This is a genomic window from Leucobacter sp. NPDC058333 (assembly GCF_042726155.1).
In the GTDB taxonomy this organism is placed as follows: Bacteria; Actinomycetota; Actinomycetes; order Actinomycetales; family Microbacteriaceae; genus Leucobacter.
Genome location: NZ_JBHXHV010000003.1, coordinates 57,672 through 113,211, shown reverse-complemented (window position 1 = coordinate 113,211; position 55,540 = coordinate 57,672). Strand labels below are relative to the sequence as shown.

Genomic DNA, 55,540 nt, shown 5'->3' with positions numbered 1-55,540 from the left:
GTGCACCCCGCGCAACAGCAAGGGATGGTGCGTGAGCAGCGCATCGGCACCCCATTCGAGTGCTTCGGCGACCGTCGCCTCGACCGCGTCGACGGCCAGCAGCACCCGCCGAAGCGGGGCCGCGTCGGCTCCCGATACTAGGCCAACGCGATCCCAGCTCTCGGCGGTGGCGACGGGCCAGAATTCCTCTGCAACAGCGCGCAGATCTGCGAGCGTGTGCGTCACGTTTTCAGCGGGCATCTCGCTACCTCCGCAGCAGCTTTCGGGCGATCACGTTGCCGAGCAGCTGGATGAACTGCACGATCACGATGATTACGAGCACTGCCGACCAGGTCACCCACGGGTTGAACTGGCGGTAGCCGTACTGCATCGCCAAGTTACCGAGACCGCCGCTGCCGATGATGCCGGCCATGGCAGTCATGTCGACCACGGCGATGAACGCGAACGTGTATCCGAGCACAACCGGGCCGAGTCCCTCGGGGATCAATACCGTCAAGATCGTGCGAACGGGGCCTGCTCCCATTGCGCGGGCCGCCTCGATGACCCCCGGCGGAACCGTCAGCAGGTTCTGTTCGACCAGTCGTGCGATACCGAACGTTGCCGCGAACGAGAGCACGAACATCAGCGCAGGGTCACCGATTCCCGTGCCGACGACGACGCGCGCGAGCGGTTGCAGTGCGAAGATCAGCAGCACGAACGGAATCGGGCGGAAAAAGTTCACGAGAAAGTTCAGCACCCAAAACACGGCGCGGTTGTGCATGATGCCACCCTGCCGGGTGACGGTCAGCGCCACGCCGAGCACGAGACCCAGCACGCCGCCGACGGCCATCGCGACAACGACATATGTCAGCGTCTGAATCGTCGCTTCGAGAAACTTCCCGTTTGAGAGCAGTTCGATGAAGTTATCCATCAGGCGAGCACCTCCAAGGCCGTCTCTTGCGCAAGGGCCGCGATCGCGTGCTCCACCTTCAAGTCATCACCGATCAGTTCGAGCGTGAGCTTGCCGAAGCTGCGGCCACCGACGTCGGTGATGCCGCCGTGCACAATGTTGACTCCCACGCCGCGCTCGGCGAGGGTGCGGAACACGACGGGCTGATCCACGTCGCCATCACGGAAGGTCAGCGACACGAGCCGCCCGCGGTGCCGCTTATGCAGTTCCTCAAGATGCTCGGCCTCGGGTTGCGTCGGAAGTGCCGTCGCCACGAAACGCTTCGTTGTGATCGACTTCGGGTCAGAAAAGACGTCAAACACGTCGCCCTGTTCGACCGCGCGACCGCTGTCCATCACCGTGACGCGGTCGGCGATCTCGCGCACGACCTCCATCTCGTGGGTAATCAGAATGATCGTGATGCCAAACTCGGCGTTCACCCGCTTCAGCAGCGCGAGCACTTCTCGCGAGGTTTGGGGGTCGAGCGCGCTCGTCGCTTCGTCGGCGAGTAGCACTCCGGGGTTCGTCGCGAGCGCGCGTGCGATGCCGACGCGCTGCTTCTGGCCGCCCGAAAGCTGGTCAGTGAAGGCATTGCTCTTATCCGAGAGCCCCACGAATTCGAGCAGCTCGGCAACACGCTGCTTACGCTCAGCTGACGGCATGCCCGCGATGACCAGCGGATACTCGATGTTCTTCGCGACCCGCTTTGAATGGAAGAGGTTGAACTGCTGAAAAATCATGCCGATGCGTCCGCGCACCTCGCGCAGCTTCGACTCAGGGAGCGCGGTAATTTCGTCTGCGCCGACGAGAATGCGCCCCTCAGTCGCCTGTTCGAGCCCGTTCACCAGGCGCAGCAGCGTGCTCTTGCCCGCTCCGGAATACCCAATGATCGCGTGGATCTCGCCGGAAGCAACGTCGATCGAGACGTTCTCCACCGCGACCACAGGCTCAGCGCCCGATCCGCGACCCGGGTAGCGTTTCGACACGCCAATCATCTGGACGCGAGTCATCGCGTCTCCCTTCGGTAAGCATGGAAACGGGGCGCCCGGAAAACCGAACGCCCCGATCCTATGCGAAATCAGCGCGAGCGCTCAGCCCTTGCTCTTGGTGATCTGCGCTTCTGCGTCTTTCTGGATCTTCTGCAGATCGGCAACCGGAGTGTCGAGCATGATCGCCGAGTCGCCCGAGTTCTCGAGCACGCCCGCCTGCACCTCTTTGTTGGTCTGGTAGATCTCAACGAGCTTCTTGTAGGTCTCGTTGTCCTTGTCTTCAGCGCGCGCCGCGAAGATGTTGATGAAGTACTTCGCACCGTCATCGCTCGGGTCGTCCTGGTACAGCGCCTCCGAGAACTTCAGGCCGGCATCGGTCACGAAGTCGTTGTTCACGACTGCCGCATCCACATCAGAGAGTGACGTCGCGGTGAACGACGCGTCCATCTCGGTGACCTTCACCTTGGACTTCGAAGCGTCGACATCGTCGGGAGTCGAGAACAGGGTGCCGCCGTCCGAGAGCTCGATGAGCTTTGCCGACTGCAGCACGTTCAGCGCGCGAGCGCGGTTGCTGGGGTCAGAGGGAACTGCAACCGTGCCACCCTCGGGGATGTCTTCGAGGTTCTTGTGCTTCGTGGAGAACACGCCAAGCGGGTAGATCGCGGTTGCACCGATTGACACGAGGTCGTCGTCATTCGACACGTTGTAATCGGCGAGGTACTGGATGTGCTGGAACTGGTTCAGATCCAGTTCGCCGGCGCTCAGCGCGGGGTTCGGCTGGTTGTAGTCCGTGAAATCGACCAACTCGACCTTGATGTTCTCATCAGCGGCAGCATCGGTGAACGTCTGCCAGTACGGATCGCTTGCGCCGACGACGCCGATCTTGACGGTCTTGCCCGAGCTGTCAGCGCTGTCAGAGTCATCTGAGGCGCCCGTCGAGCAGCCGGCGAGCACCGTGGCAGCCGCGAGAGCGAGTGCGGTGAGCGAAGCGGCGAGGGTGCCGCGCTTCGTGAAAGTCATGATGTTCCTCAACATTGGGATTGGGGATGCGGGCGGCTCGCCCGCTGGGTCACGTTCCAGAATGCGGGAACTGCCAGGACACCTGAAATCCGTGCGTCACACAGCGTCATGCGCGCGGCGGGAGCGTGTCTTCGGCGCGCATGGGATACTGGAAAGAGACGTTAAACGTCTCCGGCGGGCAGGCCGATCCCTCGTGTACACCTCAGGAAGGAACCCTCCGTTCTTATGAACCAGCGTGCTGATGCTCACCTTGAAGCGTGGAAGGCGAAGCAGGAACTCGCAGAGCGCATGATTCCGCTCATTGGCCAGCTGTACCGCGACCACGACGTCGTCATGTCGGTACACGGGCGCAGTCTGGTCGGCCGCTCCCCCATTGACATCATTCGCGCCCACAGCTTTGCTCGCAAGATTGACGAAGTCGAGCTTCCGCTCGACGAGACGTCAGCGATCGTTACTGCACTGGCGCACATTCAACCGGGCCCCGCCTCGGTTGATCTCGCGCTCCTCGCGAACGACTTCCGCAACTCCGGCAGCGCCGATCTCGAGGCATACCTACGCGAGGCGTTCGCTCCCGCCATTGCTGCAGCCCCCGGTTCTGGAACCGACGTGGTGCTCTACGGCTTCGGGCGAATTGGGCGACTGCTGGCCCGCATCATCATCGAGCACTCGGGCAGCGGAAACGGGCTCAACCTGCGGGCGATCGTCGTGCGTCGCGGCGCCGAGAACGACCTTGAGAAGCGCGCAAATCTGCTGAAGCGCGACTCCGTGCACGGACCGTTCAACGGCACCATCAAGGTGCTCGAAGACGAGAACGTGATCCTCGCAAACGGCGTGCGCATCCAGGTCATCTACTCCGACGATCCCGCTAACGTCGACTACGGCTCGTACGGCATTGAGAATGCCATCCTCGTAGACAACACTGGCCGCTGGCGTGATGCTGAGGGACTCTCACAGCACCTCAAGAACCCCGATATCGCACGTGTGTTGCTCACGGCTCCGGGCAAGGGCGACCTGCTGAATGTCGTCTACGGCGTCAACCACGGCGCCATTACCGACGACCAGCGGATCTTGAGTGCCGCCTCGTGCACGACGAACGCGATCACGCCGGTCCTCAAGGTGCTGAACGAGAAGTTCGGCGTGAGCCGCGGTCATGTCGAGACGGTGCACTCGTACACGAACGACCAGAACCTCACCGACAACTTCCACAAGGGGGCACGCCGCGGCCGCGCGGCGGCGCTGAACATGGTGATCGCCGAGACCGGCGCCGCGAAGGCCGTTGCGAAAGCGCTTCCCGAGTTCGCTGGCAAGCTCACCGGCAACGCCATTCGCGTGCCCACGCCGGATGTGTCGATGGCGGTGCTCAACCTGCAGCTTGAACGCGCGACGACTCGCGAAGACGTGAACGCTGCGCTTGAAGAGGTTTCACTGACCGGTGCGCTTCGCACGCAGATCGACTACGTCGAGTCGGATGAAATCGTTTCAACCGATTTTGTCGGCTCGAACCGTGCAGGCATCGTCGACGGGCTTGCGACCATCGTCACCGAAGACAGCGCGGTCGTCTACGTCTGGTACGACAACGAGTACGGCTACAGCTGCCAGGTCGTCCGCATCATTGAGCACCTGGCGGGCGGCCATCCGGCCCACCTGCCAGCACTCAAGAGCTGAGGCTGCCGCGGCCCTGCTCGCCCGAACATCGACACACAGAAAGGCACAGATCATGTCTGAGAAGTACCTCATTGGAGTAGATGGATCCGAGCAGAGCAGGGTCGCCCTTGCCTGGGGGCTCGCTCGCGCGACCGAGCGCGGCGCCTCCGTCGAGCTCATTCACGTCGCTGACGATTCGTTCCTGTCTGAGAGCGTCGCGTTCCTCTCGGAAGCGCAGCAAGCCTCCGAACAGATGCTGCAGGCTGAAACCGTGTACGCGCGCGAGCTTGGCTTCGCCGGGCCGATCATTGGCACCGCCGTCGTCGGCCACCCGATCGCGGAAATTGAATCGGCGTCGAAGCGCGTTGATCTCGTGATCCTGGGCGCGCACCACGGTGGCCGCTTTTCGGGCTCGTTTTTCGGAACGAGGGCCGTCAAGGTTGCCGCAACCTCTCACTGCCCGGTCGCCGTGATTCCGAAGATCGACCCACGCCCCAATGCGCCGGTCGTCGTCGGTGTCGATGGCTCAGAGTCATCGCAGCGTGCTATCGCGTTTGCAGCGGAACAGGCGTCCCTGCGCGAAGTACCGCTCGTCGCCGTATACGCGTGGATGCCACCGCTGACCCCAGGCCTCGAGTACCTGTGGAGCGAGGAGCTCGTGGAATCGCAGCGCGCAGCCGCTGAGGAAGCGATGGCGATTGGCGTTGCCGGTATTGCGCAGCGCTACCCCGACCTTGAAGTACGCCGCGAGATCGTGCAATCAGCTCCGGTCGCCGCCCTCGTGCAGGCTGCCGAACACGCTGAACTGCTCGTCGTCGGGAGCCGCGGCCGAGGCGGAATCACCCGCCTGCTGCTCGGCTCGGTCAGCCACGGCGTGCTGCAGGCACTGCCGTGCCCCGTCGTCGTGACGCGCGGCTAGCACCGAGAGCAGGAGCGCACTATGAGCGAAGCTCGCATTGAACGCGTCGTCACCCACGGCACACTTCTCGTCGATCGCGGCGGCCCCGAGCCCGAGGCGCTGCCGATCGAGAACAATGTCTGGATTGTCGGTGACGACGAACAGGTCGTCGTCATCGACGCGAGCCACGACGCCGATGCGATTGCTTCTGCCGTGGGCGACCGTGAGACCCTCGGCATATTGCTGACACACGGGCACAACGACCACGTGAACGCCGCGGTCGCCCTGGCGAGCCAGCTCGACGCGCTCCTGCATCTGCACCCGGCTGACCTGTTCCTTTGGGAGGCAACGCACGGCGAGCAGCTCCCCGACATCGAGCTTGCCCACGGTGCGTCGTTTCTCGTCGCGGGTGTCGATCTTGCGACGCTGCACACGCCGGGTCACACGCCCGGATCGGTGAGTTTCGCCGCACCGGCGCTCGGCGCTGTATTTACCGGCGACACGCTCTTCTCAGGCGGACCGGGCGCGACGCGATGGGACTATTCGAGCTTCCCGCAGATTCTCGAGTCGATACAGACCCGGCTTCTCACTCTGCCCGGTGAGACCGGAGCGATGCCGGGTCACGGCGATAGCACGACGATCGCCGCCGAGGGCCCGAACATGGCCGCGTGGGCCGCGCGAGGATGGTAACGCACACCCGCTAGTCTTGCTGGGTCGCCGTGATGCGGCAGCACACGGCGCACCGCACGCCGCCACGTTCCGATCCCTGGAAGGCGTCATGCCATGACCCAACTCACCCCGCTTAAGCGCGGCTTCGCGCTGTTTGCTCTCGCGCTCGGCGGTTTCGGCATTGGCGTCACTGAATTTGCAACGATGGGCGTGCTTCCCGAGATTGCGCATGACTTGCTGCCCGGGTTCGCAACGTCGCCCGACACAGTCATTGCTCAGGCCGGCTGGCTGATCACCGCGTATGCGCTGGGCGTAGTCGTCGGGGCGCCGACGTTTGCGGTGCTCGCAGCGCGCATGTCGCAGACCAAGCTCGCGTTCCTGCTGCTCATCCTGTTCATAGTCGGCACTGTCGCGTCGGTGTTCATGCCGACGTTTGGCACTCTCGCGCTCTCACGGTTCGTTGCGGCGCTGCCACACGGCGCGTACTTTGGCGTGGCGTCGCTGCTTGCGGCGCGCATCATGGGCCCGGGCATGCAGGGGCGCGGCATCGCGCTGGCGCTCTCGGGGCTCACCGTCGCGAACGTCGTCGGCGTCCCCATTGCAACCTGGATCGGTCAAAACGCCGGGTGGCGCTGGGCCTACGTGCTCGTCACCGTGATCTTCGCAGTGACGTTGGTGCTTTGCTTCGCGTTCCTGCCGCGCTTCCCGGGCAACCCAGAGCGCAGTCCCATGCGCGAGCTCTCGGCACTCCGCAACTTCCGGCTCTGGATCATGATCGGCGTCGGTGCGATCGGCTTCGGCGGATTCTTCGCCGTCTACTCGTACATTGCGGAGGTCACCACTCGTCTAACGGGCCTCTCCGAGAGCACCGTGCCGTGGATACTCGCCGGGCTCGGGGTCGGCATGACCATTGGTAATCTGCTCGGCGGCTGGGCGAGTGACAAAGACCTCACCCGCACGATCCTGTTCGGGTTCAGCGCGTTCATTGCCGTGTTAGTCGCATACGCACTGCTCGCGTGGCACCCCGTCGGTCTGATCGTCTGCACGTTCTTGCTGGGGGTCTCATCATCGGCGCTGATGCCGTCGATTCAGTCGCGCCTGATCCGCGTTTCAGACGAGGCCGCGCTGTTCGGCGCGGCCGTCAATCACGCCGCGTTCAATATCGGCAATAGCCTCGGTGCCTGGCTCGGCGGCCTGGTGATTGCTGGCGGACTCGGATACCTCGCCCCCGGCTGGGTCGGAGTCGTGCTCGCCGCGATCGGCATGGCGCTCGCTCTCGTCGGCATCGGCGTGGAGCGCCGCGACAAGTCACGCAATCTGAACACAGTCGGCATATCGGTTCCCCGCTAGCGCACCTGCGCGGGCGGAGTTCCGTTACCGAACGGGTCACCACCCAGACGCTCTCGACCGTGCGGGGCTTGCCAGTTCGCAAGATCGGGGCCGAGAGGCACGATCCTCGTCGGATTGATGTCGGAGTGCGTGGCGTAGTAGTGCTGCTTGATCTGCGTGAAATCGATTGTGTCGCCGAAACCGGGGGTCTGAAACAGGTCGCGCGCGTAGCCCCACAGGTGCTCCATCTCACTGAGCTTGTTGCGATTCGCCTTGAAGTGACCGTGGTAGACCGGATCGAATCGGGCAAGCGTGGTGAACAGCCGAACGTCGGCCTCAGTGATCGTCTCCCCCATCAGATAACGACGCGTCGACAGACGCTCCTCCAGCCAGTCCATGGCGACCCAGAGCCGCTCGTAGGCGGCCTCGTATGCCTCTTGACTGCCAGCGAAACCGCAGCGATACACGCCGTTGTTCACCTCGGTGAAGATGCGCTCCATGACGGGCCACATCTCGTCTACCAGGTCAGCGGGCAGGAGGTCGGGGGCGCCGGCGCGGTGAAACTCGCGCCACTGCGTCGAGAAGTCGAGGGTGATTTGCGGGTAGTCGTTCGTGACGACACCGCCGCTCGGCACGTCGACAATCGCTGGCACGGTGATGCCCCTTGGATACCCCGGGAAGCGCTTGAAATAGTGCTCCTGCAGTCGCTCGCTCCCGAGCACCGGATCGCGCCCATCGGGGTCGAGATCGAATGTCCAGGATCGTGCATCGTGAACCGGACCGGGCATTCCCAGCGAGATCACCTCTTCGAGACCGAGCAGGCGGCGCACGATGAGGGTGCGATTCGCCCACGGGCACGCGGCGGCCGCGACGAGCCGATAGCGTCCCGGCTCGACGGGCCACGCTTGCGCCCCCGGCGTCAGACCGAAGCCGAGCGAGCCCACCTTCGAGGCTGGCGGCGCGGGCAGCGCGGAGACTGCGGCTGGGTCGGAGACGATGCGATCCTCAATGTACTGAGTGTCGCGCTCGAAGGCCTCGCCACCCGTGACGTAGCTCCCCATGGTCGGTTCGTTCGATGCGGTCATCGCTTCGCTCCTTCGCTCGTGCTCGTTCTCGTGCTGGTGCTGGTGCTCGCCGGTGTGTGTGCGCCAGGCTGTTACTGTGCGCCCGGTGAGAGGGTGTGGAACCTTCGATCCACGTAGACCATCGGGTCCGCGGTCTCGCCGAACACAGCTCCGAGCACTTCTGCTACGACGACGACCGACGACCCGACGCCGAGGGTGTGGAGCGGTCGGCAGCGCAGCGCGACGCGGGCGGCGCGCAGATAGGGCTCGCCGGTCTCGAGGAAGGCCCACCCCTGGTCTGCGGTGAATCGCTCTGAGCCTGACACGGCAAACGCTTGGGCGACCGCGGCGTGGCGAGAATCGAGCAGGTGCACGAGATGCGTGTCTGCGTTCAGGACGCCACCGGCGCTGCCAGTCGCACGCGTCACTGAGAATGCAATCGCGGGCGGATCGATGCCCACCGAGGCAACACTCGAAGCCGTCAGCCCGACCGGCCCGTCCTCGGTCATCGCTGTGATCAGCGCGACGCCCGCGGGGTGCGAACGAAAGGCCTGTTTGAGCGCATCCGCGCCCGTCACCCCACTCGCGTCAAACCGATTCTCAGCATGCTCCGGAGCCGAATTCATGTGCACCGTTCCCTTTCCCACCTGACCCGGATCGCGTGCGCGACCCACTGGCCCAAACGTATCGTGTTCACGGTTCATTCCGCGCAAGTCGGGCGTAGGCTGTGGCCATGCAGCTTCGCGACATCTCATTCACCACCATCGATGGCGAGCCGGCGTCGCTCGCGGACTACGCGGATCAGGCGGTGCTCGTTGTGAACGTCGCCTCGAAGTGTGGTCTCACCCCGCAGTACGAAAAGCTCGAGGAACTGCAGCGACAGTACGGCGATCGCGGATTCACGGTACTCGGCTTCCCGTGCAACCAGTTCTTGAACCAGGAGCCAGGCGACGGCGAAGACATCAAGACGTTCTGCTCCATGACCTACGGCGTGACGTTCCCGCTCATGGAGAAGGTCAAGGTCAATGGCCGCCGCAAGCACCCGCTCTATGAGCAGTTGCGCGAGGTACCCGATGCAGACGGCAAAGCCGGCCGAGTGAAGTGGAACTTCGAGAAGTTCTTGGTGGCCCCCGACGGTTCGGTGTCGCGTTTTCGCCCCGCGGTTGAGCCAGATGATCCCACGATCGTGTCTGCGATTGAGGCAGCGCTCCCGCGGTAATCGCTCTGCCCGAAGAGGGCGTACGATCCTCAGGTGACTGTTCCATTTGATCCGATCGATCGCCCCTCCCCCTCCCGCGCCCAGATTCTGCTGTTGGCCGCCGGGCTCCTGCTCATAGGCCTGAATCTGCGCATCGGAATTGCGTCGGTCGGACCGGTGCTCACGGAGATTCGCGCCGACCTGGGGTTATCCGCGACGGCGGTCAGCCTGCTCACCACAATTCCCGTGGTCGCGTTTGGGGCGTTCGCGTTCTTGGCGCCCAGACTCATTCGTGGCTTCGGACTGCATCGATTGCTCGGGGCCGCAATGATCGCGATCGCGGCGGGCATCGCCGTCAGATTGATTCCGGATCTCACGGCCCTCTACGCGGGCACCGTGCTCCTAGGTGCCGCTATTGCCATCGCGAACGTTGTCATGCCCGCGGTGATCAAACACGATTTCTCGCGGCACGTCGGTATCATGATGGGGCTCTACTCGACGACGCTGTTCATCGGCGCCGCAATCGCGTCGGGGCTGACGGTGCCGTTACTCTCAGCGGTGAACGGCAATTGGCGCGGGGCGCTCGCACTCTGGGCGGTGCCCGCGTTGGTCGCATTCGTCGTCTGGCTACCGCAGCTGCGCCGCTCAGAAGGACGCGTTGCACGCTCATCTGCCGCAGCTGATGCCCGCGCTCGTGTGCCGTTCTCGCGCGTACTGAAAGACCCGATTGCGATCGGCGTTACGGCCTGGATGGGCATTCAGTCAATCGGCTACTACGCCACGCTCACCTGGGTGCCGACGGTGTTTCAAGACGCTGGAATTGACGCGCGAACCGCGGGCTGGTTGCTCTCCTTCTCGGCGCTCCCGGGGGTCGTCGGATCGCTCGTCGCGCCAATCATTGCCCGCCGCGTGCGCCCGCCGTGGGTGCTCGTGATTATCGCAGTCGTGCTGATCGGGGCGGGTTTCCTCGGTCTGGCGATCTCCCCCGTTGAGGGCGCGTACGTCTGGATGACACTGCTCGGGCTCGGTCAGGGCGCGGGCATTAGTCTCGCGCTCAGCTACATCGTGTGGCGTTCCCCTGACGCGCAGCATACTGGCCAATTGTCGACGATGGCGCAGGGATTCGGGTACCTGATTGCCGGGCTCGGTCCCATCGGCATCGGCGCAATCCACGCCGCAACGGGCGAGTGGCGCGTGCCACTCGGAGTGCTCATCGGTCTGCTGGTGCTGCAGGCCATCGCTGGCGTCGTCGCGAGCCAGGAACGCCACATCCTCCAGCGCGACTAGGGCTGCCGAGCTACACGGCTCGTGCTGCCTCGTCTGCTGGAGGATGTGGCGTCGTAGTTTCTCATCGGCGTGCACCGCTGATCAGTGCTGGCAGGCATCCTCGGGGTAGTGCTTGAAGCCGCGGGGACCGAAGCGTTGAGGGCCGAAGCCTTTCGGACCGAAGCCACTCAGGCCACCCCGCGGCCCGAATCCGCCGCGTCGGCCGAAGCCCGGGCGCCTACGGTTCCGTGGAAGCGGCGTTTCGGGATCCCAGCCCAGTGCCTCAGCGATTGCGTCAAGCGACGCGAGAGTGGTGCTGAGATCACTGTCCGAGACGGCACCGGTCACGCGGTCTCCCAGTTCGGAGACGCGCGCCGAGACCTCCTCGTGGACCGTGCGACCCGCCTCAGTGAGGGCAAAACCGTCGTCAGCACGGCTGATCCATCCGAGCTCTGCGAGCCTCGCTACGGCGAACCTGCGGCGCGGATGAGCCATCGGATGGTGAGGATGCCCCGGGTGGTGCCGGTGGCCGGGATGGTGCGGGTGGCGGCGGGGCGGGCGCCCGGCGGTGTCTGAGGCGGCCGGGGTTTCAGCGCCGTCCGTGCGCCGTGCGATGCGGTCAAGCACGCGCCACTCGTCTCGCGTGAGACCGGACTGAGCGAGCGCACCATCGCGTGCGTCTGACCACAGCGTGCCGACACCCCGCAGTCGGCGTCGCAGGGCACGCGCGTCGAGCGACGGTTGCTGGTCGTGGGTGGATGATGAGTCTGGATTCGATGATGTTGTCGTGTTCATGAGTGTCCTTAAATGTCATGTTGCATGTATATGTAGTGTGACAATTAACGACATGCATGTCAAGCTACATGTACACTGTTCGCTGTGAGCACATCAGACGACATCGACGCAATCGCCGACGCGCTCTCCCGCATGCGTGGTCGAGGACGCGGGCGCTTCGGCCAGAGCGCGGGGCAGTTTGAGCCGGGAGGGCCGTTCGCGCATGGTGGGCCATTCGAGCAAGGTGGCTCACTCGAACACGGTGGCCCGTTCGAACACGGTGGCCCGTTCGGTCGGGGTAGGCGCGGCGAGTCGGCTGGGGGCACTGAGCGTGGCGGCCCATTCGACCCGCGCACAGCAGGAGAAGCAGGCGATCCTGCACACCGACGCGGCCGCCACCCTGGAGCTCGCTTCGGCGGCCCAGCGCTGATGCGCATGCTCGAAACACTCGCGAACGCCGACGAGGCCCTGAGCGTCGGAGCCATTGGCGAGGCCATCGGCGTCGACCAGCCTCGCGCCTCGCGCCTCGTACAGCAGGCAGCGGCACGAGAACTCGTTCTGCGCGAGGTCGACCCCAGCGACGCGCGCCGCACCAGAATCGCGCTCACGGAACGCGGACGCGCTATTGCACGCGGAGCTCGCGGTGCCCGCCGCGAGTCGCTCAGCACCGCGCTCGAGCACTTCACGGAAACGGAACGCGCTGACCTCGCGCGCCTGCTCGCGAAACTCGCCGACCACTGGCCGGGCTAACCGCCGCGCCCCGCGCCTCCCGCACCGACGCGCGCCGCGCCGCCCGCCCGCCGCGCCGACCACGAGGGTTCGCGCCGACCACGAGGGCAAAACAGGCCGCGATGGCCTCGTTCTCAGCCGAAACCCTCACGCTCGCGAGCGCGGAGCGCAACGCTACACAGCGCCGCGAACAGCTCAGAATTCAATAAGTGGTGGATCTAAGGGGACTCGAACCCCTGACCCCCTGCATGCCATGCAGGTGCGCTACCAGCTGCGCCATAGACCCATGAAGTCGAACGAATGCTCGCCCGACAACTCCTCTACTTTACATCACGTGAACGCCCGGGAACCAAATCATGCATTCTCGGGCGCGTCTCGGCTACTCCGCGGCAGCGACCGCTGGAGCCGCCGGAATCATAGCCGACGTGTCGATGACCGGGCAGTCCTGCCACAGTTTCTCGAGCTGGTAAAAGTCGCGCTCTTCGCGATGGAAGACGTGCACAATCAGGTCCCCGAAGTCGAGCAGCACCCAGCGGCCCGTCTCGCGACCCTCACGGCGCACCGTGCGGACGCCAGCATCGTTGAGCGCATCCTCAATGCCGTCTGAGATCGCCTGAACGTTTCGCTCGACCGAGCCGCTGACGATCAGGAAGACGTCGGCGAGGCCAAAGTGATCCGTCACCTCGAGTGCGACCGGTGCGGTTGCGCCCTTGTCGTCGGCCGCGATGACCGCGTTCCGCAGGTCGGTTCGCACGTCGTGTGTGTGAGTTACAGCGTCCAGTTCGTGTCCTTCGTTCAAAAGTTATGCGCTTCGGCTGATCAGCCGAAGAATCCGTTGCTCGCGCCCCAGGCGCCGAGTCCGACGACGACGACGAGCAAACCGCCACCGGTGAGCGACAGTACCAGAGGAAGCTTGCTCTTCTCTCGGGTTGGCTTCGCAACAACCGGAACACCAGAGTCGACGCGGGCGCTCACAGCGTGACGCGCCGACACGGGCGCAGGCCCGTCGCTTGAGACCCCGGGTTCGGAGAGCTGGTCGCCAGTGATGGGATCCATCTCGATCGAGTCGTGGAGCGCCGAGTGGCCGCCGGTCTCACCGAGCGACTTCGGAAGCTTCAGCGAGCCAGTCACGTACATGTCGCCGGTCGCACCGAGCGGGCCAGTGAGCCCACCCGTGTCCTCGGGCATCGTCGGTAGGATCAGGGCCGAAGTTCCCGTGCCACCGGTTGAGCCCTCCTGCGCGACGGCGCGGGAAATCAGGTCGTCAAAATCGCCGTTCCCCTGCGCATCACCCGGAGTTGGGAACTGACGCCCGGACGGGTCATCAAATACCGACCGCCATTCCTCTGGCGGAGCGATATCGGGGAACGAGTAGCTCGTGCGCTGGTCGGGGTGCACAGCTTCTGCCTGCTCTGGAGCGGGCACCGGGTCCGCGGCGGGCTCTGCCTCGACGACCGGAAGGTGCTCAGCGGGCTCAGCGGGCGCGGGAAGCACCTCGACTAGTGCCGCATCCACCGGAGCGGCTTCGACCGGAGTTGCTTCAGCTGGCGTTTCTTGTGCGGGCGCTGGATCATCGACAACCGTTTCGATCTCTACCGCTTCTGAGGCGGGCGCAGCGGTCTCCAGCACCGTCGTGGCGGGTTCAGCGGACGCCGACTCAGCGTCGACCTCGGGGACCGCGGGCTCTGAATCGGCGACCGGGGCATCAGCTACCTGATCGTTTGACTTCGAGCGCTGCCAGGGGAACCGACGCTTCGACTTCGCGGGGGCGTCGCCAACAGCTGCGGCGACCGCATCATCAGAGACCGGCTGCGACGCCGCCGACTCTGCGAATTCAGCGGACCCTGCCGATTCGGCCGCCTGAGCCTCGCCGGAAATCTGGTCGCCATCGGCGGACCTTGCATCTACGGGATCTACTGATGCGTCGCCAGCAGCCTCGGCCTCGCGGAGCTCGTCCACGGTGAACGGCTCAGTCGGGGGCGACATCAGGGAGTCAAAATCAGGGATTGCCGGCTCGGGTTCCGAGTCGAGACCGGGAGCGCTCGGAAGCGGCTCGGCGACGATCACGTCGTCGACCGCATCCTGCTCGTTGGTTTTCGTCTCCGGCGCGGGCTGAGCCTCAGCTGCAGTCTCTGCCACAGAGTCATTCTCGACTTCGTCGATCGGCTCGACCACGATGGGCTCGAGCGTCTCCGGAGCAGCCTCAGCCGCTTCGCTCGCGGGCGCCTCGGCAACGGTCTCAGCAACGATCGGCTCAGCAGCTGCCCCACCACCGAGCGCCGCGAGCGCCTCCTCGCGGAGCTGTCGCATTTCGCGCCGGCTGCGAGGGGTACCGTCTTCATGGAACGGAGAAATCTCTACATCGCCAGCGGCGACCGCTGGCTCGGATGCTGCTGCTGCTGCTGGGGCGTCGGATGCCGCGGCGTCATTGCCGATGGCCTCCGAGAGGTCCATAGCGCCGGTCTCCCCTAGGTCGCGTATGCGTCGCTCGCGGCGCGTCAGCGGTCGTTGTTCGTCCTGCTCGCTCATCACTTAGTCGCTTCCTCGGTGTATAGCCCGTGCTTCGCAATGTACTGCACTACACCGTCGGGAACGAGGTACCACACCGGATAACCTCGGGCGACTCGTGCCCGACAGTCCGTCGACGATATCGCCAGCGCGGGAACTTCCAACAAGCTTACGTGTTCTTCTGACAAACCTGAAAGTGAGAGGTCATGGCCGGGACGTGAGACGGCTATGAAGTGCGCATAATCCCAAAGGTGCTCGACGTCTTTCCAACTGAGAATCTGCTCGACAGCGTCGGCACCAGAGATGAAGTAGAGCTCAGCGTCGGGCATCTGCTCGTGGAGCTCTCGAAGGGTGTCGACCGTGTAGGTCGGCCCTGCGCGATCCACGTCGACGCGACTCACGGTGAAGCGAGGGTTTGAGGCCGTCGCGATCACCGTCATCAGATATCGATGCTCGCTCGGAGATACATTCTCTTTCTGCCACGGACGACCCGTGGGCACAAAAAGCACCTCGTCGAGGTCGAAACTCTGAGCCACCTCACTGGCTGCCACGAGGTGACCGTGGTGGATGGGATCGAAGGTGCCGCCCATCACCCCGATCCGACGCGTTTTTGACACCGTCGGGCGCGCTCTCTCAGTGGTGAGTGGCTGCGCCGTGCTCGCGAGCGTAGGCCTCAGCCTTCGCGGCGTGACGGTTGGCGACATCGCGGAATGAGAAGGTCACTGCGGCAAGCACGGTGAACGCCGCGAAGACGATGATGCCAAAGACGACGGCCGGGAACGGCAGCTCATTGACGACGTGGTGCCCCTCTTCGGCGGCAGCTGCGATCGTGGCAAGAAGTGACATTGGGGTCCCCTGCATTCGTTACGGTTGGTGGTACCGAACCAGTGTATCTGGTTCGGTTAGCGGATTTGGCCAGCGCCGCGCACGAGCCACTTGGTGCTCGTGAGCTCCGCGAGGCCCATGGGACCGCGCGCGTGGAGTTTCTGTGTCGAGATGCCAACTTCGGCTCCAAAGCCAAACTCGCCACCGTCGGTGAAGCGCGTCGAAGCGTTCACCATGACGACCGCCGAGTCGACCTCAGCGAGGAACCGCTCAGCATTCGCGTAGTCCTGCGTCACGATCGACTCGGTGTGGTGAGTTGAGTAGCGCTCGATGTGCGCAATTGCCTCGTCAACCGAATCCACGACCTTGACGCCCATTTCAAGGGCGAGATGCTCGGTCGCCCACGTTTCGTCTGTCGCAGGCGCGACGCGTGAGTCGAGGTCAGTCGTGGCGGCGTCGCCACTGAGTGACACGTCGGCTACCCGCAGGGCCTCTGTGAGTCGCGGCAGCAACCGCTCGGCGGCATCGCGGTGCACCAGCAGCGTCTCGGCCGCGTTACAGACGCTCGGGCGGTGCGTCTTTGCGTTGAGCACGATGTCGACGGCCATGTCGCTATCGGCCGTCGCATCTACGAACACGTGCACGATCCCGGATCCTGTCTCGATCACGGGTACGGTCGATTCGTTGACCACGGTCGAAATCAGACCGGCGCTGCCGCGAGGGATCAGCACGTCGACATACCCGCGAGCACGCATCAGTCGAGCAGCGCCATCACGCCCAAACGGATCGATGGTCTGCACGGCGTCGCCCGCGAGCCCGGCGCTCGTAATCGCGTCCTGAATCAGCCCGACGAGCACCTCGTTGGTCAATTCAGCCGCGCTTCCGCCGCGCAACACGACGCCGTTGCCGCTCTTCAGTGCGAGAGCCGCAATATCGACGGTCACGTTCGGGCGCGCCTCGTAAATAGCGCCAATCACGCCGAACGGCACACGCACCTGGCTGATCCCGATGCCGTTCGCCAGCGTACTTCCGCGCACTACCTGCCCAATCGGGTCGGGCAGTGCAATAAGCTCTCGCACGGCCGCGGCCAGGCCTCGTACCCGCCCGTCGTCGAGCCGCAAACGGTCGAGTAGCCCTGAGCCGATGTTGTTAGCTTCGCCTCTGGCGAGATCCTGAGCGTTTGCCTCGACAATTGCCGGCACAGCATTCTCGAGCGCCTGAGCGATCGCCTCGAGAGCGGCATTCTTCGCGGCCGTCGTAGCGGTGGCGAGCGTACGTGCAGAGTCGCGTGCGCGCTCGAGGCGCTCAAGAAAGGCATCTGACATACGGTCAGCCTAGCGTGAGTGTGCCGCCGGGAATCAGTGCTGTGCGACGAATCGCGTGCCATGATCGGCACCGTCAAGCACGGCTGCAAACAAGCGCGTCTCCGTGAGGAGCACCGTCGCACCAGCGTCGGCGGCAAGCCGTGCGGCTTGCACCTTGGTCGACGCGCCACCGGTGCCCCAACCCGACTGGCTCTCACCGATCTCGATACCGTCGAGCGGGTCCCCGTAGGCGACCTCGGCAATGCGCGTCGCGCCGGGCAGCATCGGCGGGGCCGTGTACAACGCGTCGACGTCTGAAAGCAGCACGAGGCGATCCGCGTCGACGAGGCGCGCAACGAGCGCCGCAAGCCGGTCGTTGTCACCGAAACGAATCTCGTGCGTCGCTACCGTGTCGTTCTCATTGATGATCGGCAAGATGCCGAGCTGTAGCAGCCGCTCGAGAGCCCGTTTCGCGTTGTCACGGTGCGTCGGGTTCTCAATGTCTTGTGCCGTCAATAGCACCTGCCCAGCAATAATCTCGTGAGTGGTCAGGGCGCGCTGATAGCGGTTGACGAGAATGTTCTGGCCGACTGCCGCGGCCGCCTGCTGCGTCGCGAGATCTTCTGGACGCTCGTCTAAGCGCAGAAATGGAACGCCGGTAGCAATCGCGCCGCTGGACACGAGGATCACTTGCGCGCCCGCTGCGTGCAGCCGCGCAAGCGATGCAACGAGGTTCGGGATTTGAGTAGCGTTCTCGCCACTCACCGAGGATGAGCCGACTTTCACGACGACCCGCCGAGCCGCAAGCAGCTCAGCGCCGTGCGTCACGACTGATCCTTCCAGAGCCCCGCCTTCCGCTCGCGCTCAAGTTCAGCACGTGCCTCGGCCTTGGCGTCCATCATGCCGTGGTACTCCACGCGACGCTCGTTGTTCGTTCGTCGATCGTTCGGATCAACGCGCAGATCGGAACCGCGCGCACCCATCTGCACCTCAGCCGCACTCGTCATCGTCGGCTCCCAGTCGAACACGACGCCAGCGCCCGGCCCAATAACGACCGTCGAACCGGCGACTGCGCCAGCCTTCACGAGCGCGTCCTCAATGCCGATCTTTTGCAGTCGATCGGCGAGGTATCCCACTGCCTCGTCGTTCTTGAAATCCGTCTGCTCGACCCAGCGCTCGGGCTTCACACCCAGAATGCGGTAGATGGTGCCGTAGCTGCCACCCTCGGGCACGACACGATAGCCGCTGTCGTTGACGGGCTTCGGCTTGAGCACGATGCGCTCCTGCACCGGCTCCTCGTCGATACGACGCTGACGCTCTGCCTCGACCAGTTCCGCGAGTGCGAAACCGAGTTCGCGCAGCCCCTCATGGGAAACCGTAGAAATCTCGAAGACGCGGTACCCCTGAGCCTCTAGCTCTGGGCGGACGAACTCAGCGAGCTCACGCCCCTCGGGCACGTCGATCTTGTTCAGCGCGATGAGCTGCGGGCGCTCGAGCAGCGGAGTCTGCCCCTCGGGTACGGGATACGCAGCAAGCTCAGCCTTGATCACTTCAAGGTCAGAGAGCGGATCGCGACCGGGATCGAGTGTCGCGCAGTCGAGCACGTGCAAGAGCGCGCTGCACCGCTCAACGTGGCGCAGGAAGTCGAGCCCGAGGCCCTTCCCCTCGCTCGCGCCCTCGATCAGCCCGGGAACATCGGCCACCGTGAAGCGGTGGTCAGCGACCTGCACGACGCCGAGGTTCGGGTGTAGCGTCGTGAACGGGTAGTCAGCGATCTTCGGCTTCGCAGCGCTCATGGCCGCGATCAGGCTCGACTTGCCAGCAGACGGGTAGCCCACGAGTGCGACGTCTGCGATCGTCTTGAGCTCGAGCGTCAGCGTCCCTGACCAGCCCTCGGTCCCCAGCAGCGCGAAACCGGGCGCTTTGCGCTTCGTGCTCGCGAGGGCGAGGTTACCGAGACCGCCTACGCCGCCCTTCGCCGCGATGAAGCGGGTACCGGGCTCCGTGAGATCGATCAGAGTCTCCCCCGCTTCGTCCTTCACGACGGTACCGACCGGCACGGGCAGTACGAGCTCTGCTCCATTAATTCCCGCGCGGTAGTCGCCCGCCCCGTAGCCGCCATTCTCGGCGGTGCGATGCGGCCGACGGTGGTAATCGAGCAGGGTGGTCACCTGCGGATCAGCAACAAGCACCACGTCTCCACCGTGCCCGCCGGCACCCCCATCGGGGCCCGCGAGCGGCTTGAACTTCTCGCGACGAACCGACACGCAGCCGTTTCCGCCGCGGCCTGATTGGACGTGCACTTGCACTTGATCGACGAACGTGACCATTACTGAATTCCCTGCCCTAGATACGGCAAAAGGCGAGCCGAAGCCCGCCTCGCCGTTGAATGCCTGAAGTTAGGCTGCGGCCACGATGTTGACGACCTTGCGGCCGCCCTTCGCACCGAACTCGACCGCGCCCGCTGCAAGAGCGAACAGGGTGTCGTCGCCGCCACGGCCGACATTTGCGCCGGGGTGGAAGTGTGTTCCACGCTGACGGACGATGATTTCGCCTGCGTTCACCTGCTGACCGCCGAAACGCTTCACGCCGAGGCGCTGCGCGTTCGAATCGCGGCCGTTGCGGGTGGAGCTGGCGCCCTTCTTATGTGCCATGAGTCTCTACTCCTTGAATCGTATTCGAAGCGATTACTTGATGCCGGTGACCTTGAGGCGCGTCAGATCCTGACGGTGCCCCTGGCGGCTCTTGTAACCGGTCTTGTTCTTGTAACGCTGGATCACGATCTTCGGGCCGCGGAGGTCGTTGAGAACCTCAGCGGTCACGGTGACCTTGGCCAGCGCGGCGGCATCGGTGGTCACCTGGTCGCCGTCGACGAGAAGCACCGCGGGAAGCTCAAGCTTGCCCTTGGCGTCGCCCGAAACACGGTTGACGGTGATGATCGAGCCGACCTCGACCTTTTCCTGACGTCCGCTTGTGCGCACTACTGCGTAAACCACTTCATACCCTTTTCTCGAGGATCGCCTTGCGTGTCGAACCGCAGCGCCGCCGCGATCGAAGCTTGTGTTCGCCACCCCAAAGAGTGGCACCAACGGTCAATATTATCTCGAAGCACCGATTTTGGTCAAATAGGCGCCCCCGCGTGTCATGATCGCGTTGAACTTCGGCGCTGCGCCGTGGCGTCGAGCGCCTCCGCGAGCGCCAGTTGCGCAGCCTGCTTCGGGTCGATCGCGTCGCTCCCGGCGGCCTCTGTAGCGTCCCCGTCAGCGCCCGCTCCCCGCTGGACATCGGCGCCACCGCGGCCCTGAACCGTGGACACACGGCGATTTCGCGCGCGGCCGTTCCCGGCCGCCGGAGCATCGGGGAGCGCATCAAGCACAGAATCGAGAAGCCCGCCACCGGTCGCAGCGGGTTCTGAGCGTTCGCTGCGAGCCTCAGAGGTTCGTGGCGCGCGCTCGGTGCGTGACTGCGCCCGGCCTGTCACACGAGGCTCCTCACGCGCACTCGAGGGAGCATCTGTGGCGTGCGTAGCGGGCATGTGAACCTCGCGACCAGACTCTACAGAGTCAGCCGCTTCGCGAAGTACCTGTGCCAACTCGTCGCGCTCGGGCGCCTTCGTCGTGTGCAGCGTAGAGGCCGCGACCTGAGCGAGCATGTTCTTCGCGCCGTCGGTGATCGCGTGGGTCTGCGCCTTCGCGTCCGATTGCTGGTGCTGCTGCTGAGGCGGCTGCGGGTGCTGCTGTTGGCCCTTGCTGCGCTTCGAGCCGCGCGCCGGTGCATCACTGCGATGGTGCTTGCCCACCGGTTCGTGATGCACAATGACGCCGCGACCCGCGCAGACATCGCAGGGCTCGCTGAACGACTCGAGCAGGCCGAGACCGAGCTTCTTGCGAGTCATCTGCACGAGGCCCAGAGAGGTGACTTCGGCGACCTGGTGCTTCGTGCGGTCACGACTCAGGCACTCGACCATCCGCCGGAGGACGAGATCACGGTTCGACTCGAGCACCATGTCGATGAAGTCGACGACGATGATGCCGCCGATGTCGCGCAGACGCAACTGGCGCACGATTTCTTCGGCGGCTTCGAGGTTGTTCTTCGTGACCGTCTCTTCGAGGTTGCCTCCCGAGCCAACGAACTTACCGGTGTTGACGTCAACCACCGTCATCGCTTCGGTGCGATCGATGACGAGCGAACCGCCCGACGGCAGCCAGACCTTGCGGTCGAGTGCCTTGGCGATCTGTTCGGTGACGCGGTACTCGTCGAAGATGTCGCGCTCTGCATCGTACTGTTCGACTCGCTCGAGCAGGTCCGGCGCCACCTGGGAAAGATAGTTCTCAATCGTGCCGTAGGTATCCGCGCCCGAGATCGTCAGGCGGTGGAAATCTTCATTGAAGACATCACGCACGATCTTGATCAGCATGTCGGGCTCGGAGTGCAGCAGCACGGGGCCGCCGCCCTTCTCGACGCGCTTCTGGATCGACTCCCACTGGCGCGTGAGGCGCTGCACATCGTGGGTCAGCTGATCCTCACTCGCACCCTCAGCCGCAGTGCGCACGATCACGCCCGCGCCGTTCGGAAGCACCTCTTTGAGAATCTTCTTCAGACGCGCACGCTCAGTGTCCGGCAGCTTGCGCGAAATGCCATTCATGGCGCCACCCGGAACGTACACCAGGAAGCGACCCGGCAGCGAGATCTGACTCGTCAGGCGTGCACCCTTGTGACCTACGGGATCTTTCGTAACCTGGACGAGCACCTGATCGCCCGGCTTTAGAGCGTTCTCGATGCGGCGTGCAGTGTTGCCGCCCTCGAACTCAGACCAGTCGACCTCGCCCGAGTACAGCACGGCGTTGCGACCGCGGCCGATATCAACAAATGCGGCTTCCATGCTCGGCAGCACATTCTGCACGCGACCGAGGTAGACATTACCGATCAGCGAGTTCTCGCTGGAGCGCGCGACGTAGTGCTCCACGAGCACCTTGTCTTCGAGCACACCGATCTGCACGCGATCTGCGGTCGTGCGCACGATCATTTCGCGATCGACAGACTCGCGCCGAGCAAGAAACTCTGACTCGGTGATGACGACGCGGCGGCGACCAGCATCACGACCGTCGCGACGGCGCTGCTTCTTTGCTTCGAGCCGCGTCGAGCCCTTCACCTTTTGCGGTTCAGTGATGACGGGGGCCTGACGCTGCTGACGACGCGGCGCCTCTTCCTCTTGCGCAGCTTCGACGGGCTGTCGGCGGCGGTTGCGACGCTGCGACGCTGCCGAATCGCGATCTTCGCCTGAATCGTCGCGCGAGAACCGCTCATCGAGCAGGTCGTCGAGCTGACGCAACTCAGCTGGCCGAAAGTCGACGCGGCGCGGTCGAGGCGCAATTGGGGGCACGTCGGGCGCGAGGAAGATAAGTCGCGTAGTTGCGCGGAAGCGTTCCTCAGGCGTCATATCTGCGAGGGGCAGGATCAGCTGCGGCTCGTTCGGCTTCGTCGCTACCTCAGGCGCTGCACCCTCGGGCTGTTCGTTGTCGTGCTGTTCTGTAGCTGTGTCATTCACCATTCCTGGTGTCTCCTCTACCCCGGGAGAATGCGCATTCCCCTGAGGTTGCTCATCGTGCGGTGTGAACCGCAAATCCTGTTCTCCGCGAGTTGATCCACTCGCGCTCGGTCGCTCTTGGACCGGTGAAGGCCTTCGACCTTCAAAAGACTGTGCGTGCGATGCGCCTGTTCGGCGCTCCGTACCCACTCCATTATGTCATGACACCCCCTGAGCGTGTGGTTGCGGTTGAACTCGCAGCTGTCCCCAGTAGGATCGCGTCATGAGTTCCGAGCTCCGCGCTTCTTCGCGGCCCGTCGCCTTCGCGCTGTTCACCGTTATCGCCGGCGCGGTCGGCTGGTTTGCGTCATTTGAGCTCCTCACGGAGTACATCAAGACGCTGCAGAACCCGGATTACATCCCGAACTGCTCGGTGAGCATTTTGGTGACGTGCGGCCCGAACATGGCTTCGTGGCAGGGCGCACTGCTCGGCTTCAGCAACACGATCATTGGCGTTGCGGCGTTTGTCGCACCAATCGCGGTCGGCGTCGCACTACTCGCCGGGGCGCGCTTCGCGTCGTGGTTCTGGGCGCTGTATCAGGTCGGTCTTCTCGGCGGATTTGTGCTCATTAGCTGGCTCTTCACGCAGAGCGTGTTCGTGCTCGGCACGCTGTGCCCGTGGTGCATGGTCGTGTGGACAGTGACCATCCCGCTGTTCTGGGTGACGCTGTTCCGTCCCTACGCCGTCGGTGACATCAAGACCTCACCCGGCGCGCAGCGGTTCTTCGGTCGCGCCTACGCCTGGAGCTGGGTCATCATTCTCGTCTGCTACGCAGCGATCGCGTTTATTGCTCAGCTGCAGCTCGACTGGATCGCCGAGTTCAACCGCGGCTAATGAGCCGTGAGGCGTTTCCAGAGGCGGTCTACCTGTGCGAGCGTGTCGGATTCGCTCCCTGACGTGTCGATCACGACGTCGGCAATGGCGCGTCGCGCGGCGTCGCTAGCCTGCCGCGCGATTCGCTGACGGGCGTCAGCCTCTGTCATGCCGCGCAACCTCACCATGCGTTCGACCCGGGTGTCTTCGTCGGCTTCTGCAACCACCACGAGGTCCCACGCTTCATCACGGGCGGCGGTTTCCACGAGCAACGGCACCTCGTAGACCACGATCGCTTCGGGATCGGCGGCTGTCACCGCGGCAACGCGCTCCGCAAAGAGCCTGCGCACCTCAGGGTGCACGATGGCGTTGAGGTCTGCGAGCGCGGCAGCATCTCCGAACACCACCGCACCAAGTGCGGCTCGGTCAAGAGAGCCGTCAGCGTTGAGGAGCTCCGCACCGAAGCGAGCTACGACACGGTCAAGGCCGGGCGATCCGGGAGCGACGGCCTCGCGCGCAAGCACGTCGGCGTCGAGTCGCACCGCCCCGAGCGCTGCCAGCCGACTGCCGATCGTCGATTTGCCCGCCGCGATACCACCCGTGAGACCGATGAGTTGCATGGGTGTCAGCTTATCCGTCGGCCCCGTAGGCTGAGTGCAGGAGGCACACATGATCGAGATCATCACCGGGGTCGTGCTGGCCGCGTCGGCCGGACTCAACGCCTATATTCCGCTGCTCGGTCTCGGCCTGCTATCGCGGTTTACTGAGTGGGTGGCACTTCCGGCCGGGTGGACGTGGATCGAAAACGAATGGTGCCTGGGCATCCTGGGTGTACTGCTCATCATTGAGATGTTCGTGGACAAGGTTCCGGCACTCGATTCGATCAACGATGTGCTGCACACTGTCATTCGACCAGCCTCAGGCGGCATGGTGTTTGCCGCAGGTGCGGGAAGCAGCACGGTGGCGGTGTCTGACCCCGCTGCGTTCATCTCGTCGGCGCAGGTGTGGCCGGTCGTGGTGGGTATCGGAATTGCACTCGTACCCCACGTGCTCAAGGCTGTTGCCCGGCCAATTTTGAATGTGCTCACCGCTGGGGCGGGTGCCGCGATCTCTAGCACGATTGAAGACATCGACGCCGTGGTGCTCACCATTCTGGCGATGGTCGCACCGATCATCGCGCTCGTCGTGCTCGGCGTCGTCATCTTCATGCTCGTGCGCAGGCTGCGCCGGGCGCTCCGTGAGCGGCGCGAGCGCCGCCTTGCTGCCGTTCAACCAGCGTTCTAGCGGTTTCGCGGGTCGCTGGCCAGCTTGCCCGCGCCGCGCCGCAAGCTCGCCTCTGGTGCATCGCCTGCACTGCAACACCTCCGCATGAAAGCTTCCGCGTGCAACACCTCCGCTTGCAACGCCTCCGCCTGCAACGCCGAAGGCCCGGCTCCCGAAATGGGAACCGGGCCTTCGGGCCAAACGGTGAGGGTTAGTTGCCCTCGAGCTGAGCCTTCAGCGCTGCGAGTGCAGCGTCGTCGGCCAGCGCACCGGCCGAAGCCGAATCGCTTGAGAAGGTCGACGAGGGTGCATCAGCGGCGGGCGCAGCTGCGACCTCCGCGAGCATCGCAGCGACCTGCTTCTTGTGTGCTTCCCAACGCTCCTGAGCTGCGGAGTACTCGAGCTCCCACTTCTCGCGCTGCGAGTCGAAGCCTTCCTTCCACTCCTGCGTCTCGGGGTCGAAGCCGTCGGGGTACTTGTACTCGCCGTTCTCGTCGTACTCCGTGGTCATGCCGTAGAGCGCGGGATCGAACTCGGTGCCCTCGGGATCGACGCCCTCGTTAGCCTGCTTGAGGCTCAGCGAGATGCGGCGACGCTCGAGATCGATGTCGATGATCTTGACGAAGACCTCCTGGCCGGCCTGAACGACCTGCTCAGCGAGCTCGACGTGCTGACCCGACAGCTCCGAGATGTGCACGAGGCCCTCGATGCCGTCTGCAACGCGCACGAATGCACCGAAGGGAACGAGCTTGGTGACGACGCCCGGTGCGATCTGGCCGATCGCGTGGGTGCGTGCGAATACCTGCCACGGGTCTTCCTGCGTTGCCTTGAGCGACAGCGAGACGCGCTCGCGATCGAGCTCGACGGAAAGCACCTCGACGGTGACTTCCTGGCCGACCTCGACGACGTCGGAGGCGTGCTCGATGTGCTTCCAGGAGAGCTCGGAGACGTGCACGAGGCCGTCAACGCCGCCCAGGTCAACGAACGCACCGAAGTTGACGATCGACGAGATGACACCCTTGCGGACCTGGCCGGGCTTGAGCTCGGCGAGGAACGACGAGCGAGTAGCCGACTGGGTCTCTTCGAGCAGCGCGCGGCGCGAAAGCACCACGTTGTTGCGGTTCTTGTCGAGCTCGAGAATCTTCGCCTCGATCTCCTGACCCAGGTACGGGGTCAGATCGCGAACGCGGCGCAGCTCGATGAGCGATGCCGGAAGGAAGCCGCGGAGCCCGATGTCAACGATGAGGCCACCCTTGACGACCTCGATGACGGTGCCGGTGACGACGCCCTCGTTCTCCTTGATCTTCTCCACATCGCCCCAAGCGCGCTCGTACTGAGCACGCTTCTTGGACAGGATGAGGCGACCTTCCTTGTCCTCCTTCTGGAGCACGAGTGCCTCAACGGAGTCGCCGACCTCGACAACCTCACCGGGGTCGACGTCGTGCTTGATGGACAGCTCGCGCGAGGGAATGACGCCCTCGGTCTTGTACCCGACGTCGAGGAGAACCTCGTCGCGGTCAATCTTCACTACGGTGCCTTCGATGAGGTCGCCGTCGTTGAAGAACTTCAGGGTCGATTCGACCGCTGCAAGGAAGTCTTCGGCCGAGCCGATGTCGTTTACTGCGACCTGCTTGCGTTCGGTCGTTGCGTTCGTCATGTAATTGGTCTCCAGAATGGACAGGGTATTCAGGCGGAAGCGCGCCGGTTTCGGCGGAATCTGAGTGAACCTCAGCGCTCCCACGTGTGGACATGGTTGAGTCGCCACAGATGTGACACTTCATACTACCCCGGGAACACGCCCGGGATCAATCGCGAAACACGCGGGCGCGTTTAGTGCGCGGCAGCGTTCCAGTTCGCGCCGTGACCCACCTGCACCTCGAGCGGAACGGACAGGTCAGCGGCGCCGGCCATCTCCTCACGCACGATCTTCTCGAGCGCGTCCCACTCCCCCTCGGCGACCTCGAACATGAGCTCATCGTGGATTTGCAGGAGCATGCGAGACGACAACTGAGCCTCGCGCATGCGCCGCTCGACCTCGATCATTGCGCGCTTGATGATGTCAGCGGCAGAGCCCTGGATCGGCGCGTTCAGCGCCGCACGCTCAGCGTTTTCACGCAGCACACGATTCGGGCTAGCTAGATCGGGGAACGGGCGGCGACGGCCATAGATGGTCTCAGTAAACATGTCGCGCTTCGCCTGGTCGACCACCGAACGGAGGTAGTCGCGCACGCCGCCGAATCGTTCAAAGTAGTCGGTCATGAGCTGCTTGGCCTCGGCCGCCGAAATGCCGAGCTGCTTCGAGAGGCCGAACGCAGAGAGGCCGTAGGCGAGCCCGTACGACATAGCCTTCACCTTTGATCGCATCTCATTTGTGACCTCTTCGGGCGTGACACCGAAGATTCGGGCGCCGACGAAGCGGTGCAGGTCTTCTCCCTCGTTGAACGCCTGAATCAGGCCGGCGTCGCCAGAGAGGTGGGCCATGATCCGCATTTCGATCTGCGAGTAGTCGGCCGTCATGAGCGTGTCGAATTCTGGGCTGTGAATGAAGCCTTCTCGGATGCGTCGCCCTTCTTCAGACCGCACCGGAATGTTCTGCAGGTTCGGGTCGGTCGAAGCGAGTCGACCCGTGCTCGAGCCGGTCTGCACGAAGGTCGTGTGAATGCGGCCGTCTGGCTCGACGGCCTTGATCAGTGTTTCGACCATCTGGCGCAGCTTGTTCGCGTCACGGTGGCCGAGCAGCGCATCGAGGAATGGGTGCGGCTGCTTCACCTGCAGGTCAGCCAGGGCCGCCGCGTCGGTCGTGTACCCGCGCTGGGTCTTCCGGGTCTTCGGCATATCGAGCTCGTCGAACAGCACCTCCTGCAGCTGCTTCGGCGACGACAGGTTCACTTCGTGACCGATTGCGTCGAATGCTTCCTGCTGCAGCTGCGCGACGCGCGCCGTGAGTTCGGCCTGGTGCGCTTCCAGAAGCGGCAAATCAATCTGCACGCCGCGGTGTTCGAGCTCAGCGAGCACCGAAACAAGCGGAAGTTCGATGTCGCGATAGATCTCGCCGGAGCGGGATTCGAACCGCTCCACCGCCGCAGCGTGAGTGCGGATCGTGTACCAGGCGAGTGTCGCCGTGTCAGCAACGCTGCCCTCCTCTGGCACCAACTGGTTCGGGTCGCCCTCGGGCACCTGTTCGCCGAGATAGCGGAAGACCGCGTCCGCAAGACTCTTCTCTGCGTTCGACGGGCGGAGCACCCACGTCGCGAGCAGGACGTCACCGGCGATACCGCTGATCGTCACACCTGCGCGACGCGCAACGGCCAGCTGCTGCTTCGAATCGTAGAACACCTTCGGTGCGTCTGACGCCAGCCACTGTTCGAAGAGCAGATAGTCGCGGCCACCCGGCTGCCAGTCAAAGCGCACGGACGCATCCGCGGTCGCGGCCCCGACCTCGTACCCACCATCGAGTTCACGGATCAGAATCGCGGGGGTGTCGACCTTCGACAGCCAGTCGGCAAGTTCTTCGTCGATCAGGTTCTTCGACTCGGGCCGTTCAGGCGCGAGCGATACCGCCGCAGCGGCCGCTGTTCCACTCGTCGGCACCTCGGCCCCAACGAGCTTGCCCACTCGCTGCAGCAGCGTACGAAACTCAAGGCGCGCGAACACCTGCTGCACGGCGGCCATGTCGACCTCGCCGCGCTTGAACTCATCAAGCTCGACGTTGAGTTCAACGTCGCGCACGAGCCGATTGAGTCGGCGATTGCGCTCGGCAAGGTGCGCGTTCTCGCGCAGGCTCTCGCCGACTTTGCCACCTATTTCGTCTTGCCTGCGGAGAATCTCTTCGAGCGAGCCAAACTGATTGATCCACTTCACCGCGGTCTTTTCGCCGACGCGCGGAATACCGGGCAGGTTGTCACTCGTCTCGCCGACGAGCGCAGCGATCTCCGGGTACTGCTCCGGTCGGATCCCGTACCGCTCCATGACCTTTTCAGCGTCGTAACGGGTGAGCTCACTCACGCCCTGCTTTGACGGGTAGAGAAGTGTGACGCGGTCGTCAACGAGCTGGATCGTGTCGCGGTCTCCGCTGACCACGAGTACCCGATAGCCCTGCTCGGCCGCACGCGTCGACAGCGTCGCGAGGATGTCGTCGGCCTCGTAATTCTCTTTTTCAATCGTGCGGATGCCCATGGCGTGGAGTGCCTCTTGCAGAAGCGGGATCTGCCCCTTGAACTCGGGCGGGGTTTCGCCACGCGTGCCCTTGTACTCGGGGTACTCCTCCGTGCGGAACGAGTGCCGCGAAATGTCGAACGCCACCGCCAACGCGTCGGGCTGCTCGTTGCTGAGCAGGTTGATCAGCATGGCGATGAAGCCGTGAATCGCGTTGGTGTGCTGCCCGGACTGCGTTTGAAAGCTGTCTACGGGAAGCGCATAGAACGCGCGAAAAGCGAGCGAGTGGCCATCAATGACCATGAGGGTAGGCTGAGTGTTCGACACGAGCCCAGCCTACAATCCGCCGCCGACATTCCCCAGGACGGCGGCGGACACATTTGCCCCGCGCGTGTCATCGACACGACGAAAGGCCACGATGACCGACCTCCACGCTACTGACCTCGACGCCGCTGCAGACACGACAGCACACGACGAACTGGCCTACATTCGCGAGCGCGGCCTCGGAGTGCTCGCCGACCGCATGGGTATTGAGGTCACGGAGTTCACCACTGATCGCGCGGTGGCCACAATGCCGGTCGAGGGCAACACGCAGCCAGTGATGCTGCTGCACGGCGGGGCGTACGTGGTACTCGGTGAAACTCTCGGGTCTATGCACGCAAACCTCCACGCACCCGAGGGGCACGTCGCAGTCGGCGTCGATATCAACGCCACGCACACGGGCTCAGCAACAGAAGGCCTCGTTACCGGCGTCTGCACCCCGATCAAGTTGGGCAGGAGCCTCACGGTGCACGAGATCGTCGTCAGCGATGCCAACGGCCGCCGGTGCTCGACCGTGCGCATCACGAACTTCTACAAGCGCGTCGCGTAGTGCGCTGGCTGGCTGGCTCGCTACCTGTTCGCTAGCAGTTTCGTGAGTTCGACGAGCCGGCAAGCGCCGCCCAGCCCCTCCAAACGCACCGAACCCCTCCCGAAACTGCGCAAGTTCGGGAGGGGTTCAGTGTCTATCAAGGGACTCGGCGCGATCGTTCCGGATCGGGCCAGCCCTCTGACCGGCTAGTCCTTTTTCGGGCCGAGCTGATCGATAATCGTCTTCGCCACGTCCTGCATCGTCAGGCGACGATCCATCGACGCCTTCTGAATCCAGCGGAACGCCTCGGGCTCGCTGAGCCCCATCTTGTCGTTGAGAATACCCTTCGCACGATCGACGAGCTTGCGAGTTTCAAAGCGCTCGGCCAGATCAGCTACTTCGCTCTCGAGCGTCACGATCTGCTGGAAACGCGAGAGCGCAATCTCGATCGCCGGGATGAGATCGGCGGGCGTGAAGGGCTTGACGACGTATGCAAGCGCGCCAGCCTCGCTCGCACGCTCGACAAGCTCGCGCTGGCTGAACGCAGTCAGCAGTACGACTGGCGCAAGATGCGTCTTGTTGATGCGTTCGGCCGCCGAGATGCCGTCGAGCTGGGGCATCTTTACGTCCATCACGACGACATCGGGGCGCAGCTCTTCGACCAGCTTCACGGCGGTTTCGCCGTCGCCAGCCTCACCGACGACCTCGAAGCCGTTATCGCGCAGGGTCTCGACGATGTCGAGGCGGATCAGGGATTCGTCTTCCGCAACAACGACGCGTCTCGGCGCGCTCGGTGCAGTGCTCTGGTCATTCACCCGTCCAGCTTACGTCATGTCTCCTGCGGATTTCCGAAAAGCAGCACTACTCAAGATTCGCCACCGGTTCGGGATCCTCGGTATCGGCTTCTCCGAACTCGGGAGCCTCCTCGTGCCCGTGCTGCACGAGGAGATCATCTTTCTCGATCGGCTGCGAAAGTGGCGCGCGGCCCTCTTCGCCGTCGGGATGCTCGCTGGTGTTGTTCATCGACATGATGCTCTCCTCTGGGTTCTGTATCTCAAATACTGAGCTCCAGTCTCTGGCACTCGCTGAAGCGGGAGGCAGGGGGTGGCACACACGCAATGATCGCCGTACCCTGTGGTCGACATGCACGAACCACGGTGCCTGACAATGACAAAGCCCCCGCCCACCGCGTGTCGCGGCGAAGCGGGGGCTTCGTGTTCGTGCCGAATGCGGGACTTGAACCCGCACGCCTTTCGGCAACGCATTTTGAGTGCGCCGTGTCTGCCAATTCCACCAATTCGGCGAACTCCCCAAGCCTAGCGCACAGGGAGCCGAGGTTGCAGCCGCGGCAGCTCTCGCCGCCGCGGCCGCACGCAGATGCTAGTTCGCGGGGGTCTCAGGCGTCGCCGCATCGGTCTGCGTGAACTTGCGCGGGCGCGCCTCGGGGAGCAATCCCGTTGCCTCACCAATGCGATGAATACGCAGCGTATTGGTGGTGCCCACCACCCCGGGAGGCGATCCGGCAATGATGACGACCTTCTCACCGACCTCGATGCGCGAGTGCTCAAGCAGCACCTTGTCGACCTGCACGAACATCTCGTCGGTGCTGTCGACCCGGGGCACGACATAGCTGCGGGCACCCCAGGTGAGTTCCATGCGGCGGCGCGTGCCGGGATCAGGCGTGAAGCCAATAATCGGCAACGGTCGGCGCAGTCGCGACATCCGGCGAATCGTGTCGCCCGACTCGGTGAACACGCAGATGTATCGTGCACCCACGAAGTCAGCGACCTCTGAGGCAGCGAGCGTCAGCGCGCCACCCTGGGTGCGCGGGGCGACACCGAGCGGCTCGATGCGATCGAGCGCGTGGTCTTCGGTCGCTTCGATGATCCGAGCCATCGTAGTGACGGCCTCGATTGGGTAGGCACCGACGCTCGTCTCACCCGAAAGCATGACCGCGTCTGCGCCATCGAGCACGGCGTTTGCACAATCAGACGCTTCTGCGCGTGTCGGACGCGGATTCTCGATCATCGATTCGAGCACCTGCGTGGCAACGATGACGGGTTTCGCGTTGCGGCGGGCGATCGCGACTGCTTCTGCCTGCACGAGCGGCACGCGCTCGAGCGGCAGCTCGACGCCGAGGTCCCCTCGGGCCACCATGATGCCGTCAAACGCTGCAACGATCTCTTCGAGATGTTCGACGGCCTGCGGCTTCTCGATCTTCGCAATGACGGGCAAGCGAACGCCAGCCTCGTCCATGATCTCGTGCACGCGAGTGATGTCAGCCGCATCACGCACGAAGGAGAGCGCGATGTAGTCAACGCCGAGCGCGAGCGCCCAGCGCAGATCTTCCTCGTCCTTATCGGAGAGTGCAGGCACGTTCACCGCTACACCGGGCAGATTGATGCCCTTGTTGTTCGAGATCGAACCGGGTACTTCGACCACCGTGTAGACAGTGTCCTCCGTGACGCGAACGGCGCGCAGAGTGACCTTGCCGTCGTCGATCAGCAGCGGATCGCCGGCGCTCACATCGCCCGGCAGGCCCTTGTGCGTCGTACCACCGACGTGCCGATCGCCCACGACGTCACGGGTCGTGATCGCGAACTCGTCGCCAACGGCAAGAGCGTACGGGCCGTCCTCGAACACGCCGAGGCGAATCTTCGGACCCTGCAGGTCGGCGAGCACCGCGATCGGACGATCAACCTCTGCCTCCGCACGACGAATGTTGCGGTAGATGCCCTCGTGCACGTTGTACGTGCCGTGAGACATGTTCAGCCGCGCTACATTCACGCCGGCCTGGATCAGCTCGAGTGTGTGGTCGTAGCTAGAAACAGCGGGTCCCCAGGTGGCGACGATTTTGGCGTGACGCATGCAGCGTGCTCCTTCGGTTAGTGGGTCTTGCTGGGTTCGGCGTCGCGCGCGATGCTCGCCGCGGACGCTCCCGAGTCGTCGTCGACGGCGGGCACGTTCTCAGCAGGCTCCGCACTGGCTGACACATCGCCGCGATCGATCACGTGGTAGAACTCATCGGGGTTCGCGGTGTCGACCAGCACTCGGTCACTCGGGTGGTGACGACCGGGCAGGTAGACCGAGGTCTCAATGCCGACGTGACGACGGCGACGCGCGATAAAGAGCACTATGCCGACGACAATCGCGAGCAGCGCCGCGAGCACATTTGTACGAATGCCGAGGAATAGCAGGCTGGGGTCAACGCGCAGCGACTCCGTAAACGTGCGGCCAATGCCGTACCAAATCAGGTAGAGCGCGAAGAATGAGCCCCAGCGCGGGTGCCACTTCCGCTCAATCGCGAGCAATACGACGACGCCAAGTACGTTCCAGAGGGCTTCGTACAGGAACGTCGGGTGAAAGAGTGTCCCCTCGGGAAGGCCGATGGGGAACGCCGCATTGGTCGCCTCGATCTCGAGGCCCCAGGGCAGCGTTGTCGGTCCGCCAAACAGTTCGTGGTTGAACCAGTTGCCCAGCCGCCCAATCGCTTGAGCAATCAAAAGTCCAGGTACAAGCGCATCAGCGAACGACCAGAACCTGATGCCCGTGATGCGGGAGGCGATGAGCACGCCGATGGCGCCGCCGATCAGCGCACCGAAAATGGCTATGCCGCCGTTCCAGAAGGCGAAGACCTCGCCGAAGTTTTTGCCCGGGCCGAAGTAGTCACCCCAGTGTGTGACGACGTGATACAGCCGAGCGCCCAAGATACCGAGCACCAGCGACCAGACGAGGAAGTCAAATACTGCGCCGCGCTCTCCCCCGCGCTTGCCGAGGCGTCGCGCGGTCCAGATGCCGGCAATGATGATGCCAACGATGATGCAGAGGGCGTAGAAGTAAATGCGGAACTGAGTTTCCCAGCCGAAAATGTTCAGCATGGGGCTCTCCCAGAACGAGAGGTCAGGACTGGGAATACTGAGTGGCAGAATCATTCACTTCTCTCTCGCCGACGGCGCAGCGCCGCTGGAACTGTTTCGTGCGTACCGCCGGAGAGCGCTCTCACGGTCAGTCGGGTCAATCTTAGCGCGCGGTTCCGCGTGCAATGTCGCGAACAACCTCAGCAAGCTGGGGCACTCCGCCGTCGCGCAGTGCACGCACAAATGCGGTGCCCACAATCGCACCGTCGGCGTAGTCGAGCGCGCCTGCGACCTGCTCCGCCGTCGAGATACCAATGCCAACGCAGGCGAGGTCTGCACCCTGCTCGCGCAGTCGCGCGGTCAGGCCGCGCGCCGCTGCATCGAGCTGAGCGCGCTCGCCAGTGATGCCCATCGTCGACACCGTATACACGAACCCGCGGCTCGCTTCGCTGACGAGTGCGAGCCGATCGTCGGTCGAACTCGGCGCGGCGAGGAAGACACGGTCGAGTCCGTGCGCCTCGCTCGCCGCGATCCAATCGGCAGCCGAATCCGGTGTGATGTCGGGGGTGATCAACCCTGCGCCACCCGCAGCCGCGAGTTCGCTGGCGAATCGGTCGACACCGTGCTGCATGACCGGGTTCCAATAGGTCATCACCAGCACGGGCACGTCGACGGCTTCGCGCACGCGTCGCACCGCTTCGAAGACGTCTGCGACTCGGAATCCACCTGCGAGCGCGGTCTGCGTTGCCTCCTGAATCACGGACCCGTCCATTACGGGATCTGAGTACGGAACACCGAACTCAAGCACGTCGGCACCACTCTGCGCCATCGCAATCGCGGCTTCGACGCTCGTATCGAGATCGGGGAAGCCGACCGGCAGATAGCCGATTAACGCACCGCGACGCTCAGCTTTCGCCGCGCGAATCGCGTTTGCGACCTGAGAAACGTGCTCGCTCATCCATCGACCTCCGGTCCATCCTCTGCGAGCAAACCGAAATACCGGCCCGCGGTCGCCATATCTTTGTCACCGCGACCCGAGAGGCTCACCAGCACAACGCCGTCGGGCCCGAGTTCTGCGCCAATGCGCTGTGCGCCCGCAAGCGCGTGCGCCGACTCGATCGCAGGAATGATGCCCTCAGTACGACTGAGGAGACGCAGCGCCTGCATCGCCTCGTCATCGGTCGCGGGGATGTACTCGGCGCGACCGATGTCTGCGAGCCACGCGTGCTCGGGGCCGACCCCGGGGTAATCGAGCCCCGCAGAAATGGAATGCGATTCGATGGTCTGACCATCGTCATCTTGCAGCACGTAGGTTTTCGCGCCGTGCAGAATGCCGGGGCGGCCGCGCTCGATCGAAGCTGCATGCTGATCCGTGTCGACGCCGTCGCCAGCTGCCTCCACACCGTAGAGGCGCACATCGGCGTCATCGAGAAACGCGTCGAACATGCCGATGGCGTTCGAGCCGCCACCCACGCATGCAATCACGGCGTCGGGCAGGCGTCCGATGCGCTCGAGCAGCTGCGCGCGTGCCTCCTCAGAGATGATCTTCTGGAAGTCGCGCACCATGGCCGGGAAGGGATGCGGGCCCGCTGCCGTTCCGAAGATGTAGTTCGTGCGGTCCACGCTCGCGACCCAGTCGCGGTATGCCTCGTTGATCGCGTCCTTCAGCGTGCGCGAACCCGTGCGAACCGGAATGACCTCGGCACCGAGCAGGCGCATGCGGGCGACATTCAACGCCTGACGCTTCGTGTCGACCTCGCCCATGTACACCGTGCACTCGAGGCCAAATAGGGCGGCCGCGGTTGCCGTTGCGACGCCGTGCTGCCCCGCGCCGGTCTCAGCGATCACGCGCGTCTTACCGAGCCGCTTCGTGAGTAGCGCCTGGCCGAGCACGTTATTGATCTTGTGCGAGCCCGTGTGATTCAGGTCCTCGCGCTTCAAAAACACGCGGGCGCCGCCCGCGTGTTCAGCGAATCGCGGCACCTCGGTGATCGGCGACGGGCGGCCGGCGTACGACAGCAGCAGCTCCGCGAGTTCTGAGCGAAAGGCGGGATCCGCCTGTGCCTCGGCGTACGCTTCCGTGAGTTCATCGATTGCAGCGATGAGCGACTCGGGCATGAAGCGCCCGCCGAACTCCCCGAAGAACGGTCCGTGCTGGTCTCGGAGGCTGGTCACTCCGGTGTTCTCGTCAGTCACTGGTGTCCTTTGCAGCTGAGATCGCCTAGACGCTCAAATACGATTGCAGCGTAGCGATGGGGTCATTGGTTACGAGTGCCTCGCCGACGAGCACCGCGTCAGCGCCAGCTTCGCGATAGTGCTCGACGTCAGCGACGCTCAGCACTGCCGACTCTGCGACGCGAATCACGCCGGCGGGAATCTGGTCGGCCACGCGACCGAACAGGTCACGATCGAGGTCGAAGGTGCGGAGGTCGCGGGCGTTCACGCCGATGAGCTGTGCGCCCAAATCGACGGCCCGCGCTACCTCGTCAGCGCTGTGTGCCTCAACGAGCGGCGTCATACCGAGGTCACGAATGCAATCGTGAAGACGCATCAGCGTGTCTTGCGGGAGCGCGGCAACAATCAGCAGCACCAGGTCGGCGCCCGCTGCGCGGGCTTCGAGAACCTGGTACTCCTCACCGATAAAGTCCTTGCGCAGCACCGGAATGCTAATCGCTTTGCGCACGGCCTCGAGGTCTGCAAGCGACCCCTTGAACTTGCGCTGCTCGGTCAGCACGCTGACGGCACTCGCGCCGCCGGCTTCGTACTGCGTCGCGAGGTCTTGCGGCTGGGCAATCTCTGCGAGGTCACCGCGCGAAGGGCTCGCCCGCTTCACCTCGGCGATCACCTTCATGTGCTCGGCTGGCGCGAGCGCAGCGAGCGCATCAAGTGCCGGGCGTGCGGCAAGGGCCTCTGCTTCGACGGTCGCGTACGAGCGGGTTTCGCGTCGTGCGGCGGCGTCTTCGAGTGAGCCCGAGAGTAAGTCTTCGAGCACGTCAGTCGTGCGCGGGAGGGGTGAACTTCGGGCCGTTCACGCCGTACCCGGCCTTCCGAAGGATCCATCCCAGCAGTGCGCCGACAACCACGACGCCCACGCACACCCAGACAAGCAGGGCGTTATGCAGGAAGAAGAAGACGGTGCCGGCAGCGATGCCAATCAGCATCACCACGACCGCCGTCCATGCGGCGGGCGAATCACCGTGACCGGGGTCTCCGTGCTGGGTACTCATGAATCTCCTCTGAACAAATTTCGTCGGCACCAGACTAGCGGATATCCGAGTTGGGTTCAGGCGGCTCGCCCGCGCTGGGATCGTCGCCGCCGGTGAGTGCGTCCCAATCAGAGATGCGATCGGGTTTACCAGAGGACGCGGTGTTCGCGCGCGCCGAGGCGTCGTATTTGCGACCACCCGAGACCCAGCGACCGCCACGCACGATTACGAGCAGGCCGAGCAGCGCCGCAAGCACACCAGCGACGACGCACACCCACACCCACGCCGACACCTGACTCCAGACCACGAGGGACGTGGTAGCGGACCCCGAGATCCCCGTAAGCGACGTGATCGTTCCGGTGATTGCCGTCAGCGGCGCCGCAAGCACGCTGATGGTCAGCGCCGCGAGTCCCGCGCCGAGCAATGCGACCAGGCCGCCCAGAACCCGGCGAAAGATGGGTCCCGCGATCGTAAGCGCGAGGGCCGCGGCGACAATCGCGATCGAGATCGGTGACACCGCGGCGTTTACGTCACTCCCGGCGACTACTTCGAGGCTGTGCGTACCGTCGACCATGAAGGAGATCCAGGTCTGTGATCCGGCAAGCATGCCGAGCACTCCGGTGAGCGCAACGCCTGTGATGGTGAGCAGTTTAGGACGCATCGAACGCCTCCCCGAGTTCGTGCAGAGTGTTCGCGATTGCGATGGCGCGAAGCGGCGCCGCGGCCTTGCTGCCGCACTCGGCGTCTTCGGTCGCTGGCACCGAGTCTGCAACGACGCCAGCGCCCGCCTGGACCATCGCGACACCGTTCTTAATCGTCGCCGTACGGATCGCGATGGCGAGATCAGCGGCCCCTCCGAGGCCAAAGTACCCGACGACTCCCCCGTAGACACCGCGCTGCACGGGTTCGAGTTCGTCGATGATCTGCAGTGCTCGAGGCTTCGGGGCACCCGAGAGTGTGCCTGCCGGGAATGTCGCCCGGAATACGTCGATTGGATTATTGCCAGCGGCGGCCCGCCCCTCCACACTCGACACGATGTGCATGATGTGGCTGAATCGCTCGATGCGCATGAACTCTGTCACCTCGACGCTGCCAGGCTCGCACACGCGCAGCAGGTCATTTCGCGCAAGGTCCACGAGCATGAGGTGCTCGGCGCGTTCCTTATCGTCAGCGAGCAAATCGCGCTCGTGCTGCTGGTCGCCCTCGATGGTCGCCCCGCGCGGGCGCGATCCAGCGATCGGGTGCATCATGACGTGGCCGCTCTCTTGTACCGTGACGAGCGCCTCCGGGCTCGAACCCACGACCGCGAACGGCTCGCCAGCGGCATCTTCGAGTTGCAGCAGGTACAGATACGGGCTGGGATTCAGGTGCCGCAGCACCCGGTAGACATCGAGCGGCGCCGCGACGCACTTCTGGTCGAACCGCTGCGAGGGCACCACCTGGAAGATATCGCCGTCAACGATGTAGCGCTGCGCAGTCTCGACGGCCGCCACGTACTCGGGCGTGCTTGTGAGCCGGGTGGGCGACGCCGTCGCCGAGCGGTCAACCGTGTTGAGCGGTGACCGCTCGGGTGCGGCGAGTGCGGCCTGCAGCGCGTCAAGTCGCGCCTGCGCATCGGCCCACTGCGCATCCGCGGTCACGGTATGCAGTGCCGGATCGCCGAGAGCAGCATCGTTCAACACGTTTGCCAGCAGCACCACGCTTCCTTCGCGGTGGTCGATGACCACGAGCTCGGAAACGAAACTCAACCCCTGTGTCGGCAGGCCGGGGCCATCTACCGGGCCGTTGTCGAGCTTCTCAAACTGGCGAACCGTCTCCCACCCGAGATACCCGACGAATCCACTGGCAAGCGGCGGCAGTCCGTCGACCTGCGGTGACCGCCAGCGTTCGTAGACGGCCCTGAGCGCTTCGACCGGGGCAAGTGCATCAACACCGCCCGGCAGCAATCGCTCGGCGGTGACGTCGAATTCGGCGTCGGGCGACCAGTGGGCGCGGCCGCCGCGCTCACCGAGCACGCCGAAGCTGCCGGCGCCCACGAAGCTGAAACGGGTCCAGACGCCACCCTGCTCCGCAGACTCAAGCAAGAACGTGCCGGGGCGCGAGCCAGCAACCTTGCGATAGATACCCACCGGAGTGTCTGCGTCAGCAAACACCTCGCGGCACACGGGAATGACAGCGTGGGAGTCGCGCGCGGCGTCAAACGCGGCGCGCGTGGTGGTCAAGCTCACCGGATCAGCCTATCGTTACGCGTCTGAGGCAGCGTCGCCCACCAGGGCGGCAACTTCGCGGCCTGTAAAGCATGTGCGGGTTCCGGTGTGACAGGCGGCGCCGAGCTGCTCCACGCGCACGAGCAGCGTGTCCCCGTCGCAATCCATTGCGACGCTCCGCACGTACTGGCGGTGGCCAGAAGTATCACCCTTACGCCAGTACTCACCCCGAGAGCGCGACCAGAAGGTGACGCGGCCGGTCGTCAGCGTACGGCGCACGGCCTCGTGATCCATCCACGCAAGCATGAGCACGTCGCCCGAGGCGTCGTCTTGAATGATGGCGGGCAACAGCCCATCACCGTTGAAGACCAAGTCACCCGGCACCGGGTCGATCCCGCTCATATTTCATCCCCCGCGATTCTCGCAACTGCCGTGCGAACCGTGTGCCCGGTCGCGGCGAGTGCCTCTTTGACCTGACCGATCGTAAAGGTCCCGTCATGGAACACCGACGCCGCAAGCACCGCGTCGGCACCGGCATCGACCGCCGGTGCGAAGTGCTCGAGTGCTCCGGCGCCACCGGACGCGATCACCGGCACCTCTGAAATGCCGCGCACGAGCCCGGTGAGTTCGAGGTCGAACCCGGCGAGCGTGCCGTCAGCGTCCATTGAATTCACCAGCAGCTCACCCGCTCCGCGCTCGATCGCTTCGCGGCACCAGACCAGCGCGTCAAGGTCGGTTTCTCGTTTGCCACCGTGCGTCGTAACGACGAACCCAGAGGGCATCCGCGAACTGCGCTTCACGTCCAGCGAAAGCACGAGCACCTGCGCGCCGAAGCGGTCGGCGATCTCGCCAATGACCTCGGGCCGCGCGATCGCGCCGCTATTGATGCCGACCTTGTCGGCGCCGACGCCGAGCAATCGCGCGACGTCCTCCGAGCTGCGCACGCCGCCCCCGACGGTCAGCGGAATGAAGACCTGCTCAGCGGTGCGCTGCACGACGTCGTACGTCGTGGATCGATCATCGACTGTCGCGGTGACATCGAGAAAGGTGAGCTCGTCTGCCCCCTGCGCCGCGTAGCGCGCCGCGAGTTCGACGGGGTCACCAGCATCTCGGAGGTTGAGAAAGTTGACGCCTTTGACGACGCGGCCGCCCGCAACGTCGAGGCAGGGAATGACCCGAGTGGCAATCGACATGACGAGGCCCCCTAGAGACGTGCAGCGTGAATTGCGGTCACCAGAATGGCGCGGGCACCAAGATCGTAGAGACGATCCATGATCTGGTTTGCGTTCTCAGACGGCACCATGACGCGCACTGCCACCCAGCGCTCGTCGTGCAGCGGTGACACGGTCGGAGATTCCATGCCGCCGGCGATACGGGAGGCCTCTTCAAGCTGCTCGACCGGCAGGTCGTAATCCATGAGCACGTACTTGCGAGCGACGAGCACCCCCTGCAGGCGCCTCATCAAGCGTTCGATGTCGGGATGCGCGCTCGGGCCACCGATGAGCACTGCCGTCGACTCCAAGATGACCGGGCCGAAAATCTCGAGGCCTGCGGCGCGCAGGGTCGCACCGGTCGACACCACGTCGGCCACCGCGTCGGCGACGCCGAGCTGCACGGCGGACTCGACCGCACCGTCGAGCTTCACGTGCTCGGCCTCGACGCCGCGGGCACGCAGAAAGTCATCGACCAGCTTCGGGTAGCTCGTGGCGACGCGCTTACCCGCGAGGTCGGCAATGTCAGAAATCTCGCTGCCGGACGGGGCCGCGAAGCGGAACGTTGAGTCGCCGAAATCGAGGGCTGCGATCTCAGCCGCCGCTGATCCGGAATCGAGCAGTAGGTCACGGCCGGTGATTCCAACGTCTAGCGCGCCCGAGCCGACATACGTCGCGATGTCTTTCGGCCGCAGGTAGAAGAACTCGACCTCATTGCGCGCATCCGTGTGCACGAGTTTGCGGCTGTCTTTGCGGCCCGAGTAGCCTGCCTCCGCAAGCATTTCGGCTGCGGTCTCTGAGAGCGAGCCCTTATTGGGAACGGCGATGCGAAGCATGATGTGGAAATCCTTCCGTGCGGCCGGGCAGCCGGCCAGTGAGTGAGATCAGCGGCGAGCACCGGCGCGCAGAGCATGCGGCGCGCCGATGCTAGAGATGCGCGTAGACGTCTTCGAGGGTCATGCCCTTCGCGAGCATGAGCACCTGCAGGTGGTACAGCAGCTGGCTGATCTCTTCAGCACAGGCGTCATCGGTCTCGTATTCCGCGGCCATCCATACCTCGGCGGCCTCTTCGACGATCTTCTTACCGATCGTGTGTACTCCGGCGTCGAGGCGCGCGACCGTGTCGCTGCCCTCGGGGCGCGTTGCCGCCTTGTCGCTGAGCTCGGCGAACAGTGCCTCGAACGATTTCACGTGAACAGCCTACCGGGTCTCTGGGATGATTCGATCAGGCGCCGGATCGCGAGGCCTGTGAAGCGGTCAGTGTGCGTGGGCGGACGCCGCGGTGCGCAGCTCGGCGATGCGCTGTTCGGGCACGCCGCCGTACACCGCAGACCCGGCGACAAACGTGTCGGCGCCTGCCGCGGCCGCGATCCCGATCGTGTCGACCGTGATGCCGCCGTCGACCTGCAGCCAGAGGTCCAGGCCGAGCCGCGCCTTTGCGTCAGCGAAACGGCGCAGCTTCGGCATCGTGTCGTGCATGAACGTCTGGCCGCCGAAGCCGGGCTCAACGGTCATCACCAGCACCTGATCGAACTCGGGGAGCAGCTCGAGATACGGCTCCGGATCGGTGCCCGGCTTGAGCGCGATCCCTGCGCGGGCGCCGATGTCGCGGAGGCGGCGTGCGAGCGCCACCGGATCAGCCGCCGCCTCCGCGTGAAACGTCACCGAGTAGGCGCCGAGTTCGGCGTATCCGGGCGCCCAACGGTCCGCGTCGGAGATCATGAGGTGCACGTCGAGCGGCACCGGCGATACGGCCTGAATGCGCTTCACGATGGGAGGGCCCATCGTGAGGTTCGGCACGAAGTGGTTATCCATCACGTCAACGTGCACGAGGTCGGCAGAACGAATCGCCTCAAGTTCAGACTGCAGATTGACGAAGTCGGCGGACAGGATGCTGGGGTTGATGCGCTGCGCGGTCACGGAGAACAGCCTACGACCTCCGGCAGAACGCCTAGGCTGGGAGTCATGAACGAGCCGGAAGCTGCAGAGCCGCAGCCGACCTCAGAGCCGCCTCGCGGCCTCGCGCCGTCGGCGGGGCTCACGCCGGCGCCGGGATTGCGCCCGCCCGAGCTGCGTTTGCCCGAGGGATTCACCGCGCTGCCTGGTTTGCTCGACGAGCTCGCCCCCGCGGCAACTCCGGAGACCACGACTCCACCGCCGCCCGAGCTGACAGCGCCCCCACTCGCCGCGACGCCGCCGCCCGCTGGCGACCTTCAGCCGGCGGTCACGGCACCGCCCGAGTCAGTGGAGCCCGACTTCTCTGCTCCAACTGCTTCGATGGCACCGCCACTGACGCCCGCGCCCCTTCCCGCGCCCGCGCCGCGGCCAACCGTGCCGCGCCCGACGCCGAAGCCAGATGTACAGACGGGCGAAAAGTCGCGCTCAGGCGCGCTCGGCTGGGTCGGATTCGCCGTGGTCGCCGTCATCATCGGGATCGTGGGGTTCAGTTTTCTCAGCGCGGACGACGCTTCGACCGCCCCAGACCCCGATTTCACGACCTCGGATGATTTCAGTGAATCGACCTCAGGCGATCTCGACCTGTCGACGAAGGAGACCACCGCGAGTGAGGTCGTCGAGTCGTTTCTGTACGCACTTTCGGAGGGCGAGGGTGACACAGCAAGGAAACTGGGCAACATCAGCGACGCCAGCCCCCTGATGACGGATGAAGCTGTCACCAGAGCGATCGAGGCAGCCCCCATCACTCATATTTCGACCGACGAGGGTCGTCCTTCTGAGGACTTTGGCGATGTGATCGTGACTGCGACTTACGATGTCGGCGACGAGACAGTGACCCATGACTACTATCTCTGGGACTACTCCGACGAGTGGGCGCTCGGCAACACAGCGGTGAGCGTGTACCCCGACGGCTACGAAGGCGCGGGTCTCCGAATCGCCGGGGCTACGGTGGATTCGTCGACCGATGCCTTCCCTATCGCCTACCCGGTCACCGTGGACTCCAAGTGGATGCTCGCGCCGGGAACCGATGGCCTACTCAACTTTGGTGACGATGCGACTATTACCGAGTTGGCCGGGGGCGAACCGCAGCTCAGCGAGGCCGGTGTCACGGAGTTTCGGCGTCTCGTGAGCGAGTCGCTTGACTCGTGCCTCGCGATGACGTCGCTCAGCACGCCGTGCGGCATGGATCTCCCCGCTGAGTTTTCCGACGGCTCTCAGAGCATCGACGGCACCGTTAAGCGCACGCTTCGGTCCGATAGCCGCACGGACCTCGGCTCGCTCAATCCGACGACGACGTACGATCCGCCCTCCCGCATGACAGCCTTCAACTTCTTCTACGCAGACGTTGAGCTCGACGTCGAGCTCAACGGGGAGAAGCGACGGTCGGAGCTGACGAGCAGCGGACCCTCCTCGCTGCGACCCGAGGTCGACTTCAGTGCTGAGGAGTTGCGGGTGGACTGGAAGTAGCCGGTGCTTCGCGGGAGTCGGCACCAGCGTAACTCCGCGAGAGCGACCGATACGACTTCGTGAGAAAGGCGCCAGCCGCGATGAGCACCAGCGCTGCGCCAGCCCAGACGAAGATCAAGGCGATTCCGCGGCTCTCACCCTCACCGAGCAACCACCCCCAGCGCGCGGTACCCGCCGAGGTGCGCATGTACGGCACGATCCAAAATTCCGCGATGGGGGCGATCAAGAGCGACGTAATCGGTGCCGCAGCAGCTTCAAACGTCATCGCGAGCCCGAACACCCGACCCTGCTTATCAAACGGCACGACGCGCTGAATGACCGTCTGCTCTGCGGCCTCGACCGCGGGCATGATTGCCATGAACAACCAGATTCCGGTGATGAACAACCACGGCCAATCGCGCACCGTGAAGACCATGCCGAGTACCCCGAGCAGCCCGGCGAGCACCAACATCGTCCGCACGGGATTCTTACCAAGTCCCCATTTCGCAACCACAACGCCGCCGACGATGAAACCGGTCGACGCGACTCCGAAGACGATGCCCCAAACCTCTACAGGGAACAATTCAAGACCGTAGGGGTCGAGCAGCGCCATGAAGACGCCGCCGGAGAGATTGTTGAGCGTCGAAAAAATGACGAGAGCGACGAGCCCGGGCACCGCGACAAGCGCCGCCATTCCGCCCCGAAAGTCGACTGCGCTACGGTTCGGGTCGTGCACGATCTCGGGTTCGGGAATACGCAGACTCAGTAAGTGAAAGATCGGCAGGCCCACGACCACGGTGGCGATGATGATGGTGCCTCCCATGCCGAGAAACCCCACCGAGAGCCCGCTGAACACGCTCGTTGCGATGAACGCGAGGCCCTGCACTGTGCCCACGAGTCCGTTCGCGTTCGCGTGACGTTCAACGGGCACGAGCAACGTCACCGTCGTGGCGAGAGCGAGATTGCGCAGCACTTCAACGACACACCCGGCCAATACGACAAGCGTGAACAGCCAGAACCACGGTCGGTCGAGCCGAAGTAATTCGCCGCTCGGCACGACAAAAAATATCACGCAGCCGGTGACGAATGCGATGAGTGAGAGCGACGCCGAGATCAGCATCACCCGCTGTTTGCGGAGCCGATCTACGAGCGACCCGAACCACATCGAGCACGCGGCGATCAAGATCATGTACACGCCGCCGAGCACTCCGGTCGCCAATATGCTTCGCGTCTCGAGATACACCCAGAACACCACAGCGAACCAGAGAAAATTCGTAGTCAGGTTGGCGACCGCCGTATTGACGAGCACGTGGATAAACGTGCGCATGCCTCCGGGCGGAGACGTCAATACGGAAGAAGTCATGGTCTCAGGGTAAGCGCGTCCATCGACATGCACTAGCTCTGGAACGCGAGATCGCCCCGCTCGCCCCGCGCGGCGCGCGCGGAGCGCTCTGCTCGCGGGCCCACCGCCCGCAGAGCGCCCAGAATCGCCACAAGGTCCACGACCTCCTGCAACCAGGCACCAATCAGCGCCGGCAGAAATCCGAAGGCGGCGACGAGCATGAGCGCGACGCTGATGATGATACCGAGCCAAATACTCTGCAGCGCAATGCGCACCGTGTCTTTGCCAATGCGCACCGCGCGCGGCAGCGATAGGAGCGTGTCGAAGCGATTCACGATGTCAGCGGATTCGCTCGCAGCGGTCGCACCACGCGCGCCCATCGCGAAGCCGATATCGGCTGCCGCCAGCACCGGCGCGTCGTTCAGACCGTCGCCGACCATGATCAGCGGGCGGGGCTGTACATCACTGATGATGCGCACCTTGTCTGCTGGGCGACACTCGGCGTGGACCTCGCTGATGCCGAGCCCTGCCGCAATCGGAGCTGCGGTGGCTGCAACATCGCCCGTCACCATGAGCGTGCGTGTGACGCCGAGCTGGGCGAGCTCGCGCAGTGCTCCGGCGGCTTCCTCGCGCACCTGGTCGCGCATCACGATCGCGCCGGCAAAGCGGTCGTCTGAGGCGACGTAAATCGCGAGCTCGCCCGGTTCCAGCGTCACCGGTGTGAGGTCGGGTGCGAACTCGCGCAGCCAAGCCGGTTTGCCGACCCGAGCTGTGATCTGTGCCTGCTGACCCGGTACCACCAGCGTTGCGGCGACACCGTTGGTGGCGACCTCCTCAGCCGCGGCAGCATCGAGCAGCGTCAGTCCCTGTCGTTTCGCAGACGCAACCACCGATTCGGCCAGCACGTGCGACGAAAACACCTCGGCCGACGCGGCGAGACGCAGCACGGTGTCATCGTCAAACCCGGACTGCGGCACGACGCGTTCGAGCACAGGCCGCCCAGAAGTGATCGTGCCCGTTTTATCGAACGCGGCTGAGCGGGCACGCGAGAGCTGCTCAAGCGTGCCGCCACCCTTCACGATGAGACCGAATCGCGCGGCGCGGCTCATCCCACCGAGAAACGCGACCGGCGCGGCGATCAGCAGTGGGCAGGGCGTTGCCACCACCAGTACCTCAGCGAACCTGACGGCTTCACCGCTGATCGCCCACGCCAGTCCCGCAATGACGAGGGACAGCACCGTGAAGGGCACCGCGTACCGGTCGGCGAGCCGCACCACTTTCGCTTTGCTGCCAGCAGCTTGCTCAACCAGTCGCACGATTTGCTGGTACTCGCTCGCAGAGGCAAGCGCACTCGCCCGCATCGTGACCGCTGTCGCGCCATTGACCGCCCCACTCGCGACCTTCTCGCCTGCAGCGCGCTCGACGGGGAGACTCTCCCCGGTGAGCGACGACTCGTCGAACACGGCGTACGTTGATACCAGCACCGAGTCAACGGGCACCACGGCACCCGGTCGTACGAGAAGCAAATCGCCGACGTTGACGGCTTCGACTGGCACGTCCTCAGTCACGAGCTCCGTTGCCGAACCGGCGCTGCAGCCGCCTTCATCTTGCACGCGCGTCGCCTGCTGCGGCGCCTTCCGCAGCAGCGCGGTGAGCTCGCGCTTCGAGCGGTTCTCGGCGTAGTCTTCGAGCGCGGCGCCGCCCGTGAGCATCAGCACCACGACCAGCGCGGCCCAGTGCTCGCCCACGAGTGCCGCCGCGGTGATCGCGGTGACCGCCAAAATGTCGAGGCCAGCTCGCCCCGAGAGGAGCTGACGAACCATCCCAACAGCCTCCCACGCAGCGATCGCGAGGGCATATCCTCCGATGATCCACGGCACCACACCACGCGCCGGAGTCGCGAGCAGCACCAGCCCGCCAGCCGCCACGATGAGTGTGGCGAACACGAGAGGGTAGGCCCTGACGGCGGCGCGCACCGCGGTTACGTCCGCTCGAGCAATGAGATGAACATGGCGTCGGTGCCATGCCGGTGCGGCCAGAGTTGCGCGCTCAGGGCGCTCCCCGGCAGATCGACGTCGCCGCGTGCAACCTCCTGCACCACAGCCCGCGCGTCGATCTCAGTGAGTTCGGGGTGGCCGCGCAGCAGCCGATCCACAATCACGCGGGTTTCAGCGATGTGCGGGGAGCAGGTGATGTACGCGACCACTCCGCCCGGCGCGACGTGCGCCACCGCTGATTCGAGCAGCTCCGCCTGCAATCGCGTGAGATCGGGCAGGTCTGAGGGCTGTTTACGCCAGCGCGCCTCAGGTCGCCGCCTGAGCGCGCCGAGCCCCGAGCACGGCGCGTCAACCAAAATGCGATCAAACAGTTCGCCGCCGTACGCCGCACTGTCGCGGCCATCGAACGACACCACATCGACGACTTCAGACAGTCCTTCGACCGAGCGCCGCACAAGCTCTGCGCGATGCTCAGCTACCTCATTTGCGCGCACCGTCGCATCGCCAGCGATGGCCTCCGCGGCGAGCACGGCGGTCTTGCCACCGGGGCCCGCGCACAGGTCAAGCCACCGCTCGCCCGGACGCACCGGGCGGGCTCTGGTAAGCGCGAGAGCTGCAAGTTGCGAGCCCTGATCCTGCACGCGAGCGTAGCCGCGCCACGCTCCCGCGGCCGCAATTGCGCGCGCGGGATCGCCGCCGCCGGTTTCCACGCCCAGCGGCGACGGGCCGGTGAGCGTCATACCCGTGTCCGCATCGCGATCGACAACGTCGGCCGCGGTCACACCGGCACCCGGCAGGATCGCCAGGCTGACGCGCGGCGCCACGTTGTCGGCATCGAGCAGTGCGTTGAGCTCAGCGTCGCGTCCCTCAGCGTGCAGCGCGTCGCGCAGCGCGCGAATCACCCACGCCGGGTGCGAGGTCTGCGAGGCGAGTGCGTCATCGGCGTTCTTCGCGTTCTCCGCGATTCGCGCGTCCCACTCCTCGTTCGGCGTGCGCCCGATCGTGCGGAGCACACCGTTCACAAAGCCGGCCGCTGCACGGTTACCGACCCTGCGCTGCAGTTCTACACTCTCATTCACGGCGGCGTGCGCGGCGGTGCGCATACCGAGCAGCTGATGTGCACCCAGTCGCAGCACATTGCGCGTGCGACCGTCGATGCGATCGATCTCACGCTCGGAGGCGAGTTCGATGATGCGGTCGTACCGCCCCTGCCAGCGCAGCGCTCCGGCCGCGAGCTCGGTTGCGAGCCCCGCATCACGGGTGGCGAGGCCCGCCTCGCGGATGCGAGACGGGAGGGCGAGATTCGCGTATGCGTCGCGGTCTTCGACATCGCGCAGCACGTCGTAGGCGACCAGACGCGCGGGCGAAATGGCGCCGCCGCGCGCTTCGCGGCCACGCCCGTCACGGTCGTTCCCACCGCGACCGCCGCGGTCGCGGCCAGAATCACCGCGTCGCGGCGCGCTTCCGCGCCGCTCCCCACGCCCGCTGTTTCGTGCTTCGCTCACGCGAGCACCGCCTTTCCGTCACGACCGCGTAACCACGCAGCCCCGTCCATCGCAGATTTCCCGGCCGGTTGCACCCGCACGAGTTCAAGCGCCCCGCCGCGCAGCGCGAGCACCGCGGCACCGTTCACGAGTGTCACCGTGCCCGGCTCTGGCACACCACCCGAGCCCTCGTTTTCGGCGTCGACGCTACGCAACTCGTGCAGCTTGAGCGGCGCACCGTCGTGCAGCGCGTACGCCCCAGGTTCGGGTGTCATTCCGGCCCAGTGCGCGAGCACCTCGTCGACGGGGCGAGCGAGGTCGAGGCGTCCGTCTTCGCGTGTGAGTTTGTGCGCGTAGCTCGCCTCTCCCGTCTGAGGTGTGCCGGCCGAGGGGTCGGCAGCGAGCGCATCAACAGCCGCTGTGAGGGCTGCCGTGCCGAACGTAGCAAGGTCAGTGAGCGCGTCGCCCGCAGTAGTTCCCGCCGGGAACTCGCGCGCGTCGCGCGTAATGACGTCACCAGCGTCGAGCGGCGCGACCAGACGGAACACCGTGACCCCGAGCCGCTGCTCCCCCGCTTCGAGCGCCCGCTGCACCGGCGCAGCGCCGCGCCACCGCGGGAGATCCGAAAAGTGCAGGTTGATCCAGCCGTGGGTCGGGAGGCTCAGCAGAGGCTCGCGCACGAGCCCGCCGTAGGCCACGATGACGCCCAGTTCGGGCGCGAGGGTACGCACCCACTCGGTTGCCGCCTCGTCGAGCCGATTCGCTTTCAGCACCGGAATGCCGATCTCCTTAGCCGCTTGCGCAACAGGTGAGGGCGTCAGCACGCGCTTACGCCCGAGGGGCGCATCCGCTCTGGTGATGACGCCGACAACGTCGTGACCCGCTGACACCAGCGCGGTCAGGCTGGGCACGGCAAACTCGGGAGTTCCGGCGAAGACGATACGCATCCGTTCATTCTCCCATCTCGCGCGTGGCGAGTTAGCCGTCGAACACACCGCGGTCGTCGAAACGAAGCCGCAGCGCTTCGGGCCGCGCCCGTCCCGGTGCGCGGCCGCGGGCGCGGGAGACCGATCCAGCAGCGTCCGCGACGAGCGCTCCGCGCAGGCGGCTCGCGACCTCCGCCCCGTGTCCGTAATCAAAGCGTACGATCGCACGGACGAGCCCGGGCGGTGTTTTTGCGGCGCCACCCGCGGGCAGCGCGGTCGGGCCGAGGTGGTCGACGCCGGGAATCTGGTCAAGCTGATGGAGGGCACGCTCGACCTCGTCGGGCCCGCCACTCACGCTCGCCACTCGCACCGCCGGCGGATATCGCAGGGCCTGCCGGTCGCGCAGCTCCGCGTGCAGCCACTCATCGATCCGTCCAGTGACGAACGCCCGCACAACGGGCCCGCCGCCCGATGCCATCAGGCAGATACCGTCGGGCGCGGTGAGTGCGGCGGCGTTCTCCCACCACCGCAGACAGTCTTCACTGGCCCGGAGCGTCTCGATACTCAATAGCCGTTCGGCGTCGAGCAACACCACTGCTCGGTACCCCCCGGCGGCAAGTGGTTCGGCTCCGCGAGTCGCGACCACGATCGCGGGGCGGGCGTCAACGCGTTCGCGCGGGTGTTCGCCGTCACTCAACAACACGCGCGCACCCTCGAACTGTCGCTCGAACTGCTCGACGGTGCGGCCGGACCCCATGCCACGTTCGACGAGACGTCGCCCGTCGCACGTGCGGCAATGCCAGTCGCTCGCGTATTCGCCGCACCATCGGCACGACGCGCGCCCGACCACACGGAATCCGACTGGCCCGGTACAAACACCGCAGCGCGCGAGGTCGCCACAGCTCTCACAGACGGCGACAGGCGCGTACCCGGGGGTCGCCACCTGCACAAGCACCGGCCCCGTACGCAGCCCTTCCCTGATGGTGCGCGCGGCAAACTCCGGCACTCGGCCAGCAAAGGCGTCGGGCGCGAGCGAGGCATCGGCGTGCACGATGCGCGCCCGCCGGGGCGGATTGCGCTGCGCGTGCACGTAACCGAGGTCAACGAGGCGCTGCACCTCCGCGCTGCGGGCGTGAGCAGCGAAGAACAGGCCCGCCGATTCCTGCTCGGCGCGGACGAGCGCCGCGTCCCTGGCGTGCACGTAGGGCGAGAGCGGCTCTGCGAGCACCGGATCGCCGTCATCCCACATCAGAATCGCTCCGAGCGCGTGCGCCGGGGCGTACACCGCCGAACGGTTGCCGAGAATAATGCGCGGCTCAGGATCACGCGCGCGCAAGAATCCGGCGTATCGCTCAGCGTTCGACTGCCGCGAGTCCACGCGCACGGTGTCTTCATGCCCCAGGGCTGCGAGTGCGTCGCGTAGCTGATCGAGATCGCGATAGTCGGGTGCAATAAGAATCGCGCTGCGGCCGCGCTGGTGCACGGCTATCGCAATTTGAGCGAGCTGCGCTGCCCAACCCCCAACCCACTCACCCGTGTGCAGGCGGTCGGGGCCGTGCGACGCCGTCAGTGCAAGTCGCGATCCGGCAATGAGTTGCTCAGCGATGCCCTCCTCGGCGCCCTCGGCCTCGGCCACGGAATCGTTGCCCGGAATGTCGTCGGCCAATACGTCTGCGGGTGCCGCCGCGACTTCCGCGACTGGCTCCAACGCCTCCCGCAGTTCGGCCGCTGCAAGGTGCTGCTTTTCGACCCTGACCTGACGAGTCGGGATCGCGAGTCGCAGGATGTCACCAGCGGAACCACCGGCACGATCGGCGACCGCGCGGGCGAGTTGCCACACCTCGATGGAGAGCAACGGCACGAGTGTGACGATGTCGGCTATGGGCGACAATTCACCGCCGAAGTCGCTGCGCTCGGCAAATCCGATGACGTAGCCGAAGGTCTTGCGCTCCTTGGAGCGGAAGGGTACGCGTACGCGCTGACCGACACGAATGTCGTCGGCAAGCTCCGGCGGGATCGCGTAGTCAAACAGGTGATCGAGCTGCGGAAGAGCAGAATCGAGCAGTATCTGGGCGACCGGGCGGCCGTTCGCGGCCTCCGCCGTTGCGAACGCTGAAAGGGCGGGCATTGCGCTGGCCTACAGGCCGGCGGCAGCCCGCAATTCGGCAACGCGGGGGGTGGCCTCCCACGTGAACTCGGGCAGCTCACGCCCGAAGTGGCCGTACGCGCTGGTTTTGGCGTAAATGGGGCGCAGCAGGTCGAGGTCGCGGATTATTGCGAGCGGGCGGAGATCGAAGACCTCGCGTACGGCACGTTCGATGCGATCGAGCGGCACGGTTTCAGTGCCAAATGTCTCGACGTAGAGACCGACGGGGTGCGCGCGGCCAATTGCATACGCCACCTGTAGCTCAGCCCGCGACGCGAGACCGGCACGCACGACGTGCTTCGCAACCCAGCGCATGGCGTATGCCGCCGAGCGGTCGACCTTCGACGGATCCTTGCCGCTGAAAGCGCCACCGCCGTGTCGGCTCGCTCCGCCGTAGGTATCAATGATGATCTTGCGACCGGTCAGCCCCGCATCGCCCATGGGCCCACCGACAACAAACGGGCCGGCTGGGTTGATGAATAGGTCGGTATCGACACTCGCGAGTTCGACTCGCTCGAGTACCGGGCGAATGACGAGCTGTTCGACGGCATCGCGCAGCGCGGGCTGCGTGATGTCTACGTGATGCTGCGTCGAGACGACAACCGCTTCGACGCTGACCGCTCGACTGCCCTCGTAACCGATGGTGACCTGCGTCTTCCCGTCGGGGCGCAACTCGGGAAGTTCCCCGCTCTTGCGCACCTCGGTGAGCCGCTCGGCGAGGCGATGCGCGATCCAGCTGGGCAGCGGGTGCAGTTCGGGTGTCTCGTCGGTCGCGAAGCCAAACATGATGCCCTGGTCACCAGCGCCCTGCTGATTCAGCGCATCGTCGGCGTCTGCACCGCTGCGCACCTCGAGCGAAGTATCGACACCGCCCGCAATGTCCGGTGACTGCTGGCCAATCGACACCGACACTCCGCACGACGAAGCATCGAATCCCATCTCAGAGCTCGTGTACCCAATCTCGCGCACCGCATCGCGCACGAGCTGCGGAATCTCGACGTAGCCGCTCGTGGAGACCTCGCCGGCGACGTGCACGAGCCCCGTCGTGACGAGCGTCTCGACAGCGACCCGGGCGCCCGTATCTTGAGCGAGCATCGCATCGAGAATCGTGTCTGAGATGCGATCGCAGATCTTGTCTGGATGCCCCTCGGTGACGGACTCTGAGGTGAACTGGCGCAACGACACGGGACTCCTAGGGATAAAAACGAATGCGAGGTTGGATCACGGTGAGCAGATCTGGGGACCCACAGGCTGGGCCACAAACACCAGTGGCGCCGGACCCTCTTCGAGGGTATCCGACGCCACCGACACTGCTGCGTTATGCAGCTGAAGATTACGCTTCAGCGAGTTCTTCTGACTCACCAAGTTCTTCGACGCGACGCGTCATCGTGAGCTTGCCCTCGACGATCTCGTGCAGCGCGATCGACAGCGGCTTGTCATCGACGGACGAATCGACCAGCGGGCCGACGTTGTCGAAGAGATTGCCGTCGTGCAGATCGGTGTAGTAATCGTTGATCTGACGGGCGCGCTGCGAAGCGAAGACCACCAGAGCGTACTTCGAATCGACCTTCTCGAGCAGATCGTCGATTGGCGGGTCGATGATGCCGTTGGGGTTGGCCATGTACACACTCCTCTAGTTGACCGTCCTATCCTAGCCGAGGATCCTGATTCCCGCTGAGCCCTGCAGCATTCGCGTACGCATTCGACCCGCAACGACGGGCTATCCGAGCAGCGACCGCACCACAACGTGTCCGCGCTCAGTGCTCAATCGCGTCCAGGTGAGTGAGCGGGACACCGTCGCCACGTCAGCGCCGTTCAGAAACCCCATCGCTTCTGCGGCAAACGCGGCAGCGGCGGGAATACCGGGCGCGATCTCGAGCCCCCAGACGGATGCGCGTACGCGGTGCACGACGGCCTCGCCCGGGTCAGTAGGCAGCAGTTCAGCCACGCGGCCGATACCCTCGGACGCGACTGCCGCGAGAGACGCAGCATCGATTTCCCCGGCACTCGTCCAGCCAGCTATGGGCGGCAGCACACCTGCCCAGGCCGTGCTCGCGCTCGACTCGGGAACCTCGAGGTCCCGGCCGATGAGGCCCAGGCGCGCGAGGCGGTCGAGCAATGACCTCGCTGGCACGGTGGCGTCGACCGCAACGTCTGGCGCATCGGCAAGCTCGAACCCTCGCATCACGAGCACGACGGGAACGGTGTCCGTAATGCCGCGCGGCGCTTGCGTGCACCCGTACACCGCAAGGGTGGCGTCCCGGGACGTCATACGAACCTCGGCCTGACCGGCGCGCACCGCCCGCTCCAAGAAGATGCGGAGATCATCACGGGTTGCGGCATCGGCAAGCTGAATCGTCACGGGCATGGTGCCCGAGTCTAGCCCGCGGCGAAGCGATCCGAGCACGGGGTCTGCGCGGCTGCGGCGCGTCTCCCGAACTGGTCGGCCGTAGAATTGCGGCATCGTTCCCCACGCCAACTTCGGAGGATCCATGACCGAGTCGCCCCACCTGCTCGACATGCTGACAGTGATCGATTCTGGCGCGCGCACGCGAGAGGACATTCTCACTGGCCCGCCGCTTCCGACGCCGCACGGTCGTTCTTTTGGAGGCCAGGTGCTCGGCCAGGCCATCGCTGCCGCCGGGAGTACTGTCCCGAAGGATCGCGAGATCCACTCGATGCACGGCTACTTCCTGCGCCCGGGTGACGCCGATGCGCATATGACGTTTGAGGTCGACCGGCTGCGCGATGGCCGCTCGTTTTCGACGCGTCGCGTGCAGGCGTACCAGCATGGAGAAGCGCGGATGTCGATGATTGCGTCGTTCCAGACGGACGACCCGGGCCTCGAGCACCAGGAGCAGCTCGATCTCAGCGACGTCGCCGATCCTGATTCGCTTCCCACGATCTGGGAGAAATACAGCCATCTATCCGGGCACGGCCGGGCGTCGTGGGTACTGGAGCGCCCATTTGATTTTCGCTACGTCGAGTCCGACATAATGCTGGAGGTTGCCGAGCGCACCTCGACCCAACGCGTGTGGATGCGCAGCCGCGAGCCGTTCGACGCGTCTCCGCTGTTGCACGCCGCAGCCCTTGCCTTCGGAAGCGACTATCTGCTGCTCGAGCCCGTTGCCAGGATGCACGGCATTCCCTGGGCGACACCCGGAATGCGAGCGGCGAGTCTCGATCACGCGATGTGGTTCCATCGCCCGTTCCGCGTTGACGAGTGGCTCCTGTACGAACTCGACTCCCCCACCGCGCAGGGCGGTCGCGGACTCGCGCACGGTCGCTTCTTCGACCGCTCGGGCAATCACGTCGCGAGCGTGACGCAGGAGAGCATGATCCGGCTCCCCGAGCAGCGCTAGCCGGAGTTCCGCCTCAACCGCGCCGCAGCACGAGCGGGTCGTCGGTCCATGCCTCAACCGAAGTGCGGCCGTCACCGGTGAGCCGGATCGGGCGCAGCGTGACGCCGTCCACGATAACGATGTGCGAGATGGCACGAGCGACTACGGTGCGCTCGGCGGCCGCACCGTCGATGATCTCGTAGTGCACCTCAAGGCTCGAGCCACCGAGTTTCCCGATCCAGAGTTCAACGACGACCGGGTGTTCTGAGTATTCCAGCACCCGCGCGAACTCGATCTGTTGGCTCGCAACGAGCATCTTGGGGCCGCTCGGATCATTGCCGCGGAAGTGACGCTCCATACCCGTGCGTTCGCGGCCTGAGCCCAGCCAGAACGTGCGCACGCGCGCCTCTTCCAGGAAGCGTGCGAACGCCACATTGTTGACGTGACCGTAAGCGTCTTGGTCGCCCCAGCGCAATTCCAGGTCGATGTGAACGCGTGCCATTGCTGTCCCTTCTACCGCGCACGCACAACGGGGCGCGACCCTCGAATGGAAGGTCGCGCCCCGTGTGCGTCAGTTGCGCGTGAGCTTGCGGTAGGTGACGCGCGA

Annotated in this window: 57 protein-coding genes and 2 tRNA genes (2 of these 59 only partly in view); 12 read left to right on the top strand and 47 right to left on the bottom strand. The window is 64.8% G+C overall.

Annotated elements, in window-relative coordinates:
• From ACFWHR_RS11020 to ACFWHR_RS11005, 4 genes are all read right to left on the bottom strand, one after another.
• On the bottom strand, positions 1-240 hold the beginning of the coding sequence (locus ACFWHR_RS11020; RefSeq protein WP_382448353.1) for a Nif3-like dinuclear metal center hexameric protein. It extends 606 nt beyond the left edge of the window; 240 of the gene's 846 nt are visible here — the first part of the coding sequence; it begins with the start codon at positions 238-240; the stop codon falls past the left edge of the window.
• A gap of 4 nt (positions 241-244) precedes the next feature.
• The gene (locus ACFWHR_RS11015; RefSeq protein ID WP_382448352.1) at positions 245-910 is read right to left on the bottom strand and encodes a methionine ABC transporter permease; all 666 of its coding nucleotides are present in this window, start codon (positions 908-910) and stop codon (positions 245-247) included.
• Positions 910-1,938, bottom strand: coding sequence for a methionine ABC transporter ATP-binding protein (locus tag ACFWHR_RS11010; protein WP_382448351.1), 1,029 nt, complete (start codon positions 1,936-1,938; stop codon positions 910-912). Before ACFWHR_RS11010 ends, ACFWHR_RS11015 begins: the two co-directional genes overlap by 1 nt.
• Before the next feature lie 81 nt (positions 1,939-2,019).
• Complete coding sequence (locus ACFWHR_RS11005) at positions 2,020-2,937, bottom strand: MetQ/NlpA family ABC transporter substrate-binding protein (RefSeq protein ID WP_382448350.1); 918 nt, start codon at positions 2,935-2,937, stop codon at positions 2,020-2,022.
• A gap of 225 nt (positions 2,938-3,162) precedes the next feature.
• On the opposite strand from ACFWHR_RS11005, the gene ACFWHR_RS11000 reads away from it, so the two are divergent.
• From ACFWHR_RS11000 to ACFWHR_RS10985, 4 genes are all read left to right on the top strand, one after another.
• Entirely contained in the window at positions 3,163-4,602 is a 1,440-nt protein-coding gene (locus ACFWHR_RS11000) for a glyceraldehyde-3-phosphate dehydrogenase (RefSeq protein ID WP_382448349.1), read from the top strand.
• A 52-nt stretch (positions 4,603-4,654) separates the two neighbouring features.
• Complete coding sequence (locus tag ACFWHR_RS10995; RefSeq protein WP_382448348.1) at positions 4,655-5,500, top strand: universal stress protein; 846 nt, start codon at positions 4,655-4,657, stop codon at positions 5,498-5,500.
• 21 nt (positions 5,501-5,521) lie between these two features.
• On the top strand, positions 5,522-6,169 hold the full coding sequence (locus ACFWHR_RS10990; protein ID WP_382448347.1) for an MBL fold metallo-hydrolase: 648 nt from the start codon (positions 5,522-5,524) through the stop codon (positions 6,167-6,169).
• Between the two features lie 93 nt (positions 6,170-6,262).
• Positions 6,263-7,498, top strand: coding sequence for an MFS transporter (locus tag ACFWHR_RS10985; protein ID WP_382448346.1), 1,236 nt, complete (start codon positions 6,263-6,265; stop codon positions 7,496-7,498).
• Here the strand turns inward: ACFWHR_RS10985 and ACFWHR_RS10980 are convergent.
• Complete coding sequence (locus ACFWHR_RS10980; RefSeq protein WP_382448345.1) at positions 7,495-8,562, bottom strand: glutathione S-transferase family protein; 1,068 nt, start codon at positions 8,560-8,562, stop codon at positions 7,495-7,497. The two genes, ACFWHR_RS10985 and ACFWHR_RS10980, sit on opposite strands and share 4 nt — an antisense overlap.
• A gap of 71 nt (positions 8,563-8,633) precedes the next feature.
• The gene (locus tag ACFWHR_RS10975) at positions 8,634-9,167 is read right to left on the bottom strand and encodes a flavin reductase family protein (protein ID WP_382448344.1); all 534 of its coding nucleotides are present in this window, start codon (positions 9,165-9,167) and stop codon (positions 8,634-8,636) included.
• Between the two features lie 107 nt (positions 9,168-9,274).
• Here ACFWHR_RS10975 and ACFWHR_RS10970 point away from each other — a divergent pair, with 107 nt between their 5' ends.
• Positions 9,275-9,760, top strand: coding sequence for a glutathione peroxidase (locus ACFWHR_RS10970; RefSeq protein WP_382448343.1), 486 nt, complete (start codon positions 9,275-9,277; stop codon positions 9,758-9,760).
• Between the two features lie 33 nt (positions 9,761-9,793).
• On the top strand, positions 9,794-11,026 hold the full coding sequence (locus tag ACFWHR_RS10965) for a CynX/NimT family MFS transporter (protein ID WP_382448342.1): 1,233 nt from the start codon (positions 9,794-9,796) through the stop codon (positions 11,024-11,026).
• A gap of 81 nt (positions 11,027-11,107) precedes the next feature.
• On the opposite strand, the gene ACFWHR_RS10960 is transcribed toward ACFWHR_RS10965, so the two are convergent.
• Positions 11,108-11,800 (bottom strand): hypothetical protein, encoded by a 693-nt coding sequence (locus tag ACFWHR_RS10960; protein ID WP_382448341.1) that lies wholly within the window; start codon positions 11,798-11,800, stop codon positions 11,108-11,110.
• An 84-nt stretch (positions 11,801-11,884) separates the two neighbouring features.
• Here ACFWHR_RS10960 and ACFWHR_RS10955 point away from each other — a divergent pair, with 84 nt between their 5' ends.
• Complete coding sequence (locus tag ACFWHR_RS10955; protein WP_382448340.1) at positions 11,885-12,529, top strand: MarR family winged helix-turn-helix transcriptional regulator; 645 nt, start codon at positions 11,885-11,887, stop codon at positions 12,527-12,529.
• A gap of 189 nt (positions 12,530-12,718) precedes the next feature.
• Here ACFWHR_RS10955 and ACFWHR_RS10950 read toward each other — a convergent pair.
• The 11 genes from ACFWHR_RS10950 to ACFWHR_RS10900 all read right to left on the bottom strand — a co-directional run bounded on the left by ACFWHR_RS10950 (position 12,719) and on the right by ACFWHR_RS10900 (position 22,696).
• Positions 12,719-12,794: transfer RNA gene (locus tag ACFWHR_RS10950), tRNA-Ala, on the bottom strand.
• Between the two features lie 93 nt (positions 12,795-12,887).
• The gene (gene rsfS / locus ACFWHR_RS10945) at positions 12,888-13,262 is read right to left on the bottom strand and encodes a ribosome silencing factor (RefSeq protein ID WP_382448339.1); all 375 of its coding nucleotides are present in this window, start codon (positions 13,260-13,262) and stop codon (positions 12,888-12,890) included.
• A gap of 65 nt (positions 13,263-13,327) precedes the next feature.
• Positions 13,328-15,037: a hypothetical protein gene (locus tag ACFWHR_RS10940; protein ID WP_382448338.1), complete on the bottom strand. Its 1,710-nt coding sequence runs from the start codon at positions 15,035-15,037 to the stop codon at positions 13,328-13,330.
• Positions 15,037-15,633 carry a nicotinate-nucleotide adenylyltransferase gene (gene nadD / locus ACFWHR_RS10935; protein WP_382448337.1) on the bottom strand — a complete coding sequence of 199 codons (597 nt, stop codon included), beginning with the start codon at positions 15,631-15,633 and terminating at the stop codon, positions 15,037-15,039. Before nadD ends, ACFWHR_RS10940 begins: the two co-directional genes overlap by 1 nt.
• Positions 15,634-15,649: 16 nt before the next feature.
• On the bottom strand, positions 15,650-15,862 hold the full coding sequence (locus tag ACFWHR_RS10930) for a hypothetical protein (protein WP_382448336.1): 213 nt from the start codon (positions 15,860-15,862) through the stop codon (positions 15,650-15,652).
• A 56-nt stretch (positions 15,863-15,918) separates the two neighbouring features.
• Positions 15,919-17,166 (bottom strand): glutamate-5-semialdehyde dehydrogenase, encoded by a 1,248-nt coding sequence (locus tag ACFWHR_RS10925; protein WP_382448335.1) that lies wholly within the window; start codon positions 17,164-17,166, stop codon positions 15,919-15,921.
• Between the two features lie 33 nt (positions 17,167-17,199).
• Positions 17,200-17,973 carry a glutamate 5-kinase gene (gene proB / locus ACFWHR_RS10920; RefSeq protein ID WP_382448334.1) on the bottom strand — a complete coding sequence of 258 codons (774 nt, stop codon included), beginning with the start codon at positions 17,971-17,973 and terminating at the stop codon, positions 17,200-17,202.
• A complete protein-coding gene (obgE, locus tag ACFWHR_RS10915; RefSeq protein ID WP_382448333.1) occupies positions 17,970-19,475 on the bottom strand; it encodes a GTPase ObgE in 1,506 nt (501 codons plus the stop codon). Before obgE ends, proB begins: the two co-directional genes overlap by 4 nt.
• Before the next feature lie 69 nt (positions 19,476-19,544).
• Positions 19,545-19,799: a 50S ribosomal protein L27 gene (rpmA, locus tag ACFWHR_RS10910; RefSeq protein WP_010157307.1), complete on the bottom strand. Its 255-nt coding sequence runs from the start codon at positions 19,797-19,799 to the stop codon at positions 19,545-19,547.
• Positions 19,800-19,832: 33 nt separating this feature from the next.
• Entirely contained in the window at positions 19,833-20,141 is a 309-nt protein-coding gene (gene rplU / locus ACFWHR_RS10905; RefSeq protein ID WP_382448332.1) for a 50S ribosomal protein L21, read from the bottom strand.
• A 146-nt stretch (positions 20,142-20,287) separates the two neighbouring features.
• Positions 20,288-22,696 (bottom strand): Rne/Rng family ribonuclease, encoded by a 2,409-nt coding sequence (locus tag ACFWHR_RS10900; RefSeq protein WP_382448331.1) that lies wholly within the window; start codon positions 22,694-22,696, stop codon positions 20,288-20,290.
• Between the two features lie 259 nt (positions 22,697-22,955).
• On the opposite strand from ACFWHR_RS10900, the gene ACFWHR_RS10895 reads away from it, so the two are divergent.
• Positions 22,956-23,567, top strand: a complete 612-nt coding sequence (locus ACFWHR_RS10895) for a vitamin K epoxide reductase family protein (protein ID WP_382448330.1) — start codon at positions 22,956-22,958, stop codon at positions 23,565-23,567.
• On the opposite strand, the gene coaE is transcribed toward ACFWHR_RS10895, so the two are convergent.
• The gene (gene coaE, locus ACFWHR_RS10890; RefSeq protein ID WP_382448329.1) at positions 23,564-24,166 is read right to left on the bottom strand and encodes a dephospho-CoA kinase; all 603 of its coding nucleotides are present in this window, start codon (positions 24,164-24,166) and stop codon (positions 23,564-23,566) included. The two genes, ACFWHR_RS10895 and coaE, sit on opposite strands and share 4 nt — an antisense overlap.
• Positions 24,167-24,215: 49 nt before the next feature.
• Between coaE and ACFWHR_RS10885 the strand changes: the two genes are divergently transcribed.
• Positions 24,216-24,830: a DUF4126 domain-containing protein gene (locus ACFWHR_RS10885; RefSeq protein ID WP_382448328.1), complete on the top strand. Its 615-nt coding sequence runs from the start codon at positions 24,216-24,218 to the stop codon at positions 24,828-24,830.
• Between the two features lie 190 nt (positions 24,831-25,020).
• Here the strand turns inward: ACFWHR_RS10885 and rpsA are convergent, their stop codons facing one another.
• Entirely contained in the window at positions 25,021-26,466 is a 1,446-nt protein-coding gene (rpsA, locus tag ACFWHR_RS10880; RefSeq protein ID WP_382448327.1) for a 30S ribosomal protein S1, read from the bottom strand.
• A gap of 173 nt (positions 26,467-26,639) precedes the next feature.
• Positions 26,640-29,267, bottom strand: coding sequence for a DNA polymerase I (gene polA, locus ACFWHR_RS10875; protein ID WP_382448704.1), 2,628 nt, complete (start codon positions 29,265-29,267; stop codon positions 26,640-26,642).
• A gap of 115 nt (positions 29,268-29,382) precedes the next feature.
• Between polA and ACFWHR_RS10870 the strand changes: the two genes are divergently transcribed.
• Positions 29,383-29,835: a hotdog fold thioesterase gene (locus tag ACFWHR_RS10870; protein WP_382448326.1), complete on the top strand. Its 453-nt coding sequence runs from the start codon at positions 29,383-29,385 to the stop codon at positions 29,833-29,835.
• 185 nt (positions 29,836-30,020) lie between these two features.
• Here the strand turns inward: ACFWHR_RS10870 and ACFWHR_RS10865 are convergent, their stop codons facing one another.
• The 16 genes from ACFWHR_RS10865 to rpe form a co-directional block, all read right to left on the bottom strand.
• Positions 30,021-30,629: an ANTAR domain-containing response regulator gene (locus tag ACFWHR_RS10865; protein WP_382448325.1), complete on the bottom strand. Its 609-nt coding sequence runs from the start codon at positions 30,627-30,629 to the stop codon at positions 30,021-30,023.
• Between the two features lie 46 nt (positions 30,630-30,675).
• The gene (locus tag ACFWHR_RS10860; RefSeq protein WP_382448324.1) at positions 30,676-30,843 is read right to left on the bottom strand and encodes a hypothetical protein; all 168 of its coding nucleotides are present in this window, start codon (positions 30,841-30,843) and stop codon (positions 30,676-30,678) included.
• Positions 30,844-31,035: 192 nt separating this feature from the next.
• Positions 31,036-31,117 (bottom strand) — tRNA-Leu (locus tag ACFWHR_RS10855).
• Positions 31,118-31,194: 77 nt separating this feature from the next.
• On the bottom strand, positions 31,195-32,682 hold the full coding sequence (gene pyk, locus ACFWHR_RS10850; RefSeq protein WP_382448323.1) for a pyruvate kinase: 1,488 nt from the start codon (positions 32,680-32,682) through the stop codon (positions 31,195-31,197).
• 17 nt (positions 32,683-32,699) lie between these two features.
• Positions 32,700-33,746: a prolipoprotein diacylglyceryl transferase gene (lgt, locus tag ACFWHR_RS10845; protein ID WP_382448322.1), complete on the bottom strand. Its 1,047-nt coding sequence runs from the start codon at positions 33,744-33,746 to the stop codon at positions 32,700-32,702.
• 88 nt (positions 33,747-33,834) lie between these two features.
• Positions 33,835-34,629 carry a tryptophan synthase subunit alpha gene (trpA, locus tag ACFWHR_RS10840; RefSeq protein WP_382448321.1) on the bottom strand — a complete coding sequence of 265 codons (795 nt, stop codon included), beginning with the start codon at positions 34,627-34,629 and terminating at the stop codon, positions 33,835-33,837.
• Positions 34,626-35,867, bottom strand: coding sequence for a tryptophan synthase subunit beta (gene trpB / locus ACFWHR_RS10835; protein ID WP_382448320.1), 1,242 nt, complete (start codon positions 35,865-35,867; stop codon positions 34,626-34,628). Before trpB ends, trpA begins: the two co-directional genes overlap by 4 nt.
• Before the next feature lie 25 nt (positions 35,868-35,892).
• Positions 35,893-36,663, bottom strand: a complete 771-nt coding sequence (gene trpC, locus ACFWHR_RS10830; protein ID WP_382448319.1) for an indole-3-glycerol phosphate synthase TrpC — start codon at positions 36,661-36,663, stop codon at positions 35,893-35,895.
• 1 nt (position 36,664) lies between these two features.
• Positions 36,665-36,898 (bottom strand): HGxxPAAW family protein, encoded by a 234-nt coding sequence (locus tag ACFWHR_RS10825; protein ID WP_382448318.1) that lies wholly within the window; start codon positions 36,896-36,898, stop codon positions 36,665-36,667.
• A 34-nt stretch (positions 36,899-36,932) separates the two neighbouring features.
• The gene (locus ACFWHR_RS10820) at positions 36,933-37,538 is read right to left on the bottom strand and encodes a Trp biosynthesis-associated membrane protein (protein ID WP_382448317.1); all 606 of its coding nucleotides are present in this window, start codon (positions 37,536-37,538) and stop codon (positions 36,933-36,935) included.
• A complete protein-coding gene (locus tag ACFWHR_RS10815; protein WP_382448316.1) occupies positions 37,528-39,105 on the bottom strand; it encodes an anthranilate synthase component I in 1,578 nt (525 codons plus the stop codon). The genes ACFWHR_RS10820 and ACFWHR_RS10815 overlap by 11 nt, the downstream gene beginning before the upstream one ends.
• A gap of 15 nt (positions 39,106-39,120) precedes the next feature.
• A complete protein-coding gene (gene hisI, locus ACFWHR_RS10810) occupies positions 39,121-39,486 on the bottom strand; it encodes a phosphoribosyl-AMP cyclohydrolase (protein WP_382448315.1) in 366 nt (121 codons plus the stop codon).
• The gene (gene hisF / locus ACFWHR_RS10805) at positions 39,483-40,277 is read right to left on the bottom strand and encodes an imidazole glycerol phosphate synthase subunit HisF (RefSeq protein ID WP_382448314.1); all 795 of its coding nucleotides are present in this window, start codon (positions 40,275-40,277) and stop codon (positions 39,483-39,485) included. The genes hisI and hisF overlap by 4 nt, the downstream gene beginning before the upstream one ends.
• Before the next feature lie 11 nt (positions 40,278-40,288).
• Entirely contained in the window at positions 40,289-41,131 is an 843-nt protein-coding gene (hisG, locus tag ACFWHR_RS10800) for an ATP phosphoribosyltransferase (protein WP_382448313.1), read from the bottom strand.
• Between the two features lie 91 nt (positions 41,132-41,222).
• Complete coding sequence (locus ACFWHR_RS10795) at positions 41,223-41,486, bottom strand: phosphoribosyl-ATP diphosphatase (RefSeq protein WP_382448312.1); 264 nt, start codon at positions 41,484-41,486, stop codon at positions 41,223-41,225.
• Between the two features lie 66 nt (positions 41,487-41,552).
• Positions 41,553-42,215, bottom strand: a complete 663-nt coding sequence (gene rpe, locus ACFWHR_RS10790; protein ID WP_382448311.1) for a ribulose-phosphate 3-epimerase — start codon at positions 42,213-42,215, stop codon at positions 41,553-41,555.
• Positions 42,216-42,260: 45 nt separating this feature from the next.
• Between rpe and ACFWHR_RS10785 the strand changes: the two genes are divergently transcribed.
• Entirely contained in the window at positions 42,261-43,718 is a 1,458-nt protein-coding gene (locus tag ACFWHR_RS10785; protein ID WP_382448310.1) for a hypothetical protein, read from the top strand.
• Here ACFWHR_RS10785 and ACFWHR_RS10780 read toward each other — a convergent pair.
• The 8 genes from ACFWHR_RS10780 to ACFWHR_RS10745 all read right to left on the bottom strand — a co-directional run bounded on the left by ACFWHR_RS10780 (position 43,684) and on the right by ACFWHR_RS10745 (position 53,960).
• On the bottom strand, positions 43,684-45,060 hold the full coding sequence (locus ACFWHR_RS10780) for an MFS transporter (protein ID WP_382448309.1): 1,377 nt from the start codon (positions 45,058-45,060) through the stop codon (positions 43,684-43,686). The two genes, ACFWHR_RS10785 and ACFWHR_RS10780, sit on opposite strands and share 35 nt — an antisense overlap.
• A gap of 32 nt (positions 45,061-45,092) precedes the next feature.
• A complete protein-coding gene (locus ACFWHR_RS10775; RefSeq protein WP_382448308.1) occupies positions 45,093-46,985 on the bottom strand; it encodes a heavy metal translocating P-type ATPase in 1,893 nt (630 codons plus the stop codon).
• A gap of 35 nt (positions 46,986-47,020) precedes the next feature.
• Complete coding sequence (locus ACFWHR_RS10770; protein WP_382448307.1) at positions 47,021-48,541, bottom strand: RsmB/NOP family class I SAM-dependent RNA methyltransferase; 1,521 nt, start codon at positions 48,539-48,541, stop codon at positions 47,021-47,023.
• Positions 48,538-49,467, bottom strand: coding sequence for a methionyl-tRNA formyltransferase (locus tag ACFWHR_RS10765; protein ID WP_382448306.1), 930 nt, complete (start codon positions 49,465-49,467; stop codon positions 48,538-48,540). Before ACFWHR_RS10765 ends, ACFWHR_RS10770 begins: the two co-directional genes overlap by 4 nt.
• Positions 49,468-49,498: 31 nt before the next feature.
• Complete coding sequence (locus ACFWHR_RS10760; protein ID WP_382448305.1) at positions 49,499-51,574, bottom strand: hypothetical protein; 2,076 nt, start codon at positions 51,572-51,574, stop codon at positions 49,499-49,501.
• 9 nt (positions 51,575-51,583) lie between these two features.
• Complete coding sequence (gene metK, locus ACFWHR_RS10755) at positions 51,584-52,777, bottom strand: methionine adenosyltransferase (protein WP_382448304.1); 1,194 nt, start codon at positions 52,775-52,777, stop codon at positions 51,584-51,586.
• A 148-nt stretch (positions 52,778-52,925) separates the two neighbouring features.
• On the bottom strand, positions 52,926-53,213 hold the full coding sequence (gene rpoZ, locus ACFWHR_RS10750; RefSeq protein ID WP_382448303.1) for a DNA-directed RNA polymerase subunit omega: 288 nt from the start codon (positions 53,211-53,213) through the stop codon (positions 52,926-52,928).
• Positions 53,214-53,312: 99 nt separating this feature from the next.
• On the bottom strand, positions 53,313-53,960 hold the full coding sequence (locus ACFWHR_RS10745) for a hypothetical protein (RefSeq protein WP_382448302.1): 648 nt from the start codon (positions 53,958-53,960) through the stop codon (positions 53,313-53,315).
• A 124-nt stretch (positions 53,961-54,084) separates the two neighbouring features.
• Between ACFWHR_RS10745 and ACFWHR_RS10740 the strand changes: the two genes are divergently transcribed.
• Complete coding sequence (locus tag ACFWHR_RS10740; protein ID WP_382448301.1) at positions 54,085-54,954, top strand: acyl-CoA thioesterase; 870 nt, start codon at positions 54,085-54,087, stop codon at positions 54,952-54,954.
• A 13-nt stretch (positions 54,955-54,967) separates the two neighbouring features.
• Here ACFWHR_RS10740 and ACFWHR_RS10735 read toward each other — a convergent pair whose 3' ends face one another.
• Positions 54,968-55,435, bottom strand: a complete 468-nt coding sequence (locus ACFWHR_RS10735; RefSeq protein ID WP_382448300.1) for an acyl-CoA thioesterase — start codon at positions 55,433-55,435, stop codon at positions 54,968-54,970.
• A 69-nt stretch (positions 55,436-55,504) separates the two neighbouring features.
• Positions 55,505-55,540, bottom strand: the 3' end of a protein-coding gene (gene ettA / locus ACFWHR_RS10730) for an energy-dependent translational throttle protein EttA (RefSeq protein ID WP_382448299.1). The gene runs 1,647 nt beyond the window's last position; only the last 36 of its 1,683 coding nucleotides appear in the window; its start codon lies beyond the right edge, outside the window; the stop codon is at positions 55,505-55,507.

Excerpts from the sequence above, each read along its gene's own strand:
- ACFWHR_RS10765 (WP_382448306.1), bottom strand. The coding sequence starts at position 49,467 with ATGCGTATCGTCTTCGCCGGAACTCCCGAGTTTGCCGTGCCCAGCCTG.
- ACFWHR_RS10860 (WP_382448324.1), bottom strand. The coding sequence starts at position 30,843 with ATGTCGATGAACAACACCAGCGAGCATCCCGACGGCGAAGAGGGCCGC.
- lgt (WP_382448322.1), bottom strand. The coding sequence starts at position 33,746 with ATGATTCTGCCACTCAGTATTCCCAGTCCTGACCTCTCGTTCTGGGAG.
- hisF (WP_382448314.1), bottom strand. The coding sequence starts at position 40,277 with ATGTCGATTGCCACTCGGGTCATTCCCTGCCTCGACGTTGCGGGCGGC.
- ACFWHR_RS10740 (WP_382448301.1), top strand. The coding sequence starts at position 54,085 with ATGACCGAGTCGCCCCACCTGCTCGACATGCTGACAGTGATCGATTCT.
- ACFWHR_RS10960 (WP_382448341.1), bottom strand. The coding sequence starts at position 11,800 with ATGAACACGACAACATCATCGAATCCAGACTCATCATCCACCCACGAC.
- coaE (WP_382448329.1), bottom strand. The coding sequence starts at position 24,166 with ATGCAACTCATCGGTCTCACGGGTGGTATCGCGGCGGGCAAATCGACG.
- ACFWHR_RS11015 (WP_382448352.1), bottom strand. The coding sequence starts at position 910 with ATGGATAACTTCATCGAACTGCTCTCAAACGGGAAGTTTCTCGAAGCG.
- ACFWHR_RS11000 (WP_382448349.1), top strand. The coding sequence starts at position 3,163 with ATGAACCAGCGTGCTGATGCTCACCTTGAAGCGTGGAAGGCGAAGCAG.
- rpmA (WP_010157307.1), bottom strand. The coding sequence starts at position 19,799 with ATGGCACATAAGAAGGGCGCCAGCTCCACCCGCAACGGCCGCGATTCG.
- rpoZ (WP_382448303.1), bottom strand. The coding sequence starts at position 53,213 with ATGGCCAACCCCAACGGCATCATCGACCCGCCAATCGACGATCTGCTC.
- ACFWHR_RS10745 (WP_382448302.1), bottom strand. The coding sequence starts at position 53,960 with ATGCCCGTGACGATTCAGCTTGCCGATGCCGCAACCCGTGATGATCTC.
- ACFWHR_RS10885 (WP_382448328.1), top strand. The coding sequence starts at position 24,216 with ATGATCGAGATCATCACCGGGGTCGTGCTGGCCGCGTCGGCCGGACTC.
- ACFWHR_RS10980 (WP_382448345.1), bottom strand. The coding sequence starts at position 8,562 with ATGACCGCATCGAACGAACCGACCATGGGGAGCTACGTCACGGGTGGC.
- hisI (WP_382448315.1), bottom strand. The coding sequence starts at position 39,486 with ATGAGCGGGATCGACCCGGTGCCGGGTGACTTGGTCTTCAACGGTGAT.
- ACFWHR_RS10995 (WP_382448348.1), top strand. The coding sequence starts at position 4,655 with ATGTCTGAGAAGTACCTCATTGGAGTAGATGGATCCGAGCAGAGCAGG.
- ACFWHR_RS10735 (WP_382448300.1), bottom strand. The coding sequence starts at position 55,435 with ATGGCACGCGTTCACATCGACCTGGAATTGCGCTGGGGCGACCAAGAC.
- ACFWHR_RS10975 (WP_382448344.1), bottom strand. The coding sequence starts at position 9,167 with ATGAATTCGGCTCCGGAGCATGCTGAGAATCGGTTTGACGCGAGTGGG.
- ACFWHR_RS10820 (WP_382448317.1), bottom strand. The coding sequence starts at position 37,538 with ATGCGTCCTAAACTGCTCACCATCACAGGCGTTGCGCTCACCGGAGTG.
- rpsA (WP_382448327.1), bottom strand. The coding sequence starts at position 26,466 with ATGACGAACGCAACGACCGAACGCAAGCAGGTCGCAGTAAACGACATC.
- ACFWHR_RS11010 (WP_382448351.1), bottom strand. The coding sequence starts at position 1,938 with ATGACTCGCGTCCAGATGATTGGCGTGTCGAAACGCTACCCGGGTCGC.
- ACFWHR_RS10900 (WP_382448331.1), bottom strand. The coding sequence starts at position 22,696 with ATGGTGAATGACACAGCTACAGAACAGCACGACAACGAACAGCCCGAG.
- polA (WP_382448704.1), bottom strand. The coding sequence starts at position 29,267 with ATGGTCATTGATGGCCACTCGCTCGCTTTTCGCGCGTTCTATGCGCTT.
- ACFWHR_RS10760 (WP_382448305.1), bottom strand. The coding sequence starts at position 51,574 with ATGCCCGCCCTTTCAGCGTTCGCAACGGCGGAGGCCGCGAACGGCCGC.
- ACFWHR_RS10990 (WP_382448347.1), top strand. The coding sequence starts at position 5,522 with ATGAGCGAAGCTCGCATTGAACGCGTCGTCACCCACGGCACACTTCTC.
- hisG (WP_382448313.1), bottom strand. The coding sequence starts at position 41,131 with ATGCTTCGCATCGCCGTTCCCAATAAGGGCTCGCTCTCAGAGACCGCA.
- trpA (WP_382448321.1), bottom strand. The coding sequence starts at position 34,629 with ATGAGCGAGCACGTTTCTCAGGTCGCAAACGCGATTCGCGCGGCGAAA.
- ACFWHR_RS10785 (WP_382448310.1), top strand. The coding sequence starts at position 42,261 with ATGAACGAGCCGGAAGCTGCAGAGCCGCAGCCGACCTCAGAGCCGCCT.
- pyk (WP_382448323.1), bottom strand. The coding sequence starts at position 32,682 with ATGCGTCACGCCAAAATCGTCGCCACCTGGGGACCCGCTGTTTCTAGC.
- ACFWHR_RS10930 (WP_382448336.1), bottom strand. The coding sequence starts at position 15,862 with ATGTCACTTCTTGCCACGATCGCAGCTGCCGCCGAAGAGGGGCACCAC.
- ACFWHR_RS10940 (WP_382448338.1), bottom strand. The coding sequence starts at position 15,037 with ATGAGCGAGCAGGACGAACAACGACCGCTGACGCGCCGCGAGCGACGC.
- ACFWHR_RS10870 (WP_382448326.1), top strand. The coding sequence starts at position 29,383 with ATGACCGACCTCCACGCTACTGACCTCGACGCCGCTGCAGACACGACA.
- obgE (WP_382448333.1), bottom strand. The coding sequence starts at position 19,475 with ATGGTCACGTTCGTCGATCAAGTGCAAGTGCACGTCCAATCAGGCCGC.
- ACFWHR_RS10780 (WP_382448309.1), bottom strand. The coding sequence starts at position 45,060 with ATGACTTCTTCCGTATTGACGTCTCCGCCCGGAGGCATGCGCACGTTT.
- ACFWHR_RS10895 (WP_382448330.1), top strand. The coding sequence starts at position 22,956 with ATGAGTTCCGAGCTCCGCGCTTCTTCGCGGCCCGTCGCCTTCGCGCTG.
- ACFWHR_RS10985 (WP_382448346.1), top strand. The coding sequence starts at position 6,263 with ATGACCCAACTCACCCCGCTTAAGCGCGGCTTCGCGCTGTTTGCTCTC.
- ACFWHR_RS11005 (WP_382448350.1), bottom strand. The coding sequence starts at position 2,937 with ATGACTTTCACGAAGCGCGGCACCCTCGCCGCTTCGCTCACCGCACTC.
- ACFWHR_RS10825 (WP_382448318.1), bottom strand. The coding sequence starts at position 36,898 with ATGAGTACCCAGCACGGAGACCCCGGTCACGGTGATTCGCCCGCCGCA.
- ACFWHR_RS10925 (WP_382448335.1), bottom strand. The coding sequence starts at position 17,166 with ATGTCAGATGCCTTTCTTGAGCGCCTCGAGCGCGCACGCGACTCTGCA.
- ACFWHR_RS10970 (WP_382448343.1), top strand. The coding sequence starts at position 9,275 with ATGCAGCTTCGCGACATCTCATTCACCACCATCGATGGCGAGCCGGCG.